The sequence below is a fragment of the Haloferax gibbonsii ATCC 33959 genome (assembly GCF_000336775.1).
In the GTDB taxonomy this organism is placed as follows: domain Archaea; phylum Halobacteriota; class Halobacteria; order Halobacteriales; family Haloferacaceae; genus Haloferax; species Haloferax gibbonsii.
In genome coordinates this window covers 662,396-716,460 of the sequence record NZ_AOLJ01000011.1, presented here as the reverse complement: position 1 = coordinate 716,460, position 54,065 = coordinate 662,396, and the positions used below count along the sequence as shown (strand labels likewise).

60 protein-coding genes (2 of these 60 running past the window's edge) are annotated in these 54,065 nt (G+C 68.5%); 37 read left to right on the top strand and 23 right to left on the bottom strand.

The window, feature by feature from the left end; translation table 11 throughout:
* A protein-coding gene (locus C454_RS06530) for an amidohydrolase (protein WP_004973887.1) crosses the window boundary here: on the top strand, positions 1–837 show its 3' portion. The gene continues 456 nt to the left of window position 1, outside the view; 837 of the gene's 1,293 nt are visible here — the last part of the coding sequence; its start codon lies beyond the left edge, outside the window; its stop codon occupies positions 835–837.
* Between the two features lie 52 nt (positions 838–889).
* Here C454_RS06530 and C454_RS06525 read toward each other — a convergent pair whose 3' ends face one another.
* The gene (locus C454_RS06525; protein ID WP_004973886.1) at positions 890–1,201 is read right to left on the bottom strand and encodes a helix-turn-helix domain-containing protein; all 312 of its coding nucleotides are present in this window, start codon (positions 1,199–1,201) and stop codon (positions 890–892) included.
* Positions 1,202–1,300: 99 nt separating this feature from the next.
* On the opposite strand from C454_RS06525, the gene C454_RS06520 reads away from it, so the two are divergent.
* Positions 1,301–2,587 (top strand): adenosylhomocysteinase, encoded by a 1,287-nt coding sequence (locus tag C454_RS06520; protein ID WP_004973881.1) that lies wholly within the window; start codon positions 1,301–1,303, stop codon positions 2,585–2,587.
* 39 nt (positions 2,588–2,626) lie between these two features.
* Here C454_RS06520 and C454_RS06515 read toward each other — a convergent pair whose 3' ends face one another.
* Both C454_RS06515 and C454_RS06510 read right to left on the bottom strand, forming a co-directional pair.
* Positions 2,627–3,316 carry a hypothetical protein gene (locus C454_RS06515; protein ID WP_004973877.1) on the bottom strand — a complete coding sequence of 230 codons (690 nt, stop codon included), beginning with the start codon at positions 3,314–3,316 and terminating at the stop codon, positions 2,627–2,629.
* Positions 3,317–3,377: 61 nt separating this feature from the next.
* The gene (locus tag C454_RS06510) at positions 3,378–3,710 is read right to left on the bottom strand and encodes a DMT family transporter (RefSeq protein WP_004973876.1); all 333 of its coding nucleotides are present in this window, start codon (positions 3,708–3,710) and stop codon (positions 3,378–3,380) included.
* 121 nt (positions 3,711–3,831) lie between these two features.
* Here C454_RS06510 and C454_RS06505 point away from each other — a divergent pair, with 121 nt between their 5' ends.
* Both C454_RS06505 and hjc read left to right on the top strand, forming a co-directional pair.
* Positions 3,832–4,620 carry a TrmB family transcriptional regulator gene (locus C454_RS06505; protein WP_004973875.1) on the top strand — a complete coding sequence of 263 codons (789 nt, stop codon included), beginning with the start codon at positions 3,832–3,834 and terminating at the stop codon, positions 4,618–4,620.
* A 71-nt stretch (positions 4,621–4,691) separates the two neighbouring features.
* Positions 4,692–5,114, top strand: coding sequence for a Holliday junction resolvase Hjc (hjc, locus tag C454_RS06500; RefSeq protein ID WP_004973874.1), 423 nt, complete (start codon positions 4,692–4,694; stop codon positions 5,112–5,114).
* A 34-nt stretch (positions 5,115–5,148) separates the two neighbouring features.
* On the opposite strand, the gene C454_RS06495 is transcribed toward hjc, so the two are convergent.
* Positions 5,149–5,796, bottom strand: coding sequence for an SWIM zinc finger family protein (locus tag C454_RS06495; RefSeq protein WP_004973873.1), 648 nt, complete (start codon positions 5,794–5,796; stop codon positions 5,149–5,151).
* A 219-nt stretch (positions 5,797–6,015) separates the two neighbouring features.
* Here C454_RS06495 and C454_RS06490 point away from each other — a divergent pair, with 219 nt between their 5' ends.
* Positions 6,016–6,219, top strand: a complete 204-nt coding sequence (locus tag C454_RS06490) for a DUF7472 family protein (RefSeq protein ID WP_004973872.1) — start codon at positions 6,016–6,018, stop codon at positions 6,217–6,219.
* 99 nt (positions 6,220–6,318) lie between these two features.
* On the opposite strand, the gene C454_RS06485 is transcribed toward C454_RS06490, so the two are convergent.
* On the bottom strand, positions 6,319–7,419 hold the full coding sequence (locus tag C454_RS06485; protein WP_004973870.1) for a DNA primase eukaryotic-type large subunit: 1,101 nt from the start codon (positions 7,417–7,419) through the stop codon (positions 6,319–6,321).
* Positions 7,420–7,569: 150 nt separating this feature from the next.
* On the opposite strand from C454_RS06485, the gene C454_RS06480 reads away from it, so the two are divergent.
* The 3 genes from C454_RS06480 to C454_RS06470 all read left to right on the top strand — a co-directional run bounded on the left by C454_RS06480 (position 7,570) and on the right by C454_RS06470 (position 11,498).
* Positions 7,570–8,163: a DUF7474 family protein gene (locus C454_RS06480; protein WP_004973869.1), complete on the top strand. Its 594-nt coding sequence runs from the start codon at positions 7,570–7,572 to the stop codon at positions 8,161–8,163.
* Positions 8,164–8,258: 95 nt separating this feature from the next.
* Positions 8,259–9,617 (top strand): MFS transporter, encoded by a 1,359-nt coding sequence (locus tag C454_RS06475; RefSeq protein WP_004973868.1) that lies wholly within the window; start codon positions 8,259–8,261, stop codon positions 9,615–9,617.
* Between the two features lie 114 nt (positions 9,618–9,731).
* Positions 9,732–11,498, top strand: coding sequence for a histidine kinase N-terminal 7TM domain-containing protein (locus tag C454_RS06470; RefSeq protein WP_004973867.1), 1,767 nt, complete (start codon positions 9,732–9,734; stop codon positions 11,496–11,498).
* A gap of 65 nt (positions 11,499–11,563) precedes the next feature.
* On the opposite strand, the gene C454_RS06465 is transcribed toward C454_RS06470, so the two are convergent.
* Positions 11,564–12,307, bottom strand: a complete 744-nt coding sequence (locus C454_RS06465; RefSeq protein ID WP_004065599.1) for a DNA polymerase sliding clamp — start codon at positions 12,305–12,307, stop codon at positions 11,564–11,566.
* 273 nt (positions 12,308–12,580) lie between these two features.
* Between C454_RS06465 and C454_RS06460 the strand changes: the two genes are divergently transcribed.
* From C454_RS06460 to C454_RS06450, 3 genes are all read left to right on the top strand, one after another.
* Positions 12,581–13,030, top strand: coding sequence for an arsenate-mycothiol transferase ArsC (locus C454_RS06460; protein ID WP_004973866.1), 450 nt, complete (start codon positions 12,581–12,583; stop codon positions 13,028–13,030).
* Positions 13,031–13,137: 107 nt separating this feature from the next.
* Entirely contained in the window at positions 13,138–13,911 is a 774-nt protein-coding gene (locus C454_RS06455; protein ID WP_004973864.1) for a 23S rRNA (uridine(2552)-2'-O)-methyltransferase, read from the top strand.
* Positions 13,912–14,039: 128 nt separating this feature from the next.
* On the top strand, positions 14,040–14,441 hold the full coding sequence (locus tag C454_RS06450) for a DUF7475 family protein (protein WP_004973859.1): 402 nt from the start codon (positions 14,040–14,042) through the stop codon (positions 14,439–14,441).
* Positions 14,442–14,501: 60 nt separating this feature from the next.
* Here the strand turns inward: C454_RS06450 and C454_RS20695 are convergent, their stop codons facing one another.
* The 4 genes from C454_RS20695 to tatCt form a co-directional block, all read right to left on the bottom strand.
* Entirely contained in the window at positions 14,502–14,678 is a 177-nt protein-coding gene (locus tag C454_RS20695) for a hypothetical protein (RefSeq protein WP_004968931.1), read from the bottom strand.
* Between the two features lie 55 nt (positions 14,679–14,733).
* On the bottom strand, positions 14,734–15,453 hold the full coding sequence (locus C454_RS06445; RefSeq protein WP_004973857.1) for a queuosine precursor transporter: 720 nt from the start codon (positions 15,451–15,453) through the stop codon (positions 14,734–14,736).
* Entirely contained in the window at positions 15,446–15,622 is a 177-nt protein-coding gene (locus C454_RS06440) for a ribbon-helix-helix domain-containing protein (protein WP_004045298.1), read from the bottom strand. Before C454_RS06440 ends, C454_RS06445 begins: the two co-directional genes overlap by 8 nt.
* Positions 15,623–15,734: 112 nt before the next feature.
* On the bottom strand, positions 15,735–17,891 hold the full coding sequence (tatCt, locus tag C454_RS06435) for a Sec-independent protein translocase protein TatCt (protein WP_004973855.1): 2,157 nt from the start codon (positions 17,889–17,891) through the stop codon (positions 15,735–15,737).
* A gap of 130 nt (positions 17,892–18,021) precedes the next feature.
* On the opposite strand from tatCt, the gene C454_RS06430 reads away from it, so the two are divergent.
* Positions 18,022–19,464 carry a twin-arginine translocase subunit TatC gene (locus tag C454_RS06430; protein WP_004973853.1) on the top strand — a complete coding sequence of 481 codons (1,443 nt, stop codon included), beginning with the start codon at positions 18,022–18,024 and terminating at the stop codon, positions 19,462–19,464.
* 104 nt (positions 19,465–19,568) lie between these two features.
* Positions 19,569–19,892: a hypothetical protein gene (locus C454_RS06425; protein WP_004973851.1), complete on the top strand. Its 324-nt coding sequence runs from the start codon at positions 19,569–19,571 to the stop codon at positions 19,890–19,892.
* 30 nt (positions 19,893–19,922) lie between these two features.
* On the opposite strand, the gene C454_RS06420 is transcribed toward C454_RS06425, so the two are convergent.
* Complete coding sequence (locus tag C454_RS06420; protein ID WP_004973850.1) at positions 19,923–20,405, bottom strand: SRPBCC domain-containing protein; 483 nt, start codon at positions 20,403–20,405, stop codon at positions 19,923–19,925.
* Positions 20,406–20,479: 74 nt separating this feature from the next.
* On the opposite strand from C454_RS06420, the gene C454_RS06415 reads away from it, so the two are divergent.
* Entirely contained in the window at positions 20,480–21,118 is a 639-nt protein-coding gene (locus C454_RS06415) for a histidine phosphatase family protein (RefSeq protein ID WP_004973847.1), read from the top strand.
* 45 nt (positions 21,119–21,163) lie between these two features.
* On the opposite strand, the gene larE is transcribed toward C454_RS06415, so the two are convergent.
* Positions 21,164–22,051 (bottom strand): ATP-dependent sacrificial sulfur transferase LarE, encoded by an 888-nt coding sequence (larE, locus tag C454_RS06410; protein ID WP_004973846.1) that lies wholly within the window; start codon positions 22,049–22,051, stop codon positions 21,164–21,166.
* Between the two features lie 177 nt (positions 22,052–22,228).
* Here larE and C454_RS06405 point away from each other — a divergent pair, with 177 nt between their 5' ends.
* Both C454_RS06405 and C454_RS06400 read left to right on the top strand, forming a co-directional pair.
* On the top strand, positions 22,229–24,223 hold the full coding sequence (locus tag C454_RS06405) for a MutS-related protein (RefSeq protein WP_004973845.1): 1,995 nt from the start codon (positions 22,229–22,231) through the stop codon (positions 24,221–24,223).
* A gap of 54 nt (positions 24,224–24,277) precedes the next feature.
* On the top strand, positions 24,278–24,547 hold the full coding sequence (locus tag C454_RS06400) for a hypothetical protein (RefSeq protein ID WP_004973844.1): 270 nt from the start codon (positions 24,278–24,280) through the stop codon (positions 24,545–24,547).
* Here the strand turns inward: C454_RS06400 and C454_RS06395 are convergent.
* A complete protein-coding gene (locus tag C454_RS06395) occupies positions 24,541–24,948 on the bottom strand; it encodes a hypothetical protein (RefSeq protein WP_004973843.1) in 408 nt (135 codons plus the stop codon). The two genes, C454_RS06400 and C454_RS06395, sit on opposite strands and share 7 nt — an antisense overlap.
* 162 nt (positions 24,949–25,110) lie before the next feature.
* Here C454_RS06395 and C454_RS06390 point away from each other — a divergent pair, with 162 nt between their 5' ends.
* Together C454_RS06390 and rpiA are read left to right on the top strand one after the other, a co-directional pair.
* Entirely contained in the window at positions 25,111–26,235 is a 1,125-nt protein-coding gene (locus C454_RS06390; protein WP_004973842.1) for an ORC1-type DNA replication protein, read from the top strand.
* 50 nt (positions 26,236–26,285) lie between these two features.
* Positions 26,286–26,978 carry a ribose-5-phosphate isomerase RpiA gene (gene rpiA / locus C454_RS06385; protein ID WP_004973840.1) on the top strand — a complete coding sequence of 231 codons (693 nt, stop codon included), beginning with the start codon at positions 26,286–26,288 and terminating at the stop codon, positions 26,976–26,978.
* Between the two features lie 166 nt (positions 26,979–27,144).
* Here rpiA and C454_RS06380 read toward each other — a convergent pair whose 3' ends face one another.
* Positions 27,145–27,312 (bottom strand): DUF1931 family protein, encoded by a 168-nt coding sequence (locus tag C454_RS06380; protein ID WP_004045310.1) that lies wholly within the window; start codon positions 27,310–27,312, stop codon positions 27,145–27,147.
* Positions 27,313–27,498: 186 nt separating this feature from the next.
* On the opposite strand from C454_RS06380, the gene larB reads away from it, so the two are divergent.
* The 4 genes from larB to C454_RS06365 all read left to right on the top strand — a co-directional run bounded on the left by larB (position 27,499) and on the right by C454_RS06365 (position 30,355).
* The gene (larB, locus tag C454_RS06375) at positions 27,499–28,260 is read left to right on the top strand and encodes a nickel pincer cofactor biosynthesis protein LarB (RefSeq protein ID WP_004973839.1); all 762 of its coding nucleotides are present in this window, start codon (positions 27,499–27,501) and stop codon (positions 28,258–28,260) included.
* A 124-nt stretch (positions 28,261–28,384) separates the two neighbouring features.
* Entirely contained in the window at positions 28,385–28,534 is a 150-nt protein-coding gene (locus C454_RS21345) for a DUF7563 family protein (RefSeq protein ID WP_187367346.1), read from the top strand.
* Positions 28,535–28,628: 94 nt separating this feature from the next.
* A complete protein-coding gene (locus C454_RS06370; protein WP_004973837.1) occupies positions 28,629–28,868 on the top strand; it encodes a GIY-YIG nuclease family protein in 240 nt (79 codons plus the stop codon).
* Between the two features lie 113 nt (positions 28,869–28,981).
* Positions 28,982–30,355 (top strand): phosphoglucomutase/phosphomannomutase family protein, encoded by a 1,374-nt coding sequence (locus C454_RS06365; RefSeq protein ID WP_004973834.1) that lies wholly within the window; start codon positions 28,982–28,984, stop codon positions 30,353–30,355.
* 10 nt (positions 30,356–30,365) lie between these two features.
* Here C454_RS06365 and C454_RS06360 read toward each other — a convergent pair whose 3' ends face one another.
* The 3 genes from C454_RS06360 to samp2 all read right to left on the bottom strand — a co-directional run bounded on the left by C454_RS06360 (position 30,366) and on the right by samp2 (position 31,520).
* On the bottom strand, positions 30,366–30,746 hold the full coding sequence (locus C454_RS06360) for a DUF7344 domain-containing protein (RefSeq protein ID WP_004973832.1): 381 nt from the start codon (positions 30,744–30,746) through the stop codon (positions 30,366–30,368).
* Positions 30,747–30,822: 76 nt separating this feature from the next.
* Positions 30,823–31,311 (bottom strand): GNAT family N-acetyltransferase, encoded by a 489-nt coding sequence (locus C454_RS06355; RefSeq protein WP_004973830.1) that lies wholly within the window; start codon positions 31,309–31,311, stop codon positions 30,823–30,825.
* Positions 31,312–31,319: 8 nt separating this feature from the next.
* Positions 31,320–31,520 carry a ubiquitin-like small modifier protein SAMP2 gene (gene samp2, locus C454_RS06350; RefSeq protein ID WP_004973827.1) on the bottom strand — a complete coding sequence of 67 codons (201 nt, stop codon included), beginning with the start codon at positions 31,518–31,520 and terminating at the stop codon, positions 31,320–31,322.
* A gap of 106 nt (positions 31,521–31,626) precedes the next feature.
* Here samp2 and C454_RS06345 point away from each other — a divergent pair, with 106 nt between their 5' ends.
* On the top strand, positions 31,627–32,610 hold the full coding sequence (locus tag C454_RS06345) for a replication factor C small subunit (RefSeq protein ID WP_004973825.1): 984 nt from the start codon (positions 31,627–31,629) through the stop codon (positions 32,608–32,610).
* Between the two features lie 63 nt (positions 32,611–32,673).
* On the opposite strand, the gene C454_RS06340 is transcribed toward C454_RS06345, so the two are convergent.
* On the bottom strand, positions 32,674–34,923 hold the full coding sequence (locus C454_RS06340; protein ID WP_193363452.1) for a GAF domain-containing protein: 2,250 nt from the start codon (positions 34,921–34,923) through the stop codon (positions 32,674–32,676).
* A gap of 147 nt (positions 34,924–35,070) precedes the next feature.
* The gene (locus C454_RS06335) at positions 35,071–35,556 is read right to left on the bottom strand and encodes a TspO/MBR family protein (RefSeq protein WP_004973820.1); all 486 of its coding nucleotides are present in this window, start codon (positions 35,554–35,556) and stop codon (positions 35,071–35,073) included.
* Positions 35,557–35,678: 122 nt separating this feature from the next.
* On the opposite strand from C454_RS06335, the gene alaS reads away from it, so the two are divergent.
* The 10 genes from alaS to C454_RS06280 all read left to right on the top strand — a co-directional run bounded on the left by alaS (position 35,679) and on the right by C454_RS06280 (position 45,371).
* Positions 35,679–38,447 (top strand): alanine--tRNA ligase, encoded by a 2,769-nt coding sequence (alaS, locus tag C454_RS06330; RefSeq protein WP_004973818.1) that lies wholly within the window; start codon positions 35,679–35,681, stop codon positions 38,445–38,447.
* A gap of 102 nt (positions 38,448–38,549) precedes the next feature.
* Entirely contained in the window at positions 38,550–39,326 is a 777-nt protein-coding gene (locus C454_RS06325) for an alpha/beta fold hydrolase (protein ID WP_004973817.1), read from the top strand.
* Between the two features lie 114 nt (positions 39,327–39,440).
* On the top strand, positions 39,441–40,154 hold the full coding sequence (locus tag C454_RS06320) for a type 1 glutamine amidotransferase (RefSeq protein WP_004973815.1): 714 nt from the start codon (positions 39,441–39,443) through the stop codon (positions 40,152–40,154).
* A 192-nt stretch (positions 40,155–40,346) separates the two neighbouring features.
* A complete protein-coding gene (locus tag C454_RS06310) occupies positions 40,347–41,510 on the top strand; it encodes an acyl-CoA dehydrogenase family protein (RefSeq protein ID WP_004973809.1) in 1,164 nt (387 codons plus the stop codon).
* A 108-nt stretch (positions 41,511–41,618) separates the two neighbouring features.
* A complete protein-coding gene (locus tag C454_RS06305; RefSeq protein ID WP_004973808.1) occupies positions 41,619–41,909 on the top strand; it encodes a DUF7853 family protein in 291 nt (96 codons plus the stop codon).
* A 160-nt stretch (positions 41,910–42,069) separates the two neighbouring features.
* Positions 42,070–42,777 carry a DUF7827 domain-containing protein gene (locus tag C454_RS06300; protein ID WP_004973807.1) on the top strand — a complete coding sequence of 236 codons (708 nt, stop codon included), beginning with the start codon at positions 42,070–42,072 and terminating at the stop codon, positions 42,775–42,777.
* Between the two features lie 117 nt (positions 42,778–42,894).
* Complete coding sequence (locus C454_RS06295; protein WP_004973806.1) at positions 42,895–43,218, top strand: 4Fe-4S dicluster domain-containing protein; 324 nt, start codon at positions 42,895–42,897, stop codon at positions 43,216–43,218.
* Positions 43,219–43,262: 44 nt separating this feature from the next.
* The gene (locus tag C454_RS06290; RefSeq protein WP_004973805.1) at positions 43,263–43,637 is read left to right on the top strand and encodes a VOC family protein; all 375 of its coding nucleotides are present in this window, start codon (positions 43,263–43,265) and stop codon (positions 43,635–43,637) included.
* Between the two features lie 122 nt (positions 43,638–43,759).
* Entirely contained in the window at positions 43,760–44,212 is a 453-nt protein-coding gene (locus C454_RS06285; RefSeq protein WP_004973804.1) for a ferritin-like domain-containing protein, read from the top strand.
* 196 nt (positions 44,213–44,408) lie between these two features.
* Entirely contained in the window at positions 44,409–45,371 is a 963-nt protein-coding gene (locus C454_RS06280; protein WP_004973803.1) for an L-lactate dehydrogenase, read from the top strand.
* 53 nt (positions 45,372–45,424) lie between these two features.
* Here C454_RS06280 and C454_RS06275 read toward each other — a convergent pair whose 3' ends face one another.
* The 4 genes from C454_RS06275 to C454_RS06260 all read right to left on the bottom strand — a co-directional run bounded on the left by C454_RS06275 (position 45,425) and on the right by C454_RS06260 (position 49,601).
* Positions 45,425–47,542, bottom strand: coding sequence for a (Fe-S)-binding protein (locus C454_RS06275; protein ID WP_004973801.1), 2,118 nt, complete (start codon positions 47,540–47,542; stop codon positions 45,425–45,427).
* An 80-nt stretch (positions 47,543–47,622) separates the two neighbouring features.
* Complete coding sequence (locus tag C454_RS06270) at positions 47,623–48,327, bottom strand: energy-coupling factor transporter transmembrane component T family protein (RefSeq protein WP_004973798.1); 705 nt, start codon at positions 48,325–48,327, stop codon at positions 47,623–47,625.
* Entirely contained in the window at positions 48,321–49,022 is a 702-nt protein-coding gene (locus C454_RS06265) for an energy-coupling factor ABC transporter ATP-binding protein (protein ID WP_004973797.1), read from the bottom strand. The genes C454_RS06270 and C454_RS06265 overlap by 7 nt, the downstream gene beginning before the upstream one ends.
* On the bottom strand, positions 49,023–49,601 hold the full coding sequence (locus C454_RS06260; protein WP_049905025.1) for a biotin transporter BioY: 579 nt from the start codon (positions 49,599–49,601) through the stop codon (positions 49,023–49,025). It lies immediately after the preceding gene.
* Positions 49,602–49,760: 159 nt separating this feature from the next.
* Between C454_RS06260 and C454_RS06255 the strand changes: the two genes are divergently transcribed.
* The 4 genes from C454_RS06255 to C454_RS06240 form a co-directional block, all read left to right on the top strand.
* Positions 49,761–50,366 (top strand): hypothetical protein, encoded by a 606-nt coding sequence (locus C454_RS06255; protein WP_004973794.1) that lies wholly within the window; start codon positions 49,761–49,763, stop codon positions 50,364–50,366.
* 120 nt (positions 50,367–50,486) lie between these two features.
* On the top strand, positions 50,487–52,595 hold the full coding sequence (locus C454_RS06250; protein WP_004973790.1) for a minichromosome maintenance protein MCM: 2,109 nt from the start codon (positions 50,487–50,489) through the stop codon (positions 52,593–52,595).
* Positions 52,596–52,735: 140 nt separating this feature from the next.
* The gene (locus tag C454_RS06245; RefSeq protein WP_081605186.1) at positions 52,736–53,842 is read left to right on the top strand and encodes a hypothetical protein; all 1,107 of its coding nucleotides are present in this window, start codon (positions 52,736–52,738) and stop codon (positions 53,840–53,842) included.
* A gap of 88 nt (positions 53,843–53,930) precedes the next feature.
* Positions 53,931–54,065, top strand: partial view of a DUF7854 family protein gene (locus tag C454_RS06240; protein ID WP_004973786.1) — the 5' portion only. 168 nt of this gene lie beyond the right edge of the window; the window shows 135 of its 303 coding nt (coding positions 1–135); the start codon lies at positions 53,931–53,933; the stop codon falls past the right edge of the window.

Genomic DNA, 54,065 nt, shown 5'->3' with positions numbered 1-54,065 from the left:
GAGGACGCGCGGGCCGACATCGACGAGAGCCTCGACGTGGCCCGCGAGTTCGACGGCGCGGCCGACGGCCGGATTCGGACCGCCGCGATGCCGCACTCGCTGACGACGGTCGCGGAGGACTTCCTCCGCGAGTTCGTCGCCGACGCGCACGCCGAGGACATCCCGGTCCACTACCACGCCAACGAGACGACGGACGAGGTCGACCCCATCGTCGACGAGCGCGGCGAGCGCCCGCTGTCGTACGCGAAGGAACTCGGCATGCTCACCGCCGACGACTTCCTCGCCCACGGCGTCCACGTCGACGACGCGGAGATCGACCTCCTCGCCGACGCGGGCACCGGCGTCGTCCACTGCCCGGCGTCGAACATGAAACTCGCCTCCGGCATGGCTCCCGTCCAGAAACTGCTCGACGCGGGCGTCACGGTCGGTCTCGGAACCGACGGCGCGGCCTCGAACAACGACCTCGACATGTTCGACGAGATGCGCGACGCCGCGATGCTCGGGAAACTCGCCGCCGACGACGCGAGCGCCGTCGCGGCCGGCGACGTGGTGCGGATGGCGACCGCCGGCTCGGCCGACGCCATCGACCTCCCCGGCGGCGCGCTCGAAGTCGGCGGCGCGGCCGACCTCGCCGTCGTCGACCTCGACGCCCCGCACCTCACGCCCGCCAACGACCTCGTGAGTCACCTCGCGTACGCCGCCCGCGGCTCCGACGTTCGCCACACGGTCTGCGACGGCCGGGTGCTGATGCGGGACCGCGAGGTGCTGACGCTCGACGAGGACGCCGTGATGGCCCGCGCCGGCGAGGCGGTCGCGTCGCTCCGCGAGCGCGTCTGAATCGCCGCCGTCCGGTCCGCCGCCTCCGCCGCCGCACTGACCTCCGACCCCGCTACCCGGCCAACTCGATGCGCAGTCCGTCGTCGGTCACGCTGACCTCCATGCGCTCGAACGTCCGGTGGTACTGCGCGACGTGTCGTCCGTCGCTGTGGTCGACCATGATGGATTTCTCGAACAGCGACGCCTCGTGGAGCCGCTTGACCTCCCGATAGGCGGTCGACAGCGGCACGTCGGCCCGACAGCTCAGCTCCTTGACCGTCAGCGGCTCGTCGGCGACGCGCAAGAGGTCGGGAACCGCGGGGGCGCTCATCAGGGCGAACAGCTCCTGTTCGGCGACCGTCTTGCCGTTGTCTATGACGAGCATCGGCCCTCGGCGATACAATCTCCCCGTTGACACTTGTAGATTCGGGGGGCGGCGACCGCCTTCGGTAGGGTTTTCGGACCCCTCTCCGAACCCACGGGTATGAGCGAACACTACGCTCCCGTCTCCGAGCACCTCGACGACGTCGAGGCCGCCCGGACCGAGGGACGACGCAAGATGGACTGGGCGCTCCAGCACATGCCCATCCTGCAGGAACTCCGCGAGCAGTTCGAGTCGGAACAGCCGCTCGACGGCGAGGTCGTCGGCATGGCGATGCACGTCGAGGCGAAGACGGCGAACCTCGTCGAACTGCTGGCGCTCGGCGGCGCGGAAGTCGCCATCACCGGCTGCAACCCGCTTTCGACCCACGACGACGTCTCGGCGGCGCTCGACGCCAACGACGACATCACCTCCTACGCCGTCCGCGGCGTCGACGAGGAGGACTACTACGCGGCCATCGACGCCGTCATCGCCCACGAGCCGACCGTCACGGTCGACGACGGCATGGACATGGTCTTCACCATCCACGAGGAGTACCCCGAACTCATCGAGACCATCGTCGGCGGGGCCGAAGAGACCACGACCGGCGTCCACCGCCTCCGCGCGATGGACGAGGACGGCGAACTGAACTACCCCGTCTTCGCCGTCAACGACACGCCGATGAAGCGCCTGTTCGACAACGTCCACGGCACGGGCGAGTCGTCGCTGGCGACCATCGCCATGACGACGAACCTCTCGTACGCCGGCAAGAACGTCGTCGTCGGCGGCTACGGCTACTGCGGCAAGGGCGTCGCCAAGAAGGCGTCCGGCCAGAACGCGAACGTCATCGTCACCGAGGTCGACCCCCGCCGCGCGCTCGAAGCCCACATGGAGGGCTACGACGTGATGCCGATGGAGGAGGCCGCGACGGTCGGCGACGTGTTCATCACGACCACCGGCAACCGCGACGTCATCACCCGCGAGGACTTCGAGAACATGAAAGACGGCGTCTTGCTGGCGAACGCCGGGCACTTCGACATCGAAATCGACCTCGACGCGCTGTCGGACCTCGCGGTCGACGAGTACGAGGCCCGTGACGGCGTCGACGCCTACGAACTCGAAGACGGCCGCCGGCTGAACGTCCTCGCCGAGGGCCGCCTCGTCAACCTCGCGTCGCCCATCGCGCTCGGCCACCCGGTCGAGGTCATGGACCAGTCGTTCGGCGTGCAGGCCGTCGTCGTCCGCGAACTCGTCGAGAACGGCGACGCCTACGACGCCGGCGTCCACGACGTGCCCGACGAACTGGACCGCGAGGTCGCCGAAATCAAGCTCGAAGCCGAGGGCATCGAGTTCGACTCGATGACCGACGAACAGCGCGAGTACATGGGTAGCTGGGCCCACGGAACGTAAGCCGGCTCGCTCGCTCACCCCCCGCACACTGACCGATTTTTACTCTTCTCGACCGCGCTCGGTCCACTCGCCGGCCCGCCAGACGCACGCGACGCCGCCTATCCACGCCGCGAGCCGCATCGCGTCGATAGCCGCGTCGGACGGCGCTTTCCACCCCCAGCCGGTCGGGACGCGCTCGCTTTCGACCGGTTCGACGACGTAGTACTGGCCGTCGTGTCTGACGTAGTGAGACCGCGCCTCGTACACGTGCTCTTCGGTCACGGTGCTACTGCCGTTCCGGACGGCCTCGCGGACGTGGTGTGGAACCTCGTCGAGGTCCTCCGAGAGGTCGCGTTTCACCGTCTCGGTCGAAACCGGGTGGAGCGAGAGCGTGAGGGTGCGCCCGTCGAGCGTCGCGTTGGGTTCGAAGTAGCGGCCGTCGGTCCGGACGTAGTCGAACGACCAGAACTCCGAGTAGACGTCGCGGTCCGGGTTCAACTCGAGTTCGACCGGGTCGCCGCGGGCCATGTCGATGATGCCGGCGCACTCCGCCGACTGGAGGGGGTTCCACCCGCACGATTTGACCCGATAGAACGCGTCCGCGGTGTGCGGGGGGTAGTCCACCGCCGACGCCTCGTAGGTGTACGTCTTCTCGTAGGAGACGCCGTCGGGATAGAGGTACAGCGGGTTCGCGAGGAGGGCGACCCCGAGGACGAGGAGGACGACGGCACGCCGGTTCTCGCGGTTCATACGGGGAACTGTCCGTCAGCCGACTCAAAGCTCTGGTGGCGCGTCCGCTTCGACGCCGGCGTCAGTGCGCGGCCATCTCCGAGAGGACGTTGACGCAGTAGACGCCCGCGAGGATGAGAAGCAGGCCGACGACGCCAGTCAGGTCGACCGGTTCGTCGAACACGACGACGCCGATGGCCGCGACGCCGACGATGCCCAGCGCGGCCCACGTCCCGTACACCACGCCGATGGGGAGCTCTTCAAGCGTCAGCGAGACGAGGTAGAACGCGAGCCCGTAGCCGACCACCACGCCGAGGCTCGGGAGGGGCTTGGAAAAGCCCGCGGACAGTTTGAGCGCGGTCGTTCCGACCAGCTCCGACGCGATTGCGCCGGCGAGTAACGCGTACGGGTTCATGCCCGTCGGTCCCGCCACGACCCCGATGAGCGTTCCGCAATCGCCCGCCACTTGCGGTCCGTTGCTCGCCGCCGAACAAGAAATATCAAACTACTAACTCGTGGGCGAGAGAGTCCCGACCATGACCGAACTCGGGGAACTCGGCCTGTCGAACTACGAGGAGAAGGCGTACCGGACGCTCCTCGTCACGGGTGCCGCGACGGCCGCGACCGTCTCGGACGCGAGCGGCGTCCCGAACGGCCGTGTTTACGACGTGCTCAACGGGCTTCGGGCGCGCCGGTTGGTCCGAGCGCAGTCGACCCAGCCGACGCGGTACGCCGCCGTCGACCCGGCCGCGGCGGTCGAGCGACTGCTGGCCGAGCGCGCCGCGGAACTGCGCGAGGAGTGGACGCGGTACCGCGACGTGGCCGACGCGGTCCGGTCGAACCTCCTGCCGACGCCACCGGCCGACGGGAGCGTCTGGCTCGGCCGTCTCGGCGGCGACGAGATGCGGACGGCGATGCACGAGCACGTGCGGGCGGCGACCGAGTCCGTCTCGGCCGCGGTCGGCCCGCCGTACGAGCGGGCCTCGTGGGAGACGCTCCGCACGGAGTTCGACGCGTTCTTCGAGGGCGCTCGCGACGACCTCGACGTGTCGCTGCTCCTCAGCGACCCCGTGCTCGACTCGCTCCCCGACGAGTTTCGGGAACTCGTGGCGTCGAAGCCGCAGACGGTCCGAGTCCGGTGCTTGCCGAGCCTGCCGGTCTCGTTCGACGTCGTCGACGGGACGGTCGCGTCGGTCGACATTCCGCACCCACAGTCCGCCGCCGACCGCCTCGGCGTCGTCGTGGTGACGGACGCGGGGGTCGTCGACGAGTTCGCTCGCCAGTTCCGAGCGCTGTGGCCCGACGCCGTCCCGCTTTTCGAGTGACGCCGGCGGTCCGGCGGCGCTCTCGAACGACGTTCGCCCCATTTATCACCGCCCGCGGCCGACTCCCGACCATGTCTTCGAACAGAAAGGGAGACCGACGCGAGCGCGAACTCGTCAACCGCCTCGACGAGGCCGGGTTCGCAGTCATGCGTGCGCCCGCCTCCGGGAGCGCGACGACGCGCGAACTCCCCGACGTGCTCGCGGGCAACGGCGAGGTGTTCTACGCCATCGAGGCGAAGGCCTCCAGCGGTCGCCCCATCTACCTCGACGGCGAGGAGGTCGAAGCGCTCATCTACTTCTCGCAGAACTTCGGCGCGAAGGCCCGCATCGCCGTCCGATTCGACCGCGAGGACTGGTACTTCTTCCACCCCGGCGACCTCTACGTGACCGACGGCGGGAACTACCGCGTCAAAAAGGAGACGGCGCTGGCGGAGGGCGAGGACTTCGAGTCCTTTACCGGCGGACCGACGCAGACCAAACTCGGCGACGACTGAGGTCGCGGCGCGGCGTCTCGTTCTCCGCGTTCGCTCACGCCCGAGCGAGTCGCTCGCCGAGCGTGCGAGCGCCGACGAACCCGCGCTCGACGCGGCTGAGCCGCGAGGCGGGGAACCGATAGGCGTGCAGTCCGCCGAGGTCCGAGAGGCCGGCGTTCACCGGCAGCGAGTCCAGATAGACCGCCTCGAACACCGGTTCGTGGTTGCCGTAGTCGCGGTTGCTCTCGAACGCGGCGACGAGTTTCCCCGTCTCGGTCGGCGTCTCGTCGGCTCGGGTGCCGAGCGCCCGCGTGACGACGAGGAGGCCGCCGCTCTCGCGGTCGCGGACGAGGTCGCCGGCGCGGTGTTCGTGGTCGCGGCAGAGCTGGGGCCCCGTCGCGTCCATCGGGACGAACGTCTCGTCGCCGCAGACGGCGCAGGTGGCGCTCCGGCGGCCCGGCGGCGGGACCTCGCCGCGGGTGATTTCGATGGCGACCCGGCGGAGGTGCTTGCAGCGGGCGTGCCGGATGGCGTTGTCGGGGCAGGTGCAGGTGCGAGCCTCCACGTCGACGACGTAGGTGCCGCCGTCGGTCTCGACGACGTAGCGCCCGTCGCGGAGCGGCCGGACGGCCATCGGCTCGACGCGGGCGCGGCGGGCGCGACCGGCCAGTCCGTCGGACGGGAGCGTGGTCTTGCGGCGCACCGGGCGGCGAGTCGACGCGGGTGTGTGTGCGATGTGCGTCATGGTGGTGCGGGATTCCGACCCTACCAGCGGCTGTTCGGGGTCAGTTTCCGTCACCTGCGTATAGGTTCTCGAACGACCTAAACCCTCGTTTCACGTGGAAAATCGGGCGCGTGAGTGGCTCTCGTCGGGCATCCGCCCATCGAAGACCTTTTAGAACGGCCGCGGATACGTCGTCGCATGGCTATCGAAGCGGAGATGCGGCGGAAGATTGCCGTCTCCATCGTCGCGGTCGGGGTGTTTATCGCCCTCATCGTCGGCATCGGTGCGACCTACAACCAGAGTGGACTCATCTCCACCGGCGGGTTCGCACTCGTCGGCGCTATCACGGCGTTCGTGCTCGTGATGGCTGGTATCGGCGTTTGGCTGTCGCGTTCTTCCTAATCCTCTCGGTCGGTTTCGGCGACTCGGTCGCCACTACCCTACCGCCCGACGCACAGCCGCGGCGCTCACGGGTTGGGTACGCCGTCAGCACGGACTCCGTCAGTCGGCGGTCTCGTCCGCGGCGACCGCGTCCGCGTCGTTCGTCGCCGTCTCGAAGTACTTCATCGGGTGCTTGATGGTGTCACAGCGGTCGTCGCGGTTCACACAGAGGTCGTACGCCTGCATCGTCTCGCAGGTCGGCGGCGCGTACTGCGACCCGCTCGAGTCCGCGAGGACCGTCGCCCGCGTTTCGAGTTCCTCGGCGTTCGCGTCGCCGACGACGCCGCCGACCTCCTCGGGTTCGAGGCCGACGCCGACGAGGAACGCCGCGAGCGCGAACGCCGCCTCGTTCGGGAGGTCCTCGTCGTCCTGCGCCCGCGCCAACAGCGCCTCGACGCAGGGCGGGAAGTGGTCCGGGTCGACCGAGTCGACGTAGACGACGTTGACCGCGCCGCGGTCCGAAAGCAGGTTCCGCAGGCGCTCGACGTGGGGTTTGAGCGCGTCGGCGAGTCGGTCGCCCGCGTCGCTCCCGCGGACGGCGAAGGGAAGCCCCTCTGCCACCCGGCGGCGGACCGCCTCGCGGAGCAGTTCCGAGAGCTCCTCGCGGGTGACGCGGACCGCGCCGTCGGCCAGCGAGCGGTTGACGAGTCGCCAGTCCGCGCCCCAGTCGGTGTCGGAGTAGGTGAGGTACGGTCCCACGTCGACCCAGTAGTGGTCGGGCGCGCGGCGGCTGTTCCGGTTCCGGTTCGACTCGGCCCGCACCGCTCCGTCGAGGTCGAACTCGCGGAGGAAGTCGTCGAGGCTCGCGCGGGCCTCGCCGTGGACGTCGTCGTCGCCGGCGTCGAAGTCGGCGAGCATGCGCTCGTAGGCCGTGTCGGCCTCGGCGCGGGCGTACTTGTCCACCGCCGCGGGCGTCTCGACGAGCGAGACGATGATGCGCGAGATGGGGTACGAAAGCAGTTCCGTCTGGGTGTCCCACCCGTAGGCCTCGTCGGGGTCGGGCTCGACGGTGCCCTCCATGAGGGCGCGTTCGACGCGCTCGACGCCACGCTCGACGGCCGGGGCGTCCTCGGCGACGAGCGTCGCGATAGCGACGTCGGCCGATTCGACCGCCTCTCTGGCCGCGGCGAAGAACGGGTATCGGGCGTGGAGCGGGCGCATCCGCATACCGCCACGTTCCGGGTGCCCACCGATAAACGCGACGGATTCGGCGGTGGCGGGCGCGGGCCGTGCGGCCGAGTCTCGCGGCGGGGTGTCGCCGGCGACGGCGCATCACACAACCTATTACCGACCACTTCCTCAGGCTCTCACGTGCCGCACTTCGACTACCCGTGTCCGGACTGCCGCGCCACCACCAGTCTCCACGACGCCGACTGTCGCTTCGAGGGGACCCCGTGGGTCGAAGTCGAGCGCGCCTACGTCGACATCGTCTCGGTCCTCGCTGGCGGGCCGTGCGACGAGGAGACGCTTCGCCGCGAAGCGCCGGGCGAGTGGGGGCCGCTCCAGCAGGCCGCGCTCCGGCGACTCAAGCGCGACGAGCGGGTGTCGGAGGCGAACTCGGGCGTCCTCCGCCTTCTCACCGCCGAGGAGTTCAGAGAGGAGGTCTCCGAGCCGACCCGGGAGCCGATGCGGACGCTCCACCAGTACGGGAGCGTCCCCGGCTGTCACGACAACGCCGTCTTCGCCATGATCGCGTGGTACGAGATGGTCGGCCTGTCGTGGCCCGAGACGCGCGAGAACGTCGTCAACTGGCTCCGCGACACCGGCGCGTGGGACCGCGGCGGCTTCGAGGAGGCGACGCCCGCCGAACTCGTCGAGAAGAAGCGCCACGTCTACGACGCGGGCTACGGCTGGAAGGAAAAGGCCGTCTCGGCCAAGCGCGTCATCGACAGATACCGTTCCTGAGCGCCGACCCGGTTCGCCCTTCGACCCAACGTTCCCTTCGATTCTCCCGCGAACTCGGCGCAACCGTTAGGCGTTTCTCGCGCGTTTGTGGTGTCGTGAGTGCCCCCGAGTCCGCCGTCTCTTCCGACGCCGAGTTCCCCGAGGAGTCGCGCGGAACGCGACGCGCCCTCGCGGTCGTCATCGCCGTCGTCTTCATCGACCTCCTCGGGTTCGGCGTCGTCATCCCCATCCTCCCGTTCTACGTCCGAAGCTTCGGCGTCAGCGACGTGTACATCGGGTTCTTGGCGGCGTCGTACTCGCTCATGCAGTTCCTCTTCGCGCCCGTCCTCGGCCGCATCTCCGACCAGCGGGGCCGCCGGCCGGTCATCATGCTGTCGCTCGTCGGGAGCGTCCTCGCGTGGACGGTCTTCGGCGTCGCCGGCGAAATCGGCCTGCTGTTCGGCACGACGCTCGCGGTGGCGACGCTGTTCGCCTCGCGGATGCTCGCGGGCGCGATGGGCGGCAACATCGCCACCGCGCAGGCGTATATCGCCGACATCACGCCCCCGGCGCGGCGGGCCGGCGCGCTCGGCCTCGTCGGCGCGTCGTTCAGTCTCGGGTTCATCTTCGGGCCGGCTCTGGGCGGTCTGATGGCCTCCGAGCCGGTCGTCACCACCGCCCGCGACCTGCTCCCGTCGTTCGTGCCCGCGACGCGGTTCTCGCTGCCGAGTTTCACCGCGGCGGCGTTGAGCCTCGTCAGCCTCGGCTTCGCGTTCGTCTTCCTGCGCGAACCCGAGCGCACCCGCGCGCCGGCCGGCACGCCCGCGACGACGCTCGTCTCGCAGTTCCGCACCGCCCTCGCCGACGACGACCTCCGGGGACTCGTCGTCTCCTTTTTCGTCGTCTCGGTCGCCTTCTCGGGGATTCAGGTCATGTTCATCCCCTTCGCGGCCGACGTGTACGGCTACGGCGAGACCGAGACGGCGCTGTTTCTGACCTACATCGGCCTGCTCGGCACGCTGAATCAGGGGGTCGTCGTCGGCCGACTCGCCCGGCGGTACTCGGAGGCGAAACTGGCGGTCGTCGGCGCGGTCGGGCTCCTGCTCTCGCTCGCGTTGCTCCCCTTTTCGCCCGACATCGGGGCGGTGCTCCCCGCGGTCGGCGGCCCGCCGTGGCTCACCCGCGAACTCGTGGCGCTCCTCCTCGTCGGGGCGCTCCTGTCGTTCGGAAACGGGATGTTGAACGTCTCGCTGTCGACGCTCGTCTCCACGTCGGCGTCGGCCGACCAGCAGGGCAACGCCTTCGGGGTCACGCAGGGCGCGGGAAGCCTCGGCCGGACGCTCGGCCCGCCGTCGATGGCGGCGCTGTACGTCCTCGCGTACTGGTCGCCGTTCGTCGTCGGGGCCGCGCTCATCGTGCCCGTGGTCTACGTCCTCGCGTCCGTGGCGCGCCGGCCGCGGGCGGAAGCGCCCTGAGTGCCTGAGTGTCGCGGCCGAGACACGACACCCGCGGCCGAGACGCGGCTGACCCGTCGCTCGAATTTCGCCGCGGCCCGCAAGTGTTACGAGCGCCGAGTCTGAGGTTTATGCGTGCCTTCGGTCGCCGCCGTCTCGCCGCTGGTCGTCCTCTGCCTCGTCGCGGCGCTCGTCTCCGTCTCCATCGCGGTCGTCGCCTGGCGCGAGGGCACCGAACCCGGTTCGAAATCGCTGTCGGTCCTCCTGTTTTCGGCGGCGCTCTGGGCCGGCTCCTACGGCGTCGCGCTCACGGTGTTCGACCCCTCGCTCCGATTCTGGTTCCAAATCCCCATCGACGTCGCGCAGGCCGTCATCGCGCCCGCGTGGTTCGCGTTCGCGCTTTCCTACACCGGCCGCGGCGAACTCCTCTCGCGGCGGCTCATCGCGGGGCTCCTCGTGTTTCCGGCCGTCACCGTCGTCGCGCTCGCCACGAACCCGAGCCACGGCTTGCTGTGGACGAACTACCACATCGACCCGGTGTTCGGCGCGGCCACGGTGCGGTTCGACCCGAACCTCTGGTACTACCTCCACGCGGTGTACGGCTACGTCATCATCGGCTCCGGGCTCGTCCTCATCATCGAGATGCTGGTCGAACGGCTCTCGCACTACCGCGAGCAGGCGGTCACCCTCGCCATCGGCTCGACCGCGCCGACGGTCGCCCACGTCGCCCACACCTTCGGCATCGGCCCGCTTCAGATGGTGAACTTCACGCCCATCGCCCTCGCGGTGACGGGCGCGACGTTCGGCCACGCGCTCTACCGGTTCCAGCTGTTCGGGCTCTCGCCGGCGACCGGTCGGCTCGGCCGCCGCGCCGCCATCGACGACGTGGCCGTCGGCATTCTCGTCCTCGACCGCGAGCACCGCGTGGTCGACGCCAACGAGACCGCCTCGTCGCTCCTCGACCTCGATCCGGCCTCGGCGTTCGACCCGCTGTCGTCGGTGCTTCCGGGCGTCGACCTCGACGAGGACCGACAGCTCGTGGACGTGACGGTCGACCGCCGCCGCCGGACCTACGAGGTGACGCTCTCGCCGGTGACGGACCAGCACGGCCGCCGCCTCGGCCGGACCGTCACCGTCTCCGACGTGACGGGGCGGGTCCGCCGCCGCCAGCGCCTCGAAGTCCTCAACCGCGTCCTCCGGCACAACCTCAGAAACGACATGACGGTCGTCATCGGCTACGCCGACATGCTCGCAGAGCGGCTCCCGGCGGACCAGCGCGACCCCACCGACACGATACGAGCGCGGTCGAACAAGCTCCTCTCGCTCGGCGAGAAGGCCCGGACCGTCGAGCGGGTCATGGCCGGCATCGACGGCGGCAGCCGCTTCGACGTCGCCGCGACGGTGCGAACCTGCGTCGCCGAGGTCCGCGCGGAGTTCGACGCCGGCTCGGTCGACGTGGACGCCCCCGAGTCGCTGCCGGTCTCCGGGAGCGAATCGGCGGCGAAGCTCCTCGTCAGCGAACTCGTCGAGAACGCGCTCGAACACGGCGGCGACGACCCGACCGTCTCCGTGTCGGTCCGGGCCGCCGACGCCGACCTCGTCCTCGTCGTCGAAGACGACGGCCCGGGCGTCCCGGACTACGAGCGCTCCGTGGTCGAGACCGGCGGCGAGTCGCCGCTCCAACACGGCAGCGGCCTCGGTCTCTGGGCGGTCCGGTGGACGGTCGACGCGCTCGGCGGCGACCTCACGTTCGACGTTCGGGGCGGGCGAGACGGGGCGGCCGACGGGGCCGGAGACGCGCCCGACGAGTCAGCGGGCCGCGGCGACACCGGCACGACGGCGACGGTTCGACTGCCGTACTGGTGTCGGGACGAGACGGCCGACGCCGTCGCTGACCGGTAGGAGTCGGGAGAAACGAGTGGGACGGCTCGGTGGTCGGTGAACGACGCGGTGGCCGAAACGTCCGCTCAGTCGCTCTGGATGCGCGGGGCGAGCATGTACGTGATGGTGCCCATCCCTTCCGCGATCTGGTAGTGAAGCTTGACCGGGAACTCCTCGCCGAGTTCGACGGTGACCTCGGCGTCGGTCGGAATCGCCTTGTTCATGTCCTTCAGGTAGTCCAGCGAGAACAGCGAGTCGGCCGCGCCGGCTTCGATGCTGATGAGGTCCGCGGGGGGAAGCGACAGGTCAACGTCGTCGGTGTCGCCTTCGGCCTCGATGTGGAACGTCTCTTCCGCGCCGTCGACGCGGAGGCGGATGTGGTCGGAGACCATGTCGGCCGCCTTGATACCGCGGTCGAGGTGCGTCCCTTCGAGGACGATGTTCGCGGCGAGGTCGAGGTCCGGAATGTCGGGTTCCTGGCGAATCGAGTCCGGGTCGATGAGCGCGAGCGTGTACGACAGCCCGTCGATGCGGATGTTGAGCTTGCGCGTCTCCTCGTCGAGCGTGAGGTGGATGAGGTCGCCCGAGCCCGCCATCCCGGCGACCTCTTCGAGGCGGGAGAGGTTGACGCCGATGACGCCGCCGTCGGCTTCGTAGGATTCGAACGCCGCCGCGTCGAGCGTGAGGTCCACCATGCCGACGTTCGCGGGGTCGACGGCGCGGATGGAGAGACTCTCCTCGTTGAGTCGAATCTTACACTCGTCGACGAGGACGCTCACGGAGTCGAGCGCGTCCCGGAGCGTCGCGGCGCTCACGATGGCCTTGAACATATGTGCCGTCGTACGACAGCGGTCTTAAAAATACTCCTGATTTGGACTCACCGCAATATGATGTTCGCACGCTCTCCCGCGTGCGCGCTCCCGCGAGCACCCCATCGCTCCCGTCGGCTCCCCATGGGTGTTGTTGTCACTGTTCGGCTATGCAGCTAACCTGCCGATTTCTGGGGTCTCGGGCTTCAAAGCACTCAAATAGCTGATTGTGCAACTCCCGGCTATGGCGAACGACGACACGAAGACAGCCGCCCGCCGACGAGGTGCCGAGAGATGAGCGACGCCGCCGACGCCGACGCGACTTCCACCCGCGTCGCCTTCGTCTGCGTCCAGAACGCCGGCCGGAGCCAGATGGCGACGGCCTTCGCCCGCCGGGAGCGCGACGAGCGCGGCGTCGGCGACCGAATCGAGGTCGTCACCGGCGGCACCGACCCCGCCGACCACGTCCACGACGAGGTCGTCGAGGTCATGGGCGAGCGGGGGTTCGACCTCGCAGACGAGACGCCGCGCGCAATCGAGCAGGACGAGATTATGGGCGTCGACATCGTCGTCACGATGGGCTGTTCGGCCGAGGGTATCTGTCCGATGACGTGGCGCGGTGACGCCCGCGACTGGGCCCTCGACGACCCCGACGGGCGGGACCTCGACGCGGTCCGGGCGATTCGCGACGACATCGAGGGGCGCGTCGCGGCGCTGTTCGACGAACTCGTCGGCGACGACTGAGCCAGACCGCCTCGACGCCGACGCCGTCGGATGTGGGACTGTTCCGCACGCTTCACGGCGCAAGCCGAAGCCGGTATACGGCCTGATACGCTACTGCTGTCAAGACCATGGCGCGCAAGGACCACTACTACAACAAGGCCAAACAGGAGGGCTACCGCGCCCGCTCGGCCTACAAGCTGAAACAACTCGACGGGGACGCGGGGCTGTTCGGCCCCGGCAACACCGTCGTCGACCTCGGTGCCGCCCCGGGCGGGTGGCTGCAGGTCGCCTCCGAGGCGGTCGGCGACCACGGCAAGGTCGTCGGCGTCGACCTCCAGCGAATCCGCGGCATCGACCGCGACAACGTTCAGACGATTCGCGGCGACATGACCGAAGACGAGACGAAAGAGGAGCTGACGGCCGTCATCGGCGAGCGCGGGGCCGACGCCGTCGTCTCCGACATGGCGCCGAACATGACCGGCGAGTACTCGCTGGACCACGCTCGCTCGGTCTACCTCGCCCGGCAGGCGTTCGAGGTCGCACAGGAACTGCTGGCGACCGGCGGCGACTTCGCCGTGAAGGTGTTCGACGGGCCGGACGTCGCGGACCTCCGCGCCGACATGGAACGGGAGTTCCAGTACGTCCGGTCGATGCGCCCCGACGCCTCCCGCGACAGCTCCTCCGAGCAGTACCTCGTCGGCAAGCACTTCCTCACCGCCCCGGTCCGCAAGGGCGACGAGCTCGAGGTCGAAATCGTCGACGTGGGCAGCGAGGGCGACGGCATCGCCAAGGTCGAGGACTTCACGCTCTTCGTCTCCGGGACGGAGGCGGGCGACACCCCGACGGTCCGCGTCACCGACGTGAAGCCCCGGTTCGCCTTCGCCGAGCCGATAGACGACTGAACGCGCCGATTTCACGCTCACCGCGCCTGCGCGCCCCCGCATCGACGGCTCCGCGTGTTCCCTTCGATTTGTGCCTCACTCCGGGCAAAAATTATTATCCATTGACACGACTCTGTTCGTGAGTCCCCATGTCAACAGACACCACGACCGCTGAATCGCGACCGCTGTTCACCGGCCTCCCGTCGGGCATCGTCCCGTACGTCGCCATCGTCGGGGCGCTGACCTCGACGTACGTCCACCTGTCGATGGCTCCGATGTTGCTCCAGTTCGACCAGACGCAGGCGGTGCTGTTCGTCCTCGCGGGCGTCGGCTTCCTCGCGGGCATCGCCGTCTACCTGAGCAAGTTCTGGCGGCGCGAGTTCTACCTCGTCGCCATCGCGTTCGCGCTCGCCCAAATCGTCGCCTGGGTCGTCATGAGCGGGCGAGTCAGCGACATGGCGATTCTCTCGAAGGGCGGCGAGGCCGTCTTCGCCGTCGCGGCGGCGTACCTCTACCTGAACGACTCGCCGGACGCGTCCGCGGCGGCCTGAGCGCGCGCTGTCGCTCTCGCCGGCCCCGCGTCCCAGCGTCCCGTCGCCCCGCCGTCTTTCTCAGTCGTACACCACGAGGTCGAGTCGAAGCCCCGTCCGGCACCCCTTCCAGCCGCCGCGGCAGGCTCCGGTGGCGAGGATGTCGCCGAACGACGTGTACGTCCCGCAGTTCGGACAGCGAACCCCCATCTCCATCCCGTCTCGCTCGGTGAGCCTGTGGCGGTGCTCGTCGGCCATACGTCGTGTGGTATGCTACCAAAAGAGATAAGCCGTCCGTCGTCCTGGGAACGCCTCAGTCCGCGACCCAGCCGTCGGTCGAGGACTCGTCGTCGTCGCGCAGGAGTGCGACGGTCCCGTAGACGAACGGCGTGTCCACGACTGCGATGAGGAGCTTCAGGAGGTACTGGCCGATAGCGAGGCCGACGAGGACGTTCCACGGTAGCGCGTCGCCGATGCCGAGGACCGTCGGCGCGACGTAGAACGCGACGCCGACGAAGATGACCGTGTCGATGGCCTGACTCGTCGCCGTCGAGACGATGTTGCGGAGCCAGAGGAACGCGCCGTCGGTCATGTCGCGGATGCCGTGGAAGACGACGACATCCCAGTTCTGGCTCACGAGGTACGCCAGCAGGCTCCCGGCGACGACGTTCGTCCCCGACGACAGCACCGTGGCGAACTGCCCGGCGAACTCGGGGTTCGCGGCGGGCGCGGCGATGGTGCTCCAGACGAGTCCGAGGAGGACGAAGTTCATGACGAAGCCGACGTTCACCATGACCTGCGCCGCCCGGCGACCGTACAGTTCGGAGTAGCAGTCGGACGCGAAGAAGGTGAGCGCGTACGCCAGCGCCGCCCCCGGCATCAGGATGGCCGCGCCGACGTACGGGAGTTCGCCTATCGCGGCCGGCAGGGGAATCGCGAGCAGTTTCGACGCCGTCAACTGCGCCGTCGTCAGCGCGGTGACGAACAGGCCGACGAGCGCGACCTGCCCGACGGCCGACCGCCCCTCACTCATCTTCGACGAGGCGATTGTGTCGGTCGTCTATCTCGTCGAGGATGTCGAGCGTCTTCCGGATGGACGCCCGAACCGCATCGCTCCGGTTCACGAACTTCTTGTCGTCGCCGACGTGCTCGTCCAAGTCCGCGAGCAGTTCGTCGGGAATCTCGACGCTTATCTTGGCCATACTCTGCGATTCTCACGAGAATACTTAACGCCTTTTCAACGGTCTCAGCGGCGATATTTGGCGCGTTTTTCGGGTCGGCGAGTCGGCGCGGCGGTCGCTCCGAGGACCGCCCTCACTCCGCCGCGCCGCGGGCGGGCGAGAGGTCGCGTCGGCCGCCGACCGTCAGCACGAACAGGACGCCGAGACCGACGCCGTAGGCGGCCATCAGCGGGAGCGTCACCATGAACATCGTCGTGATGCTCGCGGGGGTGAACACCGCCGAGATGGCGAGGATGAACACCGTGACCTCGCGCCAGCGCTTCCGCATCATGCGGTAGCTGATGCCGGCGGTGTTGAGAAGCACCATCAGGATGGGGATGTCGGCGAGGAGGCCGATGCCCGCGGTGGTGAAGAAGATGAGCCAGAAGAAGTTGGTGATGCGGTAGGAGATTATCATGTTCGCCGCGATGGCGTCCTCGACGAGGAACGTGATGACCGTCGGCGCGACGTAGCTGTAGCCGAGCGCGAAGCCGCCGAGGAGGCCGCCGACGAGCGCGCCGGTCCACAGGAAGACGGTCCGGCGGCGCTTGCGGATGATGTTGCGCTCGCGGAGCGCGGGCCACGCGAAGTACGCGACGAGCGGGAGCGTCGCCAACACGGCCAGAATCGTCGAGAACTTCACCTCGAAGATGAGCGCCTCCATCGGGTGGAGCGCGACGACGTTGAGCACTTCTTCCGGCGTCACCGCGGCGGGTAGTCGGCCGAGGAAGTCCTCGTAGACGTCCCTGATGCCGCCCGTGTAGAGCCAGCCGAACGTCGACGCGAGGACGAGCATGAACCAGCCGACGACCCAGAACGCCCGCGAGGTGACGGAGTCGACGATGAACGCGATGTCGGTGTAGTAGCCGCCGATGTCGTCCTCGTCGGTCTCGCCCCCGGTCAGTTCGGAGAAGAACGCGCCGCCCGCGCGGGTCGTCCGGTCTTCGAGTTCGCCCGGCTCGTCTTCGGCGTCGGCCGCCTCGGCCTCGCGGTCCGCTTCGGCCTCGTCGAACCGGTCGATGAGGGCCTGCGCTTTGGCCTTGTCGCCGTCGTCGATGGCGGCGGACGCGAGGCTCATAATCTCGTCTTCGTCGCGGTCGGCGAAGACCTCGGGCGGCGCGGCGCGGACGCCCGCCACGTCGAGCGCGGAGAGGTCGAGCTTCGAGGGGTCGCCGACGCCGACCTCGGTCCGTTCGAGCCGCTCGATGTCGCGGTAGACGAGGTACGCGAGGCCGAACGCGAGGCCGACGACGCCGCCGGCGACGACGAACGCGCCCAGCACGAGCCCCGAGCCGGGGTCGAGGAACACGTAGTCGCTTCCGACCGCGGCGAGTCCGTCGTTGACGAGACCGACGCCGCCGTACTCGTAGAAGGCGTAGACGAGGAGGCCGCCGACGACGCCGACGCCCGCGAGGAGGTTCCAGTGGTGGGTCGCCGTCGCCTTGACGTCCATCTTCTCGCTGCCGCGTTTGGCCGTGACGACCACGCGGGCGAGATAGAGGCTGAAGGCGTACAGCGTGATGACGGGCACCGCCCACATGATTTGGGTGAACGGGTCCGGCGGGGTGAACAGCGCGCCGAACGCGAAGATGCCGACGACGGCGTGCCGCCACTTGTCGCGGAACAGTTCGTAGGGGACGATTTCGGCGTAGGAGAGCGCGGTCATCGCGAGCGGAAGCTGGCTCGCGAGACCGAACGAGAGCGTGAGCAGGAAGATGAACTGCGCCCACTTCACGATGGAGTAACTCGGCGTGAAGCCGGCCGACAGCGCGTTCTGCGCGAGGAACGCGAACGTGAACGGGAAGAAGACGAAGTAGCCGTAGGCGACGCCCGCGGCGAACAGCACGACCATCGTCAGCGCGATGAGCGCGAGTTTCCACGGCGCGACGGGCGATTTCGGCCACGCGCCCCGGGCTTTCAGCGCGTCCCGCGAGACGTAGATGAACGGCGGGAGCGCGAAGAGAACACCCACGACGAGACCGATTTTCGCCTGCAGGAGAATCACGTCGAACGGCGTCTGGGCGATGATGCTGACGTTGCCGGAGACGCTGGCGTCCATCTGTGCCTTGGTCACGCCCCGGAAGAACTCCCAGACGTAGAGTCGGAGCGCGTAGAACGTTCCGAGGAACCCGACGAGGAAGACGATGAAGACCTTCTGGAGGTCTTTTTGCGCCGCTCGGAGCATCGCACCGGCGGTCTCGCGGCCCGCCGCGATGGTCTGTTGGGTGTCCTCGTCGAGGGCGCTGGACATACGTACGTGGCGAAAGCAGTCTGGCGGTTATCAATCTTTTTCACCGCGGGCGTGATTTCGGCTCCCTCGACGCGCCTCCTCGGCGCGATGCGAAAAGACCTATAACTGGCCGGAAGCGTAGGACACCTGAATGGCGGACGAGGAGCGCGACACAGGGCTCTCTGCGGCCGACGACGAGACGGACGCCTCGGACGACGCCGACCAGCGCTCGTCCGACGAGTCTGACGACGACGGGGCTTCGTCGTCCGACGGTCCGGTTTACGGTCGAGTCACCCCGCGAGACGAGACCGTTACCGACGGGTCTGCCGACGACGCTTCCGACGACGCCGATACCGACGAGACGGAAGACGACGCCGGCGACGCCGACACTGATGCGGCCCCCGAAGAGGACGCGGAGGATTCCGATTCCGAAGAGAACGCGGAGGATTCCGACTCGGACGACGGCGTCGAGGACTCCGACGCTGATGCGGATTCTTCCGGAAGTACCGGTGATAGCGACGTCTCCGACGATAGCGACGACTCCGACGACGAGCCGCGCCTCCTCGCCGACGACGAACACACCTCGCACGTGCCCGAGGGGACGTACGACGATTCGAGCGACGAGTCGGCCGACGACGCCGGACCGGACGCGGCGGCCGACGGCGCGAGCCCGGCGCTGACCGGCGAGGACGAGGTGGGCGGCGTGGCTCCGTCGTCCGTCTCAGTCGAGGACGCCGACTTCGACGACCCTGAGTTCGAGGGCGACGACTTCGACGACGAGGACGTTGGTGGCCTCGTCGGCGAGGCACCCGAGAGCGACCAGGAGATGCCGCTGACCGCGCACATCGAGGAGATGATTCGCCGGCTGGCGGTCGTCCTCGGCGTCGCCGGCGCGATTACGCTCGTGCTCTTCCCCGGCGCGGACATCCTCAACGCGCTCGTGGACACGCAGGCCGCCTTCGGCATCCACATCCCGAGCGCGACCGACGTTATCAACTTCCTCTGGAACTCCCACATCCCCGGCGCGGACACCATCGTGGACCGCCGGCCGCGGCTCTACGGTCCGCTCGAACTCATCCTCACCAAACTGAAGGTCGCCGGTCTCGCCGGCACCGTCATCGGCCTCCCCGTGTTCGTCTACGAGACGTACCTGTTCATGCGCCCCGGGCTCTACCCGAAAGAGCGCAAGTACTACCTCGCGGCCGTGCCGACGAGCCTCATCCTCGCGCTCGTCGGCGTCCTGTTCGCGCACTTCGTGGTGCTCCCGGCCATCTTCGCGTACTTCACCTCCTACACCGAGGGGACGGCGGTCGTCGCGTTCGGCCTCAAAGAGACGTTCAACCTCATCCTCATCCTGATGGGCTACATGGCGGTCGTCTTCCAGATTCCGCTGTTCGTGGAGTTAGCCATCATGATGAACCTCGTCACCCGGCAGTGGCTCGAAGACCGCCGCCTGCTGTTCTGGGGCGCGTTCCTCGGCCTCGCGTTCCTCGTCAGCCCCGACCCGACGGGGATGGCCCCCATCATCATCGGCGCGACGATGATCGTCCTGTTCGAGGGGACGCTCGCGGTCTTACGCTGGACCGGGAACTGACCGGCGTCTCGTTTCTTTCCCGTTTTCTGTCCAGCCGCTCCCGTTTTTCACCGACCGCCGACCGTTCAGAAGAGCTATTGCAGAATGGTTAGGATAATAACACGATGGCCGACCTCGTCGCCCTGTCGGTGGTCGCCCTCCCGCTCTGGTTCGTCGTGAGCGTCTGGGCCGGCATCGACGCGACCAGACACAGTTCGCACAACGCCTTCCTCTGGGGCCTCTCGGTGTTCGTCGGCGGGATTCTGGGCTTGGCGCTGTACCTCAACCTCGGGCGCGACGAACCCGGGGTGGGCCGCCGCGTGTCCGGTCATTCGGGGTCGCCGAACGGCGCCCCTTCTGTCCGCGCCGAGACCGTTACCTGTCCGAACTGCCACTCGCTGGAGGAAGCCGACCGGGACACCTGCCGTTTCTGCGGCGAGTCGCTGTAACGCGTCGAACCTCCCGGAGACCGCGGGGAATCACGCCGTGTCCGACGACTCCGCCGCCTCCCGCTTCTCGGCGGCGACCGTCCCCTCGACGCGCGTCTTCAGTCCCTCGTTCATGGCGACGAACCCAGCCTTCGTCTGCTCGCCGACGAACCGCAACAGGAGTCCGGCGAGGACGCCGGAGAACGTCTCCGCGTGCTCGAAGCGCGTGCGCTCGCCGCCGTCGAGGGGTTCGAGGCGGAACCGGTGTTCGCCGTCGAACAGCCCCGGGAAGACGAGGTGGCCGAGCCAGCGCAGTTCGCGGTGTTTCTCGCAGTGGACGACGTCGGGTTCGAACTCCGACTCGCGGCCGCCCGGCGGCCGCAGGTGGACGGTGAGCGTCGCGCCCTCGTTCGGCCGCCCGGCGATTCGCATGAACGGGTTCCACTCGGGGTAGCGGTCGAAGTCGACGAGGGTCTCCCACACCCGTTCGGGCGGGGCGTCTATATCGATGCTCGTCTCGATTTCGTGTGCCATACCCAACAGTTGGCGCGCCGAGACCGTGAATCTCGCGCGGAACACTCATTGCCGGTGGGGAGAGAGACGGACGTATGGCAACCCTCCTTCTCGCCAGACACGGCGAGACGACGTGGAACCGCGCCGGGCGCGTACAGGGGTGGGCCCCCGTGTCGCTCACCGAGCGCGGCCGCGCGCAGGCCGACGCCCTCGCGCACCACGTCGTGGACTCCTACGAGGTCGACCGCCTCGTCTCCTCCGACATCGAACGCGCTCAAGAGACCGCCCGCCCCATCGCCCGCGAACTCGGTCTCGAACCCGTCCTCGACTCCGCGTGGCGCGAGCGCGACGTGGGCTCGCTGCAGGGACTGGAGTTCGACGAACTCACCGACCGCTACCCGCAGTACGCCCTCTCGGCGGTCGGCACGCCCGCCGCCCGCGAGCGCCCGCCGAGCGGCGAGAGCCTCGTCGAGGTCCGCCGGCGCGTCCTCAACGCCCACGAGGGGCTGGCCGATTCGCTCGACTCCGACGAGACGGTACTCGTCGTCAGCCACGGCGCGCCGATTCGGCTGTCGCTCGGCGAGGTGAAGGGACTCGACATCGTCGAGGCGATGCTGTCGCAACCGCTCGACAACGGCGGGCTGTGCGAGTTCGAAGTCGAACTGAGCGACGACGGTGACGAACCGTCCATCGGCGTCGTCGCCGAGAACGAGACGCGGTTTCTGACGACGTAGGTCGGTTCGGCGGTCCGGTCCGAGTTTCTGACTGTCGTCTCTCAGCTACTTTCGCATCGGGTAGTCCTGCGCGAACACGTCGTCCACGAGGAGGTCGTCGCCCGAGTCGGCGTCCGCCTCGGCCGCGGGGCTGACGCTCCCCGTCCGATAGCCGTGGAGGTCGAGCGTGACGTGGTCGAAGCCGGCGTCCTTCAGGTGGTCGCGGGCGGCGCGGACGAAGTCGGCGTCGAGGGCGCGGTCGAGTTCCTCCGGCGCGACCTCGATGCGGGCGAGGCCGTCGTGGTCGCGGACGCGGAACTGCTCGAAGCCCCACGTGCGCAGAATCGTCTCGGCGCGTTCGACCCGCGAGAGCCGCTCTTCGGTGACTTCGAGGCCGGTCGGAATCCGCGAGGAGAGACAGGCCATGGAGGGCTTGTCGGCGACCGACAGGTCGTACTCGTCGGCGATGGCGCGGACTTCCTCCTTGGTGATGTCGTGGGCGAGAAGCGGCGACAGCACCTCTAACTCCTCGACGGCGCGGAGGCCGGGGCGGTGGCCCTCGCCGGGGTCCGAGGCGTTCGTCCCGTCGCAGACGGCCTCGATGCCGCGGTCGCGGGCGGCCTCGTACATCCGGCCGAGACGCATCGTCCGGCAGTGGTAACACCGGTCGTCGTCGTTGGCGACGAAGTCGGGGTTGTCCAACTCGGAGAACTCGACGGTCAGGTGTTCGATGCCGATTTCCTCGGCGACGCGCTTCGCGTCGTCCAACTCGGCGTCCGGGAGGGTCTCGCTTTTCGCGGTGCAGGCCACCGCGTTCTCGCCGAGCGCGTCGTGGGCGAGTGCGGCGACCACGCTGGAGTCCACGCCGCCCGAAAAGGCGATGAGGACGCTCTCGCGCTCCGCGAGCGCCTCGCGTACTGCGTCGGCCTTCGCCGCGGTATCTCGCTCGCTCATGGCCTCCCTTCCCGGCCGACGGTCAAAAGCCCCTCGTCCCCGGCGCGAACGACCGCGAAGGGCGCACGCGCCCCCGAATCGGACGAAACGAGCGCTCCGGCGGCGGCGCGACCCGCGCGTCGTCCCCGAGTCACCACCCCGCGACTTTTTGTCCTATGCCGCGATAGGTCCGGCCGAATGGACTTCGAGACCATCCCGGGCGTCGGCGAGAAGACCGCCGCCGCGCTCGCGGAACTCGACGACGCCGAGCGAGCGCTCACCGACGGCGACGTGGCGGCGCTCGCGCGGGCACCGGGGCTCACGGAGGGCAGGGCGGCGGCCATCGCCCGCGGAGCGATTCGCCGCGACCACGACGACCCCGGCGGCTTCCTCGCCACCGACCGCGCCTCGGAAATCTACCGCGACGCGCTCGGTCTCCTGCAGGCGCGGACGGTCACGACGTACGCCGAGAAGCGACTGGAGACGCTGTTTCCCACCGGGTCGGCCTCGCGCATCGAGGAGGTCCGGGCGTTCGCGGCCGACGCGACCGACCTCGACCCCGACCCGGACGTGCTCGCCGCGCTGTCGGGCGTCGAACCCCTCGCGGACCCGAAGCCGCGTCGCGTCCGCGAGCGCTGTATCGCCACCGCCGACGCGGAGCGCTACGCCGCCGCCAAGGAGGCGTTCCCCGAACTCTCAATCGAGGTCGTCGAGGACGGCCGCGACATCGCCGAACTCGCGCGGTCGTACTCGACGGTGGTCGTCCTCGACGAGTCGTTCGCCGGCATCGACGTCGACGGCGACGTGCGCGTCCTCCCCGACGCCGCCGAGCGGACCGACGAGGTCGTCCCCGAGCGACTGCTCGCCTTCTTCGCCGTGAACCGCGAGGCGCTTTCGGCCGCCGCCGCGGTCCACGAGGCCGCCGGACTCTCCCCGCCCTGCGACCTCGCCGCTCTCCGCGACGCCCTGTCCCGACTGGCCGACGACGGGACCGTCCTCGGCGACGACGAACTCGAACGGCTCTCGAACGCGGTCGACGACCTCGACACGGCCGTCTCGACCGCCGAATCGGTCGCTAACGACCGCCTCCGCGACGTGATTCGCGAGCGCGACGTGACCATCGAGGGGACCGATTTCCTGTCTCTCGTCGAGCAGGGCGCGCGCGTCGACTCCCTGCTGTCGCGCGAACTCGAAGACGAGTTCGACGAGGCGCTTTCGGCCGCCCGCGACCACCTCGTGGAGTCGCTGTCGCTCCGCCCCGGCGAGGCCGACCTGACGGAGCGCGTCTTCCCCGAGGACCCGTCGTTCCCGCTCGGCCACGACGAGGAGGCGGTCGGCCGGCTCCGGACCGAACTGAAGGCCGCCCGCGACCGCCGCGCCGCGAAGCTGAAAGCCGACCTCGCCGCCGACCTCGGCGACCTGCGCGACCCCGTCGAGACGCTGGTCCGCGACGCGCTCGAACTCGACGTGCGCCTCGCCGTCTCGCGGTTCGCCCGCGACTTCGACTGCGTCTTCCCCGAGTTCACCGGCGCGGCCGGAAACGACGGCGCCGGCTCGTTCGCCATCGAGGCCGGACGCTCGCCCCTCCTCGACGTGGACTTCGCGGACGTCGACCCCGTGGACTACGAAGTGTCGGGCGTCACGCTCCTCTCGGGCGTCAACAGCGGGGGTAAGACCTCGACGCTCGACCTCGTGGGGCTCGTCGTCGTCCTCGCGCACATGGGGCTTCCCGTGCCCGCCGAGTCGGTCCGACTCTCGCGTTTTTCCGAACTCCACTACTACGCCAAGTCGCAGGGAACCCTCGACGCCGGGGCCTTCGAGAGCACGCTCCGCGACTTCGCCGCGCTCACCGACGGCGCGGCCGACCGACTCGTCCTCGTGGACGAACTGGAGAGCATCACCGAACCCGGCGCGTCCGCCAAAATCATCGCCGGCATCCTCGAAGAACTCGCGGAACAGGGCGCGGCGGCCGTGTTCGTCTCGCACCTCGCCGGCGGCATCCGCGAGGCCGCCGACGTGTCGGTCGCGGTCGACGGCATCGAGGCGGTCGGGCTGGAAGACGGCGAACTCGTCGTCAACCGCTCGCCCGTGAAGGACCACCTCGCGCGGTCGACCCCGGAGCTCATCGTGGAGAAACTGGCCGGCGAGAACGAGACGAGTTTCTACGGGCGACTGCTGGAGAAGTTCGACTGAGGCGGTCACCCGCGGCGACACACGATTTATTTAGCCTCTCCGACAACTTCGCCCGTGCCCTCCGATTCGCTCTCCCCTGAAGAACGACAGCAGTACGACCTCGTCTACCACGCCACGAAGAACGCCGTCTGGGACGTGTTCGGGACCGCAGTCTACCTGTTATTTCTGGTGTTCGGCGGGTTCCTCGTGCTGTTCGGCTTCGTGCTTCCGGCGCTGGGTGCGCTCTCGCGGACCGGCGGGACGCCGGTCGTCCTCGGCGTCGGCGCGGTCGGACTGATTCTGCTCGTCGCCATCGGTTACCGAATCGTCCGGCTCCTTCAGTAAGTGACGTACCGGCTCGCGACCTCCCACCGGACCGCGGCGACGACACCGACCGCGCCGAGCAGTACGGCGACGAGTGAACCGACTGTCGTCGGGGCGGTGTAGTCGGTGGTCGCGTCGAACTCGAACGCGTGGTAGGTGCCGTCGCGCTCGACGAGTCCCGGGAGGTTCCCAGGGTCGTCTTCGAACCGAAGCACCTCGCCGGCGAGGGCGCGGTCCACGGCCCGCTGTTCCGACTGAGAGAGTTCGCTGTACAGCGGGGGAACCGTCTCCGGCGTCTCCGACAGTTGCCCCTCGTATCGATAGCTGTAGTCTTCGTCAGCGACGAAACCGAACCCGAGCACGCCGCCCCCGACGAGCGCAAGCGAGACGAGCAGCGCGGCGAGTTGTATGCGAGTTGCCATGACTGCGCATCCATTGTTGGAAAATTAACTATTGTGGCTCGGGTTCCGGTGGTTGGCGGTTGAACGCGTTCGGGACGCGTCGAGACAACGCGTCCGTCCGCCCCCCCCGTCGGACGCCGCCGCGGTAAACGATTAAGTCCCCCGCGCGTGGTACTTCACTCGATGAGGGAGGACCCCGAAGAGGGGATGCTGTCGTGGGACGAGACCGTGTTCCGCGACGAACACGTCTTCGAAATCGACCACGTTCCGGAGACGTTCAACCACCGCGAGAGCCAACTGCGGAGCCTGAAGTACGCGCTCCGGCCCGCGGTCCGCGGCTCTCGCCCCCTGAACACGATGGTGCGCGGGCCGCCGGGGACGGGCAAGACCACCGCGGTCCAGAAACTGTTCGGCGAGTTGGGCACGCAGTCGGGCGTCCGGACCGTCCGGGTGAACTGCCAGGTCGACTCGACGCGCTACGCGGTGTTCTCGCGCGTCTTCGAGCACATCTTCGAGTACGAACCCCCGTCGTCGGGCATCTCGTTCAAGAAGCTGTTCGGCCAGATAACCGACCGCCTCGTCGAGGACGACGAGGTGCTCGTCGTCGCGCTCGACGACGTGAACTACCTGTTCTACGAGAACGAGGCGTCCGACACGCTCTACTCGCTGCTCCGCGCCCACGAGGCGCACTCCGGCGCGCGCATCGGCGTCATCATCATCTCGTCGGACCTCTCGCTCGACGTCATCGACGAACTCGACGGGCGCGTCCAGAGCGTCTTCCGGCCCGAGGAGGTGTTCTTCCCCCGCTACGACGTGGACGAAATCGTCGATATCCTCCGCGGGCGGTCGAAACGCGGCTTCCACGAGGACGTCATCGGCGCGCCCGAACTCGACCAGGTCGCGGAGTTCACCGCCGACAGCGGCGACCTCCGGGTCGGCATCGACCTGCTTCGGCGCGCCGGCCTCCACGCCGAGATGCGCGCCTCCCGCACGGTCGACATGGAGGACGTGGAAGCGGCCTACGACAAGTCGAAGTACGTCCACCTCTCGCGGTGTCTGCAGGGGCTTTCGGACCCCGAGCGCGAACTCGTCCGGGTCGTCGCCGAGTACGACGGCGAGCGCGCCGGCGCGGTGTACGACGCCTTCAACGAGGAGACCGGCCTCGGCTACACGCGCTACTCCGAACTCGTGAACAAACTGGACCAACTGGGCGTCATCGAGGCGCGATACACCGAAATCGAGGGGCGCGGCCGCACCCGCGCCATCTCGCTGGCCTACGACGCGGACGCGGTCTTGGACCGCCTCTGACGCCGCCGCTTTCGGGACCATTTTTACTCGCCGGCCGAGTCGGCTGAGCCATGAAGACTACCGGCGGAACCGACGCGCAGAAGCGCCGCGCCGCGGAGGCGGCGGTCGAAGCGGTCGAAGACGGAACCGTCGTCGGCCTCGGCACCGGCAGCACCACCGCCTTCGCCATCCGCGCCATCGGCGACCTCGTCGCCGACGGCCTCGACGTTCGGGGCGTCCCGACCTCCTTCGCGTCCCGCGAACTCGCCCGCGAGTGCGACATCCCCGTCGTCGACCTCGACGAAGTCGACGCCGTCGACCTCGCCATCGACGGGGCCGACCAGGTGGCGACGACCGACGGCGCGCTCGTCAAGGGCGGCGGCGCGGCCCACGCCCGCGAGAAGATGGTCGACGCCTTCGCCGACCGATTCCTCGTCGTCGCCGACCCGTCGAAGACCGCGGAAACGCTCTCGCGACCCGTCCCCATCGAGGTGCTCCCGTCGGCGCGGACGACCGTCGCCGCGAGCGTCTCCGACCTCGGCGGCGAGGCGACGCTCCGCCGCGCCGAGCGCAAGGACGGCCCCGTCGTCACCGACAACGGGAACCTCGTCCTCGACTGCGAGTTCGGTGCCATCGCCGACCCCGAGTCGCTCGCGGCCGACCTCGCGTCGCTCCCCGGCGCGGTCGAACACGGCATCTTCGTCGGCCTCGCGGACGCGGTCTACGTCGGCACCGACGACGGCGTCGAAGTCGACGAGTTCTGACTCGGTTGGTCCGGCGCTCGAACCGCTCTGCGGTGGACCGAGTGGTCCGGCGCTCGAACGGACGCCTTCGACCGGCGCGGCTCACGGGACGAGTCGACTCGCTTCGCGGGACACAACCGGGGCTCACCGGCCGGCGATAAAAGAACGAGAGGTCTAAAGACCGAGTTTACAGGTCGCGGGGCTGGACCGTCTTACGGTCGTTCTGCTCAGCGCGGCGAGCAGCGTCTTCGAGAAGCTCCTTGACTTCCTCGTCGAGAGCGTCGTAGAAGTCCGAGGCCACGTTCTTGTCCTTGAGCGCTTCCTTGACGGCTGCCTTGACAATGAGGTCTGCCATACAGAATGTCCTACCGATTCTCCTTTAATAAACTTTCCTATATTGGACGTTAATACCGCCGGATTTGGGGGTTATGGCGCTTCTATGAGGACGGATTTCCGAGGAACAATCTCCACTTATATATGCTTTATCCCCGCGAGGGCGGAACGACGGGTATGAGTACGCCTCGGGCCAACGTGCGGCCATATGCGCGACATCTTGGAGGCGGTCGCGGACGGTTCGCTCTCGCCCGCCGAGGCGGAGGTACGACTCTCCGGCTACGCGACGACCGACGCGGGACGGTTCGACGCCGCCCGAGAGACGCGGCGCGGCGTCCCCGAAGCGATTCTCGCGGAGGGGAAGACGCCCGACGAGACGGCGACGCTGGCCGTCGCGGCGGTCGAAACGAGCGGTCGGGCGCTCGTCACCCGGGCCGACACCGCTCACGCGGAGGCCGTCGCCGACGCCCTCCCGGACGCCGATATCGACCGCGACGCCCGGGCGAAGACCGTCGTCGCGGCCGCGCCGGACTTCGAGCGCCCCGACCTCGACGCGACCGTCGCCATCGCCACCGGCGGCACCTCCGACGCCGAGGCCGCGGGCGAGGCGGCCGCGGTCCTCCGCGAGATGGGCGTGGACGTCGAACGCATCGAGGACGTGGGGGTCGCCCACCTCGGTCGCGTGCTCGACAACCTCGACACGCTCCGCGAGGCCGACGTGGTCGTCGTCGCCGCCGGCCGTGAGGGCGCGCTGCCGACCGTCGTCGCCGGCCTCGTCGACACGCCCGTCATCGGACTGCCCGTCTCGACGGGCTACGGCCACGGCGGCGACGGCGAGGCGGCCGTCCTCGGGATGCTCCAGTCCTGTACCGTGCTCTCCGCGGTGAACGTCGACGCCGGCTACATCGCCGGCGCGCAGGCCGGACTCATCGCCCGCGCGGTCTCGGACGCCCGCGACGACGACGCCTGACTGGACGTTATTCTCCACCTCGTGGTCGTGCGCGATTTCGCGTGCGTACGCACACGCGCGAAGCCCTCATATGGGTGGGGTACTGTATGTCATACACCGGCTTGGTGGCTGCCGGACCGCAACAATGCCAGTCTGTGACCACTGCGGGTCACACGTCTCCGAGCGCTTCGCACGCGTGTTCGCCGACAAGGACGGTCAGGTTCTCGCCTGTCCCAACTGCTCGGCGAACGCGGGTATCGCGGAGGTCGCTCGGCAGCGTGCCCGCACCGCATGACCACTGAAGCGAGAAAAGACCACCACGCGAAGCCAACACCTCGTGCACGAGGTCGGGCGGTGGGTTCATACCCGCGCCCCTGAACCATTCTCTCGTGCACTTCGTCTACGTCATCGAGTGCAGCGACGGCTCGCTGTACACCGGGTACACGACCGACGTGGAGCGGCGCGTCGCGGAACACGACGCTGGCGAGGGCGCGAAGTACACCCGCGGCCGGACGCCGGTCGAACTCGTCCACGTCGAGGAGTTCGACTCGAAGTCGGCGGCCATGTCCCGGGAGTACGAGATAAAACAGCTCCGCCGCCGGGAGAAACAGCGGCTCGTCGAGTCGTGAGCGAACCGGGGCCGCGTCGCGGTCGGCTGTGCCCTCGCCGGACCGCCACGGCACGCCCTCGCACCCGTCGGCTCGTAACGTAGTTTTTTGCCCCGCCGCGGAGTGGTGCGCGTATGGACGAAATCTCATTCGGGACCGACGGGTGGCGCGCCACGCTGGACACCTTCACCGACGACCGCGTCCGCGTCGTCGGACAGGCCGTCGCCGACTACCTCGCCGACGAGGGCTTCACCGCCCCGGTGCTCGTCGGCTACGACGCCCGCGAGACCTCGCCCGGCTTCGCGGAGTCGCTCGCCGAGGTCGTCGCCGGCAACGGTTTCGACGTACTCCTGCCCGAGCGGGACTGCCCGACCCCGCTCGTCGCCTACGCCATCGCCGAGCGCGGCCTCTCGGGGGCGCTCATGGTCACGGCCTCGCACAACCCGCCGGAGTACAACGGCGTGAAGTTCATCCCCTCGGACGGCGCGCCGGCGCTCCCCGACGTGACCGACGCGGTCGCCGAGCGACTCGCCGAACCGGACCTCCTGCCGGAGTCCGAACGCGGGACCATCGAGCGCGTGGACGTGGTCTCCCCGCACGCCGACCACGCGATGGACCTCGTCGGCGACGACCTCTCGGACCTCACGGTCGTCTACGACGCCATGCACGGCAGCGGCCGCGGCGTCACCGACGCGCTGCTCGAAGCCGCCGGCGCGGAGGTCGTCCGCCTGCGCTGCGAGCGCGACGCCGACTTCGGCGGCATCTCGCCGGAGCCCTCCGCGGAGAACCTCGAAGGCCTCGCCGAGGCGATGGCCGAACACGACGCGGACCTCGGGGTCGCCAACGACGGCGACGCCGACCGCATCGGCATCGCCACGCCCGACCGCGGCGTCCTCGACGAGAACCTCTTTTTCGCCGCCGTCTACGACTACCTGCTCGAATCCGACTCCGGGCCGGCCATCCGGACCGTCTCGACCACGTTCCTCATCGACCGCATCGCCGAGGCCCACGGCGAGGAGGTGTTCGAGACCGCGGTCGGCTTCAAGTGGGTCGCCGACGGCATGCGCGAGCACGACGCGCTCATGGGCGGCGAGGAGTCCGGCGGCTTCTCCGTCCGCGGGCACGTCCGCGAGAAGGACGGCGTCCTCATGGGCCTGCTCGCGGCGGCCGCGACCGCCGAGGAGGACTTCGACGCCCGCCTCGACCGCATCGAGGCCGAACACGGCGAAATCGTCGCCGACAAGATAAGCGTCGCCTGCCCCGATTCCGAGAAGGCGCGCGTCATCGACGACCTCGAGGACGTGCTCCCCGAGACGGTCGCCGGCCGCGACATCGCCAAGGTCGTCACGCTCGACGGCTTCAAACTGCTCTTAGAAGACGGCTCGTGGCTCCTCGTCCGCCCCTCGGGAACGGAACCGAAGATGCGCGTCTACGCCGAGGCCGGGAGCGAAGACGCGGTCTCGTCGCTCCTCGAAGCCGGCCGCGAACTCGTCGAACCGCTCGTCTGAGCGGCCGTTTTCAGGGCTCTCTCGTCTCTTCTTCGTCGCCGACGGGTCTGACGACCCCGCGGTACGCCGGCGTGAAAAGCGGGAGCGTCTCCGCGTGTTCGGTCAGAGAGACGCCGTCTCCCGCGGCCTCGACGAGGTCCGCGGCCTGAAGCTTCGGCAGGTGGACGTGGACGATTCCGACCTCGGCCTGCTGGACGACCTGCACGTCCACCTCGTCGGGCGGCAGGTCGGTCGTCCGAACCGCGAGGGCGACCGCGAGGTCCCAGACCGACGTCGGCTCCGCCCGGTCGTGGAGGTACTCCAACACGTAGCGGCGCGACGGGTCGGAGAGCGCGTCGAACACGCGGTCCCAGTCGGTCAGGATACGGTCGCTCCGGTCACGCTTTGCCATGGGCTTGACTCCCTAACCCTTGACGACCGGCGGCTAAATCTGTGTCGGTTGGTAACACTCAACAATCATGGGGCTGCTACTCGTCCCGCAGGACGCCGCGAAACCGGTCGTCGCCCACGCCGGTGTCTGCGGCCGCTTCCGCGTCCTCACCTCCATCCCCATCCCGCGCCTCGATGTCGAACCCGAGCGACTCGTAGAACGGTCGGACGCCCCCGTCGAAGTCGGCGACGAGTCGCCCCCGACGGCCGAACGCCGCCCGGACGAGCGCGGTCCCGACGCCCCGCCCGCGGCGACTCGGGGAGGTTGCCACGGCCTCGATGTAGTCGCCGTCGAGCGCCAGCGCGCCGACGACGCGGCCGGACGCCTCGGCGACGAGACAGTCGCCCGCCGCCAGTCGGTCGCGGACGTCGCCCGCGTCGGCTTCGAGCAGTCCGGCGTCGAGGACGCGCATCACGGCCACCAGTTCCTCGGGGTCGCCCTCGCGGACGCGGACTCCGTCGTCGCTCCGGGTGGTGTCGTCGTCGGCCCCAGCGGTGTCGTCGTCAGCCCTAGCGGTGTCGTCCATGCCGCCGACTACCCGCCCTTGATGAGGCGGAGCACCTTCACGCGGTCGACTTCGACGGGCTGGTCTTCGGGGACGGGGCGGCCGTCGACGAGGACGGTCACCTCGTGGGGGCTGAGGTCCACCGCCCGCACGAGGTCCGCGTAGGTCCCGCCGTCGCCGACGGCGACCTCGCTGGTCTCCTCGCCGACGACCTCGACGGTCACGTTCATGGTCGCTCGTGGGTCGGGCGCGGGTTTCAGTCCGTCGGCTCGGCGTCGCCCGGGGGGCGCTCTCCGTCTCGCACGGTTTATGTGCGGGGCGGTCGGTAGAACGGATATGAGCGAGGCCGCGGAGTCGGGCGACGCCCCGGCGGGTCGTGAGATCTGGATCGAGAAGTACCGACCGCAGACCTTCGACGACGTCTACGGACAGGACGACATCGTCGAGCGCCTGCGGAGCTACATCGAGCGCGACGACCTGCCGCACCTCCTGTTCGCGGGACCGGCGGGCGTCGGCAAGACCACCTCCGCGACCGCCATCGCCCGCGCCATCTACGGCGACGACTGGCGCGGCAACTTCCTCGAACTCAACGCCTCCGACGAGCGCGGCATCGACGTGGTCCGCGACCGCATCAAGAACTTCGCGCGCTCGTCGTTCGGCGGCCACGACTACCGCGTCATCTTCCTCGACGAGGCGGACTCGCTGACGAACGACGCCCAGTCGGCGCTCCGCCGGACGATGGAGCAGTTCTCCGACAACACGCGCTTCATCCTCTCGTGTAACTACTCCTCGAAGATTATCGACCCCATCCAGTCGCGCTGTGCGGTGTTCCGCTTTTCCCCCCTCGGTGACGACGCCGTCGCGGAGCAGGTCCGCGACATCGCCGCGGCCGAGGACATCGAGGTCACCGAGGACGGCCTCGACGCGCTCGTCTACGCCGCCGGCGGCGACATGCGCCGCGCCATCAACTCCCTGCAGGCCGCCGCGACGACCGGCGAGGTCGTCGACGAGGAGGCCGTCTACATGATCACCTCGACGGCCCGCCCGGAGGACATCGAGGAGATGGTCCGGGCCGCCATCGACGGCGAGTTCACGACCGCGCGCAAGCAGTTAGAGACGCTCATCGTCGACACCGGGATGGCCGGCGGCGACATCATCGACCAGCTTCACCGCTCCGTCTGGGAGTTCGACCTCGACGAGCGCGAGGCCGTCCGCCTCATGGAGCGCATCGGCGAGGCCGACTACCGCATCTCCGAGGGCGCGAACGAGCAGGTCCAACTCGAAGCGCTCCTCGCGTCGCTCGCGCTCTCGCAGAACTGACCCGAACTGGACCGAACCGGCCGCGCCGGCCGCCGCGCTCCCCGGTCTCTCCTCGTTTTCGCCTCACGCCCGGAACTCGAAGCGCGCGCCGCCCGCCGTCCCCGAGGTCACGATAGCCGACCAGCCGTGGGCCTCGGCGATGGACTCGACGATTGCGAGCCCGTAGCCGATGCCGTCGTCGCCGGTCGTCTCGCCGGGCTCGAACACCTCGTCGCGGCGCTCGGGGTCGATGCCGGGGCCGTCGTCTTCGACGTAGAAGCCGCCGTCGACGCCGCCGACGTCGACGCGAACGTCGCTTCCGGCGTGTTCGACCGCGTTCCGAAAGAGGTTGGCGAGCAGTTCGGCGAGGCGGTCCTCGTCGGCGTCGACGACGACCGACTGGCAGGTGACTAACTCGGCGTCCGCGGTCTCGGTCGTCGCCCACGCCTGCCGGGCGACGCTCGCGAGGTCCACGCGTTCGGTCTCGTCGACCAGTTGGCCGCGGCGCGCGAGCGACAGGAGGTCGTCGATGAGCTCTTCCATCTGTTCGAGCGCCCGCTTGGCCGTATCGAACCGCGACTCCTCGCCGGTCTCGCGGGCGAGGTCGAGGTTCCCGCGGGCGACCGAAAGCGGGTTCCGCAGGTCGTGGCTCACGATGTTCGCGAACTCCTCCAATCGCTCGTTCTGTCGCTCTAGCTCGCTTTCGCGGGTCTTCCGCTCCGTGATGTCGGTGTAGATGGCGTACCCCGACCCGCGCTCTTCGCCGGGCGACAGCGGGACGACGTTCAGGATGAACTCGCGGACGCCGCCGTCGGTCCGACGGCGGACCTCGCCGCGGTAGCTTTCGCCGGCGGCGACGAGAAGTTCGGGGATGGTTTCGTCCGCGCCCGGTTCGGGAACCGGGTCCGGGTCGGGCTCCGGCGGGACGATTCGCCCGAGCAGGTCGCTTCCGACCACGTCGTCGGCGTCGTAGCCGAAAATCGACTGGAACGCCCGATTCACGTCGCGGACGGTGAGCGCGCCGCCCTCGACGTCGTAGGCGACGGCGGCGTCGGAGACGTGTTCGAACAGCGCGGTCGAGCGGTCGCGTTCCTCCCTGAGCCGCGATTCCGCGCGGATGCGCTCGGCAGTGACCGCGACGTGCGCCATGAGGAGTTCCGTCAGTTCCGCGTCTCGCTCGTCGAACGCGCCGGGCGTGAACGTCGTCGCCTGAAAGACGCCGAGGTCCCCGATGGGGACGCTCAGGACCGCGCGGTACATCCGCTTGACCGGCCGCGCCTCGGGGTGGTCGCGCACGTCGTCGGTGATGTCTGTCTCCCCCGACAGGTACACCTCGGCCGCGATGCCCCCGTCGTCGAGGGGGACGCGCTCCGCGCCGTCGGCCGGTGCGTCGGACGAGATGGCCGCCGGAACGATGTAGTCGCCCTCGACGACCCCCACGTAGCTGATGTCGAACTCGAGGATGTCGTCCGTGATTTCGACGGTCCGCTCGAACAGTTCGTCGAGGCTCGTCGCCGCGGCCAGTTCGGTGGCTCCCCGGTGGAGTCGCTCTATCTGCTCGCGGCTCTGTCGAAGCGCGGCCTCGGACTCGATTCGGCTCCGCGTCTCGGAGACGTAGGACACGAGGAGTTCGGCCAGCGTGAGGTCGGTCTCGTCGTACGCGCCGACCTCGTTGGAGATGGCCTGAAACACGCCGTCGTCGCCCAGCGGGACGCTCACCGCCGAGCGGTAGGCGGGGTCGTCGGGGTCGGCCTCGGGGTGGTCGCGAACGTCGTCCACGAGAAACGAGCGTTTGGTCCGGTGCGTCTCCCCGAGCAGGCCCGTGTCCGAGGGAATCGGCCCCGTCCCGGCCATGTCGTCGTTGTTGGCGGCGACGTAGAAGTCGTCCCCGTCGTGGACGAAAAACGAGGTGTTGTCGAACTCGAGGATGTGCTCCGTGAGGCCGATGGCGCGCTCGTAGAGTTCGTCGACCGTCTCGGCCGTGATGAGGTCCGTCGTCCCCTCGTAGAGCCGCTTGAGCCGGTCCCACTCGGCGTCGTTTCGGGCCGTCGCCACCGCTTCGGCGTCTCTGTCGGCGGTCGACGCGAGCACCCATCGAACCTGCGATTCGAGCCCGGAGCGGTCGCCGCGGCTGACGTAGGCGTCGAACCGCTCGGGCCGCTCGACAGTCGCTGGCGGGACGTCGGTGTACAGAATGGTCGGCACGTCGTCGGGGACCGGCGCGTCGGGGTCCGTGACGACGACGCAGGCGGCGTCGGACGGGTCGTTCTCGTCACTCGTTGACGCCACCGTGACCCCGTCGCCGAGGTCGATATCGTCGAAGTCGTCGTCCACGAAAACCGTTGGTTCCGTCGCGTGCACGGCAGTCTCCCTATCGAACGATAACGAGAACTATAATCGTTGCGGCATGTTTCCAATCACCAAGAACGCGCCGTGCGTCGTTCGCGTCGGGGCCGTGGCCGGAACGCCGTCCCGGATTACTCAGTTTAGCGACCAGAAGCCGTAGTTGAGCGCGGTGGCGAAACACGTCCACAGGAGGTAGGGGACCAAGAGCGCGGCGGCGCGTCGGTCGACGGCGTCGAACTCGCGCATCGTCGCCAGAATCGCGAGGATGAGGACCGCGATGACCGCGAGGCCGAGCGCGGGCGACTGCAGTCCGAAGAACGCCGCCGACCACGCGACGTTGACGACGAGGTGACCGACGAAGACGGCGAGCGCCCGCTCGCGGCGGGGGTGGTCGCTCCGGGAGACGAGCCACGCGGCGACGCCCATCAGGGCGAACAGCGTCACCCAGACCGGGCCGAACACCCAGTTCGGCGGGGCGAACCACGGGCGGGCGAGCGTCGCGTACCACGACCCGATGGCGGTCACGGTGAAGACGCTCCCCACGGCGCCCGCGAGTTGCGCGAGGACGACCCACGCGAGCAGTTCGACCGCCGGTCGCCGACGGAGCGAGGCGAGTTCCATACTCCTCGTTGGCTCGGGAGGGAAAAGAACGACACGGCCCGTGCGGGCGAAATTGAGGGGAATCGGGCGTCTGCGCCCATTTCCCGGAACTGTTTTACCCGACGGTAGACCAGAGTTTGGCAATGAGCGAACTCGAAGCGGAGTACCGCCTCGACTACTTCGAGGAGGAGGGCTTCTACCGGAAGCAGTGCCCCGTGACGGGCGTCCACTTCTGGACACGAGACCCCGACCGCGAGACCTGCGGTGAACCGCCCGCCGACGACTACACCTTCATCGACAACCCCGGCTTCGACGAGGAGTACACTCTCGAAGAGATGCGCGAGAAGTTCCTCTCTTTCTTCGAGGAACACGACCACGAGCGCATCGACCCCTACCCGGTCGCCGCGAACCGCTGGCGCGACGACGTGCTCTTGACGCAGGCATCTATCTACGACTTCCAGCCGCTCGTCACGTCCGGCGAGACGCCGCCGCCGGCCAACCCGCTGACCGTCTCCCAGCCCTGCATCCGGATGCAGGACATCGACAACGTGGGCAAGACCGGCCGCCACACGATGGCGTTCGAGATGATGGCCCACCACGCGTTCAACGCCCGCGAGGAGGCCGGTGACAAGTACGCCTACGAGGGCGAGGTCTACTGGAAGGACGAGACGGTCCGCCTCTGCGACGAGTTCTTCGAGTCGCTCGGCGCGGACATCTCCGAAATCACCTACATCGAGGACCCGTGGGTCGGCGGCGGCAACGCCGGACCGGCCTTCGAAGTCCTCTACCGCGGCGCCGAACTCGCCACCCTCGTCTTCATGTCGATGAAGCAGGACCCGGACGGCGAGTACGAACTCAAGGACGGCAACACCTACTCGCCGATGGACACCTACATCGTCGACACCGGCTACGGGCTCGAACGGTGGACGTGGGTGTCCCAGGGGACGCCGACGGTGTACGAGGCCGTCTACCCCGACATGATAGAGTTCCTGAAGGACAACGTCGGCATCGAACACACCGACGAGGAGGAGGAACTCATCCACCGCGCGGCGAAGCTCTCGGGCCACCTCGACATCGACGAAATCGACGACCTCGCAACCGCGCGCGCCGGTGTCGCGGGCGAACTCGGCGTCGACGAGGCCGAACTCACGGCCCTGCTCCGCCCGCTCGAAGACATCTACGCCATCGCGGACCACTGCCGCACCCTCGCGTACATGTTCGGCGACGGCATCGTCCCCTCGAACGTCGGGACGGGCTACCTCGCCCGCATGGTCCTCCGGCGCACCAAGCGTCTCGTGGACAACCTCGGCGTGGACGCCCCGCTCGACGAGCTCGTGGACATGCAGGCCGAGCGCCTCGACTACCAGAACCGCGACACCATCCGCGACATCGTCCGCAGCGAGGAGCGCAAGTACAGAAAGACGCTCGAACGCGGCTCCCGGAAGGTCCAGCAGCTCGCCGACGAGTACGCCGACAAGGACGAGCCGATACCGCTCGACGAGCTCATCGAGCTGTACGACTCCCACGGCATCCAGCCCGACATGGTGCAGGAAATCGCCGAGGAGCGCGGCGCGACCGTCGACATCCCCGACGACTTCTACTCGCTCGTCGCCGACCGCCACGAGCAGGTCGACGGCGAGGACGAGGCCGCGGAGCGCGACGACCGCCTCGGCGACCTGCCGGCGACGGACAAGCTCTACTACGACGACCAGGAGCGCACCGAGTTCGAGGCCGTCGTCCTCGACGTGTTCGAGCGCGAGGAGGGCTACGACGTGGTCCTCGACCAGACGATGTTCTACCCCGAAGGCGGCGGCCAGCCCGCCGACCACGGCTCGCTCGCCACCGACGACGCGACGGTCGAGGTGACCGACGTGCAGATAGCGGGCGACGTGGTGCTCCACCGCACCGACGACGACCCCGGCAAGGGCGAGTTCGTCCGCGGCCAGCTCGACGCCGAACGCCGCCGTCGGCTCATGCGCCACCACACGGCGACCCACGTCATCGGCCACGCCATCCGGACGGTCCTCGGCGACCACATCCGGCAGGCCGGCGCGTCGAAGGGCGTCGACCGCTCGCGGCTCGACGTGACCCACTACGAGCGCATCACCCGCGAGGAGGTCAAGCAGATAGAGCGCGTCGCCAACGAACTCGTGATGCGGAACATCCCGGTCAAACAGGAGTGGCCGGACCGCCGCGACGCCGAGAAGAAGTACGGTTTCGACCTCTATCAGGGCGGTATCCCGCCGGGCGAGCAGATTCGCCTCATCCACGTCGGTACCGACGTGCAGGCCTGTGGCGGCACCCACGTCAAGCGCACCGGCGACATCGGGGTCATCAAGGTGCTGACGACGGAGCCCGTTCAGGACGGCGTCGAGCGCGTCGTCTTCGCGGCGGGCGACGCGGCCATCGAGGCCACCCAGCGCACCGAGGACGCGTTGTACGGCGCGGCCGACGTGCTCGACGTGAACCCCGCGGACGTGCCCGAGACGGCGGAGCGCTTCTTCACTGAGTGGAAAGAGCGCGGCAAGACCATCGACCGCCTGAAGACGGAACTCGCCGAGGCGCGCGCCGCGGCGGGGGCCGACGAAATCGACATCGACGGGACGCCCGCCGTCGTCCAGCGCCTCGACGGCGACGCGGACGAACTCCGCGCGACCGCCAACGCGCTGGTCGAGGAGGGCAAAGTCGCCGTCCTCGGCTCCGCCGCGGGCGGGAGCGCCCAGTTCGTCGTCGGCGTTCCCGACGGCGTCGGCGTCAACGCCGGGCAGGTCGTCGGCCAACTCGCCGGGAAGGTCGGCGGCGGCGGCGGCGGCCCCGCGGACTTCGCGCAGGGCGGCGGCCCCGACGTCGACGCGCTCGACGACGCGCTCGACGAGGCGCCCGACGTGCTTCGCGCGGTCCTGAACGCCTGAGTCGGTCACGCGACCTCCCCGAGTTCGCTTTCGATTTCGCTTCCGCGTTCCCCGCGTCCGCGAGACGGACGCCCTAAGTCGCTCGCCCGCCGAGCCCCCGGTATGCCCACGGCAGTCGCGGACGGGGTCGAACTGTACTACGACAGCGAGGGCGACGGCGAGACGGTCGCCTTCGTCGGCGACGCGGGCTACGGCGCGTGGCAGTGGGGCTGGCAGCACGCCGCCGTCGCCGGCCCCTACGAGAGCCTCGTGACCGACCTCCGCGGGGCCGGCCGCTCCGACGCCCCCGCGGGGCCGTACTCGGTCGAGACGCTCGTCTCCGACCTCGTTGCCGTCCTCGCGGACGCGAACGTCAGGAAGGCCCACCTCGTCGGGTTCGGCCTCGGCGGGCTGGTCGCGCTGGAGGCCGCGCGGACGACGAACCGCGTTCGGAGCCTCGTCCTCGTCGGCACCGCCGCCTCGGGCGCGGAAATCGACCCCGAACCGCTCTCCGCCGCGCCCGACGACCCGGCCGCGCTCCGCGAGTCGCTCGCGCCGGCGCTCTCCGAGGAGTTTCGGGCGGAACAGCCGGACGTGGTCGAGCAACTCGTCTCGTGGCGCGAACGGGAAGACGCCGACCCCGAGGCGTGGGCGGCGCAGGCCGCCGCCGTCGCCGACTACGACGCCGGTCCGCTCTACGAGGTGACGGTTCCGACGCTCGTTCTCCACGGCGGCGACGACCCGGTCTGGCCGGTCGAGGGGGGACGCGCGCTGGCCGAGGGACTCCCGCGCGGCGAGTTCGAGTCGTTCGCGGGCGCGCGACACCTCGTCACCGTCGAGCGGTCGCGGCTCGTCAACGACGCGCTCGTCTCCTTTCTCGAATCGCTCGACGACGACTGAGCGGCGCTCCGTCGCGTTCGCTCCGGGTTCGTCGCCGACGCCCCCCGTCCCAGGTGCCGGCAGAGAGCGTTCCGGGCGCAACTTCTTTAGAGCCGCACCGACTGTCTCTCCACGATGACCCGCCCGCGACTCGCGTTCTTGGACGCCTCCCACGGCGATTCGAGCACGTTCCGAAACTTCAGGCGCGAACTCGACGCCGACCTCGTCGAGTTCGACGTGACCGACGGCCGCCTCCCCGACCACTTCGACTACGACGGCGTCGTCATCACCGGCTCGTCGTCGTCGGTCTACTGGGACGAGGCGTGGATTCGGAACCTCGTGTCGTGGGTCGCCGACGCCGACGAGCGCGGCCTCCCCCTCTTGGGCGTCTGTTTCGGCCACCAGGTCGTCGCGGCGGCCCTCGGCGGCACCGTCGAGGACATGGGCGAGTTCGAACTCGGCTACAACGAAATCGAGCGCACCCGCGCCGACGACGAGGACGACATCCTCGCCGGTATCGGCGAGCGCTTCACCGTCTTCACCTCCCACGGCGACCGGGTGAGCGAACTCCCGCCGGGCGCGGAACTCCTCGCCCAAAACGAGTTCGGCGTCCACGCGTTCCGCCGGAGCCACGCCTTCGGCGTCCAGTTCCACCCCGAGTACGACACCGACACCGCCGAGGCCATCGCGAGGCAGAAGGACTTCCTCCCCGACGAGCGGCTTCGGTCGGTCATCGACGGCATCACGCCGGAGAACCACGCCGCCGCCTGCGAGGCCAAGCGCCTGTTCGACAACTTCGTCACCTACGTCAACCGGACGAACGCGGGGTCGGTCGAATCGGCGGCCTGAACGTTCCGACAGTCGCGGTCGCGAGCTGTTTTCGAGTCGTACCCGAGCCGCATCCGAGCCGCCGCCGAGCCGCGCCCGTCCCGCCGCCGAGCCGCGCCCGACCCGCTTTCGTCACCGACTTTTCGGTCGTCCGTCTCCCCCGAATATCGACCGAGCGAATCGCTTTTCACCGCGCCGGTCGCAGGGTCTATCATGCTCGATTATCTGGGATTGGAGGGCGACCTGACCGGCGAAGAGAAACTCGTCCGCGACGAGGCCCGCCGCTTCGTCGACGAGCAGGTCAAACCCGACATCGGCGAGCACTACGAGGCCGGGACGTTTCCGACCGAACTCATCCCGAAGATGGGCGAACTCGGCTTCTACGCGCCCAACCTCGACGGCTACGGCCTCCCCGGCCTCGGCGAGCGCGCCTACGGCCTCCTGATGCAGGAACTCGAAGCCGGCGACTCCGGCCTCCGGTCGATGGCGAGCGTGCAGGGGTCGCTCGTCATCTACCCCATCCACGCCTACGGCTCCGACGAGCAGAAACAGCGGTGGCTTCCGAAACTCGGGTCGGGCGAGGCGGTCGGCTGTTTCGGCCTGACCGAACCGCAACACGGCTCGGATCCGTCGGGGATGGAGACCCGCGCCGAGCGCGACGCCGACGGCTACGTCCTCAACGGCTCGAAGACGTGGATTACGAACTCGCCCATCGCGGACGTGGCGGTCGTCTGGGCGCGCGACGTGTCGGCCGAGGGGTCGCCGGTCCGCGGGTTCCTCGTCGAGACCGACCGCGACGGCGTGACGACGAACAAAATCGAGGGGAAACTCTCGATGCGCGCGTCGGTCACGGGCGAAATCGGCCTCGACGACGTGCGCGTTCCCGAGGAGGACGTACTCCCCGGCGTCGAGGGGATGAAGGGGCCGCTTTCGTGTCTCACGCAGGCGCGGTTCGGCATCGCGTGGGGCGTCGTCGGCGCGGCCCGCGACGCCTTCGAGGACGCCCGCCAGTACGCGAAGGACCGCGACCAGTTCGGCGGGCCGATCGCGCGGTTCCAACTCCAGCAGGGCAAACTCGCCGAGATGGCGACCCAGATAACGAACGCGCAGTTGATGGCCCACCGCCTCGCCGACCTCAAAGAGCGCGGCGACCTGCGACACCAGCAGGTGTCGATGGCGAAGCGCCACAACGTCCGCGTCGCCCGCGAGGTGACCCGAACCGCCCGCGAGATGCTCGGCGGCAACGGCATCACGACCGACTACTCGCCGATGCGCCACATGGAGAACATCGAGACCGTCTACACCTACGAGGGGACCGACGACATCCACACGCTCGTCCTCGGCGCGGACCTGACGGGAATCGAAGCATTCCACTAGGGCTCGGGAGCGGACGCCCCCGTGGCTTTCGCTGTTGTGCGTGACGCATGACAACAGTACACATACATTTATATCTCCCCGCCCATAGGTTACGATAGAGGCCCCACAATGACCACATCGGCCCAGGACCGTCCGACGGCGCTCGACCTCTCTCGCGAAGAGACGTGGGTCGTCCACGCCGCCTTGCTCGACGCCATCGAGCGGGCGGTCGATGCAGACGAAGAGCCGACGCCGGCCCCAGGCCTGCTCGCGCGGGTCGAGGCCGGCGACGAAGATTTCGACAGCGCCGAACTCGACTATCTCGTAGACGCCCTCCGAACCTATCGGAAACAGGCGCCCGCTCGGGACGACCACCACATCTCGCGCGTTCTCGAGCACATCGAGGCCGCGCGGGCGTAGTCGCCCGACGGACGTCCGGCCCGCTGACTTCCTTTCGATTCCACCGAGCCCCGAGCGGCCGCGCTCGCGTCTCGCCGTCCTCCCGCCCACCCGATACCGATTATCGTTTGACATTAAGACATGGAAAGTAACTTACCTTCCCTCTGAAAAGAGGTGGTCGATGCGACCCTCCAACCGATCCGCGCTACTGACGACGACCCTCCTCGTCGCCGCCGTGCTCGCGGCGGCGGTGATGCCCGCGGCGGCCGCCTCGGGCCACTACGAGTTCACAGACGACGCGTACACGGCCGAACAGGGCGAGGTGGTCTCCATCACGCTCTCCGGCGCGGCGGACGCGAACAACACGTCCGCGGCGCTGGCCGGCGAGAACAACACCGTCCCGCTCCGCATCGGCGGCGAGGACGTGAACTTCGCCGTCAACGCGACGGTGGTCGACGAGGACCGCGACGGCAACGTCACCCTCGAACTGAACACCTCGACGGCGGGACAGGCGAACGCCTCGTCGTACCTCACCGCCGCCGGCGAGGACTCGGTGAACGCGACGCAGACGACCGAGACGCTCCCGGCGACGCTCGACGCGGGCGACTACTCGCTCGCGCTCGGCCCGGCGAACAACTCGACCGACACGGCGACGCTCTCGCTCCAAGCGGTGGAGACGACCGAGACGACCGAGACGACGACTGAATCGACCGACACCGAGACGACCACGACGGCGGGCGAGACGACCGAGACGACGACCGCAAACGCGTCGGCGACGACCGACGCGACCACCGCGACCGGCACCAGCGACACCGGTATCCCCGGCTTCAGCGCGGTGCTCGCCGTGGTGGCGCTCCTCGCGGCCGCGTTCCTCGCGGTCCGCCGATAGCGCCCCGGTTCGTCGGTCGGAACCGACTCCGAAACCACCCGCAATCACGACTCCGTCCCCGATTTATCTCGTCGCCGATGCGGACGTTTTAGTACCGGGTACGGCCAACGCCCGGCAATGGCTATCGACTCGAACTTCGACCAGAACCGGGAGCGAGCGGGCGAGGAAAACGGCGTCGCCGTCTGGGGCCCCGTCGACCCGCCGGAGAAACTCGGCATCCACGGCACCCACGTCGCCGTCGACTACGACATCTGTCTCGCGGACGGCGCGTGCCTCGAAAACTGCCCCGTGGACGTGTTCACGTGGGTCGACACGCCCGACCACCCGGTGAGCGAGCAGAAGGTCGAACCGACGAACGAAGACCAGTGCATCGACTGCATGCTCTGCGTCGACATCTGTCCCGTCGACGCCATCGACGTGGACGCCTCGCGGCAGGCCTGACACGAAGACCAGACGTTATCTCTCCCCGCCGCGTCGCGTCCGCCATGGGACTCATCCACACCGCCCTCGTCGTCTCGGACATCGACGCCACGCTCGACTTCTACGCCGACCTCGGTCTCGAACAGACCAACGAGTTCGAACTCGACGGCGTCCGGAACGTCTACGTCGGCAGCGACGACACCGACATGGAACTGCAGTTCAAGTACGACCCGACCTCGTCGGCGCGCGTCGAACCCGCCGGCATCGACCACGTCGCCGTCGAGGTCGCGGACGCCGACCGCGCCTTCGAGGACATCGTCGAGGCGCAGTCGCCCGATATCGTGAAGCCGCCGGTGGACATCGACCCGGTGAACGCCCGCGCGGCGTTCGTGAAGGACCCCGACGGCTACGTCGTCGAAATCGTCTCCATCGAAGACTGAACTCACCCGCGGTACCGACTCGCCTCGACCGCTGATTTTCGCCGACGCCGACGCTTCACCCACCCGACGGGCTCGCCGCGGCGAACAGGTATTTGTTGCCAGAGCGTCAATACGAAGTCGCTATGTCTGAGGACGTAACCGCGCTGTTGAAGCGCGCCTATCAGGACGAGATCGAGACCGTGATGAACTACATGACGAACTCCATCGTCCTCGACGGCGTCCGGGCGGAGGAGATAAAGGAGTCCCTCCAGACCGACATTCAGGAGGAACTCACCCACGCGGAGCAGCTCGGGAACCGGCTGAAGCAGCTCGACGAGCAGCCGCCGGGCTCGGCGACCTTCGAGGCGCGCCAGCACGACCTCCAGCCGCCGGAGGACAGTACGGACGTGCTCGCGGTCATCAACGGCGTCCTCACCGCCGAGGAGGACGCCATCGAGACCTACCGCGCGCTCATCGACGCCGCGGAGGAGGCCAACGACCCCGTCACCGAGGACCTCGCCGTGACCATCCTCGCCGACGAGGAGGCCCACCGGACCGAGTTCCGCGGCTTCAAGAAAGAGTACGACCGCGAGTAACCCCGCACGCGGCGGCCGGCCGCGCTCGCGACGTTCGTGTAGTGCCTGCGGAACCTACGACTCCGAAATTCTTCATTTCAAAAAACGCGCCGGAGCGGAGAGATATCTAACAAACAATCGTCTGTTACAAAAGTAGTACTCCCAGTTCTTCGAAACGGGGCTTTGTTTTTATCCACCGGTCGCTCGAACGACGGGTATGAGCACTGAACGCGGCAAGGGTACGGTCGCAATCGTCGGGGGTGCCGGCGCAGTCGGGTCGAGCACGGCGTTCGCGCTGATGGAGAGCAGTCTCGTCGGCGAAATCGTCCTCGTCGACGTCGCCAAAGAGCGCGTCGAGGGCGAGGCGATGGACCTCAACCACGGCTCGTACTTCACGTCGCCGGTCCGCGTCCGGACGGGCGACTACGAGGACTGCTGGGACGCCGACGTGGTCATCGTCACCGCCGGTGCCAGCCAGAAACCGGACGAGACCCGCCTCGACCTGATGGAGCGAAACGCCGACATCTTCGCCGACATGATTCCGCAGATTACCGAGGGGCTGAACGACGACGCCGTGATGCTCATCGTCACCAACCCCGTGGACGTGCTCTCGTACGTCACGTGGAAGGTGTCGGACCTGCCGGCCGAGCGCGTCATCGGCTCGGGAACCGTCCTCGACACGTCGCGGTTCCGCCACTCGCTCAGCCGCGAGTTCGACCTCGACCCGGCGAACGTCCACGCCTACGTCGTCGGCGAGCACGGCGACAGCGAGGTTCTCGTCTGGAGTTCGGCGAATCTCGGCGGCATCCCGTTCGAGTCGTACGCCACCAGCCACGGCGTCGACGACGTCGACGCACTCAAAGCCGGCGTCGAGACGGAGGTCCGCGAGGCCGCCTACGAGATTATCGACCGCAAGGAGCGGACGAACTACGGCGTCGCGCGCTCGGTGGCCGCGACCACCGAGCGCATCCTCGGCGGCGACAACTCCATTCTCACCGTCTCGACGCTCGTCTCGGGCGAACACGACATCGACGGCGTCTACATGAGCCTCCCGTGCACCGTCAACGAAACCGGCGTCCGCGACGTTCACGAGTTCGACCTCTCGGCGGACGAGACGGCGGCGCTCCGCGAGTCGGCCGACGTCATCCGCGAGTCCATCGACCGCTTGGACGTAGCATAGAAGAGCGGAAAACAGGACAGGACAGGACAGGACAGAACAGCCGCGCCGCCGACTCAGTCGGCCGACGCGGGGGTCGTATCCGCGCCCGCGTCCGCCGTCGCGGCGGCCTTCGCGTCGAGCGCCTCCACGACGAGTTCGGAGATATCAACGATGTCGATATCGTCCTCGTAGCTCCCGGTCTTGCGGCCGTCTTCGTACATCGTCGCGCACATCGGGCAGGCGACGACGAAGCGTTCGACGCCGCCGGTCGTGTCGTCGAGCGCCTCGCGCAGGCGCTCTTCGGACGGCTTCGACTCCTCTTCGTGGTCCATCCAGAGACCGCCGCCGCCGCCGCCGCAGCAGAACGACTGGTCGCGGTTGCGCGGCATCTCGGCGAGTTCGACGCCGGTCGCGCGGATGACCTCGCGGGGCGCTTCGTACTCGCCGTTGTAGCGTCCGAGGTGACACGGGTCGTGGTACGTCACCGTCTGGGCGGCGAGTTCGTCGCCCGCGAGGCCGAGGCGGTCGTCGCCGACGAGGCGCTCGACCAGTTGGGTGTAGTGGTACACCGGGTAGTCGAACGAGTCGTCCATCTCCGGGTACTCGTTTTTGAACGTGTTGTACGAGTGCGGGTCGGTGCAGACGATTTTGTCGAAGTCGCAGTCGGCCATCGCGGCGACGTTGTCCTCGACGAGCATCTCGTAGAGGCCCTCCTCGCCGACGCGGCGCACGTCGTTGCCGTCGTGCTGTTCGTCCTCGTAGAGGATGCCGTAGGAAACGCCCGCCTCCTCGAAGATGCGGGCCAGCGAGCGGGCGACGGCGCGGTTGCGCTCGTCGTAGGAGGGGTAGTCGCCGACGTACCAGAGGAACTCGACCGATTCGTCGCGGGCGTCGGGCACCTCGAAGTCGAGGTCGTCGGTCCAGTCGGGCCGCTTGCGCTGAGGGTCGCCGAAGGCGTTGCCGTTCTGGAAGATGTTCATCATCGCCTCCTGTACCGGCTCTTGCTGTTGGCCCGTCTCGGTGAGCCGGCGGTTCATCTCGGTGAAGTGCGTCAGGTGCTCGATATCGACCGGACAGGCGTCCATGCAGGCCATACAGGCCATGCAGGACTCCATCGATTCGGCGTCGACGACGGAAGTGCCGCCGTCCGCGACGATGTCGATGGAGTCGCCGCCGGCGTCGACCGACTCGCGGTAGGTCTTCAGGTCGAGAATCACGTCCCGCGGGTCGAGGTTGCGGCCGGAGGCCTTCGCCGGGCAGGCGTCGGTACAGCGGCCGCACTTCGTGCAGGCGTCCATGTCGAGCATCGCCTTCCACGAGAAGTCGTCCTCGGAGACGTAGCCGATTTCGTCCGGCGGCGTGTCGGCCGGCACTTTCGGGAGGCGCGTGCCCGCCTTCTCGTCGGCGGTGACGATGTTGGCGAAGGAGGTGAGCATGTGCAGGGGCTTGGCGTAGGGGACGGCGGCGACGAACGCCAAGGCGAGGAGCGCGTGGGACCACCAGCCGAACCAGTAGAGCGTCTGTGCGAGACCCTGGCTCATGCCCCCGGCGTCGAACACGAGGGCGACGAAGTAGCCGACGAAGCTCACCGTCTCGAACTCGGGGAACTCCGTGCCGACGATGCGGATGCCTTCGAGGACGTAGCCGCCGACGCCGAGGAGAAACAGCGTCCAGACGAACGCGGCGTCCTCGAAGCCGGTGTGTTTGCCCCACAGCCGCGGGTGTCGGACCCCGTAGCGCCGCCACAGCGCCATCCCCACGCCGACGACGAACAACAGGCCCATGAGGTCCATGACGAACGAGTACGAGAGGTAGAAGTCGCCGACGAAGAAGGAACTGCCAGTCACCCGCCGCCACACGTCGATGTCGATGGCGAGGATGGTCGTCCCGATGAGGAGCGTCAGGAAGCCCCACATGATGAAGGCGTGCATCACGCCGGCGAACCGGTCGCGCTTGAACTGCTTTTCGTTGGAGAACACCACTTTCGCCGCCCGGACCGTCCGTCCCGGCAGGTCCGACAGCCGGTCGAACGGGTCTTCACCACCCCGCGCGTATCGAGCGAACCGCTCGTACACCCCGTAGAGGAAGACGAGCGACGCGATGGCGGCGAGGCCGTAGAAGAGCGCCTCGCCGACCGGACTAATCGTCCAGAACGTCTCTCGCGTAACATCCGCCTGTGCCGCAAAGTCCATAATCAATCACCGGAGAACGGAGGGTTAAATCTTGCCACCCGAGGCGTGTCGGTCGGCGGATTACGAGCGCCCCGGCGACCTCAGAGCGCGAGGCTGGCGAGGAGCGCGACGGCGAGGACGAGCCCGGGCGCGTCGCGCCGGCCGAACCGAATCTCCGGGAGCGTCGGGTTCCAGGCGAAACACCGCGCGCGGAGGGCGAGCGCGAGCGCGTCGGCCCGCGCGAACGACCGCCGGAGGCCGCCGGCGGCGACGAGCGAGAGCCGCTCGTCCAGCCGTCGCTCGCTCCCGAGGCGGGCGGCCTGCGCCTCGCGGACGCGGAGCAGGTCGCGGCGGACCAAGGGAAGAAACCGGAAGACGAGGGCGACGCCGACGCCGAGCGCGACGCCGACGCGACCCGGGACGAGCCGCTGAATCGCCGCGCGGGACTCGCGCACGGGCGTCGTCCTGACGTACGCCGCCGCGACGAAGAAGACGAGCAGCACGCGGACGCTGGCGAGCGCCGGGTCCACGGCCGCCTCGGGGTCGAACCACGGCGCGCCGAGGCGGGCGGCCTCGACGACCGGACCGAGCGCGAGGAACGGAACCGCGTAGCGGAGGTCGCTGAGGGCCGAAACGGGTGACGTGTCGGCGGCGCGGAGACAGCCCGCGGCGACGACGCCGAGGGCGACGAGCCCGGTGGGTGTGGTATGCGCGAAGCCGGCCGCCGCGAAGGCGACCTGCACCCCGAGCTTGGTCCGCGGGTCGAGTCGGTGGGCGAGGCTGTCGCCCGGTTCGTAGGTCAACACGGCGGGCGGACGTCGAGGTCGGGGAGGCGGTCTGCGGCCTCGTCGGGCGCGGCGTCGAGGGCGACGTCGCCGTCGGCGAGGACGACCACGCGGTCGGCCAGTTCGGCCACGTCGCGCAGGTCGTGCGTGACGACGACGAGGCTCGTCCCCTCGGCGCGGAGGTCGCGGAGGCGCGCGAGCACGGAGCGACGGGCGGGTTCGTCGAGGCCGGTGAACGGTTCGTCCAAGACGAGGTGGTCGGGTCGCATCGCCAGCGCGCCGGCGATGGCGAGGCGTTCGACCTCGCCGCCGGAGAGGGCGTCGACGCGCTCGTCTTCCCGGCCGTCGAGGTTGACCGCGGCGAGCGATTCGCGGACGCGGCGGTCGATTTCGTCGCGGTCGAGCCCGAGGTTCTCCGGGCCGAACGCCACGTCAGCGCCGATAGTCGCCGCGACGAGCTGGTCCTCGGGGTGCTGGAACACCATCGCCACCGCGGTTCGGGCGGCGACGAGGTGGTCCGAGACGGAGCGGCCGTTGACCGAGACCGAGCCCTCGTCGGGGTCGAGCAGGCCGTTGAAGTGCCGGACGAGCGTGGTCTTGCCGGAGCCGTTCGCGCCCGCGACGATGACGCACTCGCCGTCGTCGATGGCGAGGTCGACCCCGTCGACCGCGACCGTGTCGCCGTACCGGTGGACGAGGCCCTCGACGCGAATCATCTACTGGGCGGCGATGGCGTCGGAGCGGACGATGCCGACCGCGGCGGCGATTTTGAACGCCTCGGCGGGGATGAACGCGGCGGAGGCCGTCCAGAAGGCGGATTCGAGGCCGACGCTCTGGACGTACGCGAAGCCGAGCGTCCCGAAGGCGTAGACGACGACGGTGCCCGCGACCATCGCGCCGACGAGCCGGGCGGTGCTCACGCGGTAGTCGCCGATGTCGACGCCGCCGTGGACGACGAGGCCGACGATGACCGCGGCGACCGGGTACGCCCAGAGGTAGCCCGCGGTCGGGCCGACGAGCGGCGCGAGCCCGGCCGAGCCGCCGGCGAACACCGGCGCGCCGAGGCCGCCGGCCGCGAGGTAGAGCGCGATGGAGCCGCCGCCCCAGATGGGGCCGAGGAAGATGCCCGCGAGGAAGACGACGAGCACCTGCATCGTCACCGGAATCGGCGAGACGGGGTTCGGGAACGAGACGTAACTGCCCGCGCCCATGAGCGCCGCGAACAGGGCGGCGCGGGCGATGTTGCCGACGAGTTCGTCGCCGACGAGTTCGACTGACTCGTGTTCGGTTGCCATGTCCATCGCTGTCTCGTAAACCCTGTTTAACTTATCGGTTTACAGAGTGCGTGGACGGGGTCGGCCCTCGGTCTCGTCGGCCGATTCGAGTCGCCTCCCGGCGCTCGGCGGCTCCCGGGTCAGCATCATTAAAGACGCTGGGCGTGCCATTCTCCGGGTATGGACGAAAAGACCGCCGAGCTTCGCGACATCTTCATCGAGGCGACTGGGTCGGACACCGTGACCGAACAGCAGTCCGAGTCGCGCGGGTCGCTCGCCGACGTGGACGACCCCGAAGCGGTCCGCGAGCGCGTCCGCGACACCGTGGCGACGATGCGCGAGCGCTACGCGTTCGACACCGACTTCGACGACGACGCGCTCGTCGCGCTCGTCGTCGGCTACTTCGACGGCGACGCGGACGCCGACCTCGCGGTCGAACTCGACGCGTCGCCCGAGGCGATTCGCACCGCCCGGTTCGACCTCCACCTCGTCCGCGACGCCGACCGCGAGTTCCCGTTCGACGCCGACCGCTTCGACAACCTGCTCGTCGACGGCGCGGACGACGAGACCATCGCCGAGACGCTCGACGTGCCCGTCGAAGTCGTCGCCGAGTGCCGCCCCGCCGCCGAGGCCGACATCCGCTCGAGCCGGGCCAACTACCGCTTCCGCGACGACTTCGCGGAGCTGTTGACCGACGACGACCTCTCGAACCGGATGGCCGAGGACGCCCGCCGCGACGGACTCCGCGAGGCGACCGAGGACATCGAGACCGACGTGTCGCTGTAGCGGCGGCCGCTGTGACCCCTCGGGCCGCGCGAGTCTCGGTGCACGGCCGACCCGTCGGGACGACGGAGGGTCGGCCGAACGACGAAGGTTCTTAACCGATTGGGGACATACCCTTGTGCGATGGCGCAGGCCCCCCAGAACCGAGACCTGACGGAGCGGTTCATCGAGTTCTACCGCAACTACTATCGAGAGGAGATCGGAAAACTCGCACAGCAGTATCCGAAGGAAAAGCGGTCGCTGTACATCGATTACGACGACCTCTATCGGTTCGACGCGGAGCTCGCCGACGACTACATCACGAAGCCCGGCCAGTTCCAGGAGTACGCCGAGGAGGCCCTGCGCCTGTTCGACCTCCCCGCGGACGTGAAGCTCGGTCAGGCGCACGTCCGGATGCGCAACCTCCCCGAGACGGTCGATATCCGGAACATCCGGGTCAACGACGACCACATCGGGACGCTCATCTCGGTGCAGGGAATCGTCCGCAAGGCGACCGACGTGCGCCCGAAAATCACGGAGGCCGCCTTCGAGTGCCAGCGCTGCGGGACGATGAGCTACATCCCGCAGGGCGACGGCGGCTTTCAGGAACCACACGAGTGTCAGGGATGCGAGCGTCAGGGGCCGTTCCGCATCGACTTCGACCAGTCGAACTTCATCGACTCCCAGAAGCTGCGCGTCCAGGAGTCCCCCGAGGGCCTGCGCGGGGGCGAGACGCCGCAGAGCATCGACATCAACCTCTCGGACGACGTGACCGGCAAAGTCACCGCCGGCGACCACGTCACCGCGGTCGGCATCCTCCACATCGAACAGCAGACCTCGGGCAACGAGAAGACGCCCGTCTTCGACTACTACATGGAGGGCATCTCGCTCACCATCGAGGACGAGGAGTTCGAGGACATGGAGATATCCGACGAGGACGTGGCCGAAATCGTCGAACTCTCGAACGACCCGGCCATCTACGAGAAGATGGTCGAGTCCGTCGCGCCCGCCATCTACGGCTACGAGCAGGAGAAGATGGCCATGATTCTCCAACTGTTCTCGGGCGTCACGAAACACCTGCCCGACGGGTCGCGGATTCGCGGCGACCTGCACATGCTGCTGATAGGGGACCCCGGAACTGGCAAATCGCAGATGTTGTCATACATTAGACATATTGCTCCCCGGTCGGTCTACACCTCCGGCAAGGGTTCGTCCTCGGCGGGTCTCACCGCCGCCGCCGTCCGCGACGACTTCGGCGACGGCCAGCAGTGGACGCTCGAAGCCGGCGCGCTCGTCCTCGCGGACAAGGGTATCGCGGCGGTCGACGAGCTGGACAAGATGCGGCCCGAGGACCGCTCCGCGATGCACGAGGGGCTCGAACAACAGCAGATTTCGGTCTCCAAGGCCGGCATCAACGCGACGCTGAAGTCGCGGTGTTCGCTCCTCGGCGCGGCGAACCCGAAGTACGGCCGCTTCGACCAGTACGAGCCAATCGGCGAGCAGATCGACCTCGAACCCGCGCTCATCTCCCGGTTCGACCTCATCTTCACGGTCACCGACGACCCCGACCCCGACGAGGACTCCAAGCTCGCGGACCACATCCTCAAGACCAACTACGCGGGCGAGCTGAACACCCAGCGGACGAACGTCGCCAACTCCGAGTTCACGGAACAGCAGGTCGACGCCGTCACCGACGAGGTCGCGCCCACCATCGACGCGGAGCTCCTCCGCAAGTACATCGCCTACTCGAAGCGCACCTGCTACCCGACGATGACCGACGAGGCGAAGCAGGTCATCCGCGACTTCTACGTGGACTTCCGCGCCCGCGGCGCCGACGAGGACGCGCCCGTCCCCGTGACCGCCCGGAAGCTCGAAGCGCTCGTCCGGCTCGGCGAGGCGTCCGCTCGCGTCCGCCTCTCGGACAAGGTGACCCGCGAGGACGCAGAGCGCGTCACGGGCATCGTCGAGTCCTGCCTGCGCGACATCGGCATGGACCCGGAAACCGGCGAGTTCGACGCCGACATCGTCGAGACCGGCCGCTCGAAGACCCAGCGCGACCGCATCAAGAACCTGCTCGAACTCATCCGCACCATGCAGGAGGAGTACGAGGAGGGCGCGCCCCACGAGGAGGTCCTCGAACGCGCCAACAGCGAGCTGAACATGGACGAGAAGACGGTCAACGACCAGCTGGACAAGCTCAAGATGAAAGGCGACATCTACGAGCCCCGCGGCGACGTCTACCGCGCGACCTGAGCGGCCGCCTTCGATTTCTCGACTGTCACGAACTCCGCACTGTACCGACTTCCACACTATCTTAGCGAGCGGACAGTCTCGAGCGCGTGTCGTTTATTTGCACCAACACTCCTATGTAATCTGAAAGTCATGTAGTACGTATGAATCGTCGAGCGTATCTGGCGACCGCGGGTGCACTCTTCCTCGCGGGATGTTCGTCAGCGGACGGTGGGGAGACGACGACGGAGGAGCCGACGACGACGACTGCCACGCCGACGGCGACGGAAACTCCGACTACGACCACGACTGAGGAGCCGACGACGACGACGGAGGAGCCGACGACCGAGACGACCACGGAAGAGCCGGACAGAGTGGACCGAATCCTCGGCCTCGCCGTGGAAGACCTCGACGCTGCGGTCGATGACTTCGCGTCCGTGGCGGGCGAAGACGGCGGCTTCCACGACCTGAACGCCACGACGCAGTTCTCGTTCGAGGACGACGCCGACTCGCTATACCTCGCGCGCGGCCACTTCAACACGCTCGACCAACTCGACAAGACCGACGCCCAGCGAGCGCGTCTCGGGCGTCTCCGACGCGCCTTCTGGTTCCTCTGGTGGACGGGTAAGACCCACGAGAACGCAAATCAGGCGTTCTACCGCACCAACAACGCGGTCTCCAGGCTGTACGGCGAGGAGTTCAACCGCATCGACACGCAGGTCCAACAGATAGCGGAGGCGCTCGAACCGACGCGAGACACGCTCAATAGCTTACGGAAGGAGTCGGAGGCCGACGCCCTCGACGAACTCACCGCCCTCGAACCGGCGGACTACGGGCGGAAGGTCGACTTTTTCGAGCGGGAGATCGGTCAGTTCGAGGCCTTCGCCGACGACATCGTCTCGTTCCGCGACGCGATTCGACGATTACAGGACGGGTTCGACGAGTACCTCGGCGAGAGCTACGGCGACGCCACCGGGTCGTTCTTCCGGGCGATGAGCGCATTCGAGGACGTGAACGCGCGGGTCTCGGAACGCGACCCCGTGGCGGCAATCGCCTCCCGCTCCGAGGAGTTCGCCTGCCTCACCGACGCGATGGCGCGGGCCAGCGAGGTGCTCGACGAGGCGGCGACCGCGGGCGACAACGACATCCCCGAAAAGCAGACCGCCCTCGAAAGCGAGGCGCGAGAGGCCTTCGCGGACTGCGACCTCGTGGCGGAGCACTTCACGTTCGTCGCCGACTTCTTCGAGGACCTACCGGACGAACGCTCCTGAGACGGCCGTTCGACTCGCGACCGTCTGCGACCGACCCGCGCGGAACCGACGAACTTAGTGGAGCGTGCGGCGACGGGACAGACGACCGATGGACCGAATCTCCGCCATCCGCAACATCGAAGACGCCATCCGCGACCTCGAATCGGGCGACGCGGACCTCGCCAGCACCGAGCGGCGCGTCGTGACCGTCCTCCGGACGTTCGCGACGGAGTTCGAAGACGAC

Excerpts from the sequence above, each read along its gene's own strand:
- C454_RS06275 (WP_004973801.1), bottom strand. The coding sequence starts at position 47,542 with ATGGACTTTGCGGCACAGGCGGATGTTACGCGAGAGACGTTCTGGACG.
- C454_RS06290 (WP_004973805.1), top strand. The coding sequence starts at position 43,263 with ATGGGACTCATCCACACCGCCCTCGTCGTCTCGGACATCGACGCCACG.
- C454_RS06430 (WP_004973853.1), top strand. The coding sequence starts at position 18,022 with ATGGCGGACGAGGAGCGCGACACAGGGCTCTCTGCGGCCGACGACGAG.
- C454_RS06515 (WP_004973877.1), bottom strand. The coding sequence starts at position 3,316 with ATGAACCGCGAGAACCGGCGTGCCGTCGTCCTCCTCGTCCTCGGGGTC.
- C454_RS06245 (WP_081605186.1), top strand. The coding sequence starts at position 52,736 with ATGAATCGTCGAGCGTATCTGGCGACCGCGGGTGCACTCTTCCTCGCG.
- C454_RS06355 (WP_004973830.1), bottom strand. The coding sequence starts at position 31,311 with ATGGACGACACCGCTAGGGCTGACGACGACACCGCTGGGGCCGACGAC.
- C454_RS06450 (WP_004973859.1), top strand. The coding sequence starts at position 14,040 with ATGTCAACAGACACCACGACCGCTGAATCGCGACCGCTGTTCACCGGC.
- C454_RS06465 (WP_004065599.1), bottom strand. The coding sequence starts at position 12,307 with ATGTTCAAGGCCATCGTGAGCGCCGCGACGCTCCGGGACGCGCTCGAC.
- C454_RS06485 (WP_004973870.1), bottom strand. The coding sequence starts at position 7,419 with ATGCGCCCGCTCCACGCCCGATACCCGTTCTTCGCCGCGGCCAGAGAG.
- C454_RS06440 (WP_004045298.1), bottom strand. The coding sequence starts at position 15,622 with ATGGCCAAGATAAGCGTCGAGATTCCCGACGAACTGCTCGCGGACTTG.
- rpiA (WP_004973840.1), top strand. The coding sequence starts at position 26,286 with ATGAAGACTACCGGCGGAACCGACGCGCAGAAGCGCCGCGCCGCGGAG.
- C454_RS06345 (WP_004973825.1), top strand. The coding sequence starts at position 31,627 with ATGAGCGAGGCCGCGGAGTCGGGCGACGCCCCGGCGGGTCGTGAGATC.
- C454_RS06320 (WP_004973815.1), top strand. The coding sequence starts at position 39,441 with ATGACCCGCCCGCGACTCGCGTTCTTGGACGCCTCCCACGGCGATTCG.
- C454_RS06405 (WP_004973845.1), top strand. The coding sequence starts at position 22,229 with ATGGACTTCGAGACCATCCCGGGCGTCGGCGAGAAGACCGCCGCCGCG.
- C454_RS06425 (WP_004973851.1), top strand. The coding sequence starts at position 19,569 with ATGGCCGACCTCGTCGCCCTGTCGGTGGTCGCCCTCCCGCTCTGGTTC.
- C454_RS06295 (WP_004973806.1), top strand. The coding sequence starts at position 42,895 with ATGGCTATCGACTCGAACTTCGACCAGAACCGGGAGCGAGCGGGCGAG.
- C454_RS06285 (WP_004973804.1), top strand. The coding sequence starts at position 43,760 with ATGTCTGAGGACGTAACCGCGCTGTTGAAGCGCGCCTATCAGGACGAG.
- C454_RS06395 (WP_004973843.1), bottom strand. The coding sequence starts at position 24,948 with ATGGCAACTCGCATACAACTCGCCGCGCTGCTCGTCTCGCTTGCGCTC.
- C454_RS06310 (WP_004973809.1), top strand. The coding sequence starts at position 40,347 with ATGCTCGATTATCTGGGATTGGAGGGCGACCTGACCGGCGAAGAGAAA.
- C454_RS06300 (WP_004973807.1), top strand. The coding sequence starts at position 42,070 with ATGCGACCCTCCAACCGATCCGCGCTACTGACGACGACCCTCCTCGTC.
- C454_RS06445 (WP_004973857.1), bottom strand. The coding sequence starts at position 15,453 with ATGAGTGAGGGGCGGTCGGCCGTCGGGCAGGTCGCGCTCGTCGGCCTG.
- hjc (WP_004973874.1), top strand. The coding sequence starts at position 4,692 with ATGTCTTCGAACAGAAAGGGAGACCGACGCGAGCGCGAACTCGTCAAC.
- tatCt (WP_004973855.1), bottom strand. The coding sequence starts at position 17,891 with ATGTCCAGCGCCCTCGACGAGGACACCCAACAGACCATCGCGGCGGGC.
- C454_RS06265 (WP_004973797.1), bottom strand. The coding sequence starts at position 49,022 with ATGATTCGCGTCGAGGGCCTCGTCCACCGGTACGGCGACACGGTCGCG.
- C454_RS06365 (WP_004973834.1), top strand. The coding sequence starts at position 28,982 with ATGGACGAAATCTCATTCGGGACCGACGGGTGGCGCGCCACGCTGGAC.
- C454_RS06525 (WP_004973886.1), bottom strand. The coding sequence starts at position 1,201 with ATGCTCGTCATAGACAACGGCAAGACGGTCGCCGAACAGGAGCTGTTC.
- C454_RS06305 (WP_004973808.1), top strand. The coding sequence starts at position 41,619 with ATGACCACATCGGCCCAGGACCGTCCGACGGCGCTCGACCTCTCTCGC.
- C454_RS06390 (WP_004973842.1), top strand. The coding sequence starts at position 25,111 with ATGAGGGAGGACCCCGAAGAGGGGATGCTGTCGTGGGACGAGACCGTG.
- C454_RS06280 (WP_004973803.1), top strand. The coding sequence starts at position 44,409 with ATGAGCACTGAACGCGGCAAGGGTACGGTCGCAATCGTCGGGGGTGCC.
- C454_RS06510 (WP_004973876.1), bottom strand. The coding sequence starts at position 3,710 with ATGAACCCGTACGCGTTACTCGCCGGCGCAATCGCGTCGGAGCTGGTC.
- C454_RS06420 (WP_004973850.1), bottom strand. The coding sequence starts at position 20,405 with ATGGCACACGAAATCGAGACGAGCATCGATATAGACGCCCCGCCCGAA.
- C454_RS06255 (WP_004973794.1), top strand. The coding sequence starts at position 49,761 with ATGGACGAAAAGACCGCCGAGCTTCGCGACATCTTCATCGAGGCGACT.
- alaS (WP_004973818.1), top strand. The coding sequence starts at position 35,679 with ATGAGCGAACTCGAAGCGGAGTACCGCCTCGACTACTTCGAGGAGGAG.
- samp2 (WP_004973827.1), bottom strand. The coding sequence starts at position 31,520 with ATGAACGTGACCGTCGAGGTCGTCGGCGAGGAGACCAGCGAGGTCGCC.
- C454_RS06360 (WP_004973832.1), bottom strand. The coding sequence starts at position 30,746 with ATGGCAAAGCGTGACCGGAGCGACCGTATCCTGACCGACTGGGACCGC.
- C454_RS06250 (WP_004973790.1), top strand. The coding sequence starts at position 50,487 with ATGGCGCAGGCCCCCCAGAACCGAGACCTGACGGAGCGGTTCATCGAG.
- C454_RS06490 (WP_004973872.1), top strand. The coding sequence starts at position 6,016 with ATGGCTATCGAAGCGGAGATGCGGCGGAAGATTGCCGTCTCCATCGTC.
- C454_RS21345 (WP_187367346.1), top strand. The coding sequence starts at position 28,385 with ATGCCAGTCTGTGACCACTGCGGGTCACACGTCTCCGAGCGCTTCGCA.
- C454_RS06380 (WP_004045310.1), bottom strand. The coding sequence starts at position 27,312 with ATGGCAGACCTCATTGTCAAGGCAGCCGTCAAGGAAGCGCTCAAGGAC.
- larE (WP_004973846.1), bottom strand. The coding sequence starts at position 22,051 with ATGAGCGAGCGAGATACCGCGGCGAAGGCCGACGCAGTACGCGAGGCG.
- C454_RS06520 (WP_004973881.1), top strand. The coding sequence starts at position 1,301 with ATGAGCGAACACTACGCTCCCGTCTCCGAGCACCTCGACGACGTCGAG.
- C454_RS06415 (WP_004973847.1), top strand. The coding sequence starts at position 20,480 with ATGGCAACCCTCCTTCTCGCCAGACACGGCGAGACGACGTGGAACCGC.
- C454_RS06455 (WP_004973864.1), top strand. The coding sequence starts at position 13,138 with ATGGCGCGCAAGGACCACTACTACAACAAGGCCAAACAGGAGGGCTAC.
- C454_RS06460 (WP_004973866.1), top strand. The coding sequence starts at position 12,581 with ATGAGCGACGCCGCCGACGCCGACGCGACTTCCACCCGCGTCGCCTTC.
- C454_RS06260 (WP_049905025.1), bottom strand. The coding sequence starts at position 49,601 with ATGGCAACCGAACACGAGTCAGTCGAACTCGTCGGCGACGAACTCGTC.
- C454_RS06325 (WP_004973817.1), top strand. The coding sequence starts at position 38,550 with ATGCCCACGGCAGTCGCGGACGGGGTCGAACTGTACTACGACAGCGAG.
- C454_RS06505 (WP_004973875.1), top strand. The coding sequence starts at position 3,832 with ATGACCGAACTCGGGGAACTCGGCCTGTCGAACTACGAGGAGAAGGCG.
- C454_RS20695 (WP_004968931.1), bottom strand. The coding sequence starts at position 14,678 with ATGGCCGACGAGCACCGCCACAGGCTCACCGAGCGAGACGGGATGGAG.
- larB (WP_004973839.1), top strand. The coding sequence starts at position 27,499 with ATGCGCGACATCTTGGAGGCGGTCGCGGACGGTTCGCTCTCGCCCGCC.
- C454_RS06335 (WP_004973820.1), bottom strand. The coding sequence starts at position 35,556 with ATGGAACTCGCCTCGCTCCGTCGGCGACCGGCGGTCGAACTGCTCGCG.